Annotated in this window: 53 protein-coding genes and 4 tRNA genes (1 of these 57 running past the window's edge); 24 read left to right on the forward strand and 33 right to left on the reverse strand. The window is 60.0% G+C overall.

The genetic code is table 11. The features are described 5' to 3' along the window. The 5 genes in view from AB4O40_RS25875 to AB4O40_RS25895 are tightly spaced (at most 56 nt apart) and all read left to right on the forward strand, a layout consistent with a single transcriptional unit that may run on beyond the window. On the forward strand, positions 1–192 hold the 3' portion of the coding sequence (locus AB4O40_RS25875) for an adenosylcobinamide-GDP ribazoletransferase (protein ID WP_056721734.1). It extends 540 nt beyond the left edge of the window; only the last 192 of its 732 coding nucleotides appear in the window; its start codon lies off the left edge, out of view; the stop codon is at positions 190–192. Positions 193–248: 56 nt separating this feature from the next. Beyond that, the gene (locus AB4O40_RS25880; protein WP_046037619.1) at positions 249–653 is read left to right on the forward strand and encodes a MarR family winged helix-turn-helix transcriptional regulator; all 405 of its coding nucleotides are present in this window, start codon (positions 249–251) and stop codon (positions 651–653) included. 52 nt (positions 654–705) lie between these two features. Beyond that, positions 706–1,914: an MFS transporter gene (locus AB4O40_RS25885; RefSeq protein ID WP_056721736.1), complete on the forward strand. Its 1,209-nt coding sequence runs from the start codon at positions 706–708 to the stop codon at positions 1,912–1,914. Beyond that, a complete protein-coding gene (locus AB4O40_RS25890; RefSeq protein ID WP_007977581.1) occupies positions 1,911–2,033 on the forward strand; it encodes a hypothetical protein in 123 nt (40 codons plus the stop codon). The genes AB4O40_RS25885 and AB4O40_RS25890 overlap by 4 nt, the downstream gene beginning before the upstream one ends. A gap of 55 nt (positions 2,034–2,088) precedes the next feature. Next, complete coding sequence (locus AB4O40_RS25895; protein WP_460154616.1) at positions 2,089–2,640, forward strand: glutathione peroxidase; 552 nt, start codon at positions 2,089–2,091, stop codon at positions 2,638–2,640. Positions 2,641–2,727: 87 nt separating this feature from the next. On the opposite strand, the gene AB4O40_RS25900 is transcribed toward AB4O40_RS25895, so the two are convergent. The 3 genes from AB4O40_RS25900 to AB4O40_RS25910 form a co-directional block, all read right to left on the reverse strand. Then, positions 2,728–3,999 (reverse strand): OmpP1/FadL family transporter, encoded by a 1,272-nt coding sequence (locus AB4O40_RS25900; RefSeq protein ID WP_056721740.1) that lies wholly within the window; start codon positions 3,997–3,999, stop codon positions 2,728–2,730. Between the two features lie 146 nt (positions 4,000–4,145). Next, complete coding sequence (locus tag AB4O40_RS25905; protein WP_056721742.1) at positions 4,146–4,628, reverse strand: hypothetical protein; 483 nt, start codon at positions 4,626–4,628, stop codon at positions 4,146–4,148. Positions 4,629–4,903: 275 nt separating this feature from the next. Continuing rightward, positions 4,904–5,128 (reverse strand): hypothetical protein, encoded by a 225-nt coding sequence (locus AB4O40_RS25910; protein WP_007898912.1) that lies wholly within the window; start codon positions 5,126–5,128, stop codon positions 4,904–4,906. Positions 5,129–6,135: 1,007 nt separating this feature from the next. Between AB4O40_RS25910 and AB4O40_RS25915 the strand changes: the two genes are divergently transcribed. Together AB4O40_RS25915 and AB4O40_RS25920 are read left to right on the forward strand one after the other, a co-directional pair. Next, a complete protein-coding gene (locus tag AB4O40_RS25915) occupies positions 6,136–6,459 on the forward strand; it encodes an SEL1-like repeat protein (RefSeq protein WP_082562890.1) in 324 nt (107 codons plus the stop codon). A gap of 175 nt (positions 6,460–6,634) precedes the next feature. Next, positions 6,635–7,999 (forward strand): DNA recombination protein RmuC, encoded by a 1,365-nt coding sequence (locus tag AB4O40_RS25920; RefSeq protein ID WP_162252406.1) that lies wholly within the window; start codon positions 6,635–6,637, stop codon positions 7,997–7,999. Between the two features lie 42 nt (positions 8,000–8,041). Here AB4O40_RS25920 and AB4O40_RS25925 read toward each other — a convergent pair whose 3' ends face one another. Beyond that, positions 8,042–11,512, reverse strand: coding sequence for a hybrid sensor histidine kinase/response regulator (locus AB4O40_RS25925; protein WP_056721748.1), 3,471 nt, complete (start codon positions 11,510–11,512; stop codon positions 8,042–8,044). 215 nt (positions 11,513–11,727) lie between these two features. Continuing rightward, positions 11,728–12,264: a TetR/AcrR family transcriptional regulator gene (locus AB4O40_RS25930; RefSeq protein ID WP_056721750.1), complete on the reverse strand. Its 537-nt coding sequence runs from the start codon at positions 12,262–12,264 to the stop codon at positions 11,728–11,730. A 148-nt stretch (positions 12,265–12,412) separates the two neighbouring features. On the opposite strand from AB4O40_RS25930, the gene AB4O40_RS25935 reads away from it, so the two are divergent. From AB4O40_RS25935 to AB4O40_RS25950, 4 genes are all read left to right on the forward strand, one after another. After that, the gene (locus AB4O40_RS25935) at positions 12,413–13,603 is read left to right on the forward strand and encodes an MFS transporter (protein WP_056721752.1); all 1,191 of its coding nucleotides are present in this window, start codon (positions 12,413–12,415) and stop codon (positions 13,601–13,603) included. Between the two features lie 48 nt (positions 13,604–13,651). Next, positions 13,652–13,963, forward strand: a complete 312-nt coding sequence (locus AB4O40_RS25940) for a cupin domain-containing protein (protein WP_056721754.1) — start codon at positions 13,652–13,654, stop codon at positions 13,961–13,963. A 103-nt stretch (positions 13,964–14,066) separates the two neighbouring features. Continuing rightward, positions 14,067–15,218 (forward strand): TDT family transporter, encoded by a 1,152-nt coding sequence (locus tag AB4O40_RS25945; protein ID WP_460057389.1) that lies wholly within the window; start codon positions 14,067–14,069, stop codon positions 15,216–15,218. Between the two features lie 97 nt (positions 15,219–15,315). Beyond that, positions 15,316–17,190 (forward strand): MFS transporter, encoded by a 1,875-nt coding sequence (locus tag AB4O40_RS25950; protein WP_414918029.1) that lies wholly within the window; start codon positions 15,316–15,318, stop codon positions 17,188–17,190. Between the two features lie 65 nt (positions 17,191–17,255). On the opposite strand, the gene sugE is transcribed toward AB4O40_RS25950, so the two are convergent. From sugE to rdgC, 3 genes are all read right to left on the reverse strand, one after another. Then, a complete protein-coding gene (sugE, locus tag AB4O40_RS25955; protein ID WP_007977599.1) occupies positions 17,256–17,570 on the reverse strand; it encodes a quaternary ammonium compound efflux SMR transporter SugE in 315 nt (104 codons plus the stop codon). A gap of 118 nt (positions 17,571–17,688) precedes the next feature. Then, positions 17,689–18,654 carry a bile acid:sodium symporter family protein gene (locus AB4O40_RS25960; RefSeq protein WP_056721760.1) on the reverse strand — a complete coding sequence of 322 codons (966 nt, stop codon included), beginning with the start codon at positions 18,652–18,654 and terminating at the stop codon, positions 17,689–17,691. Between the two features lie 148 nt (positions 18,655–18,802). Beyond that, positions 18,803–19,723 carry a recombination-associated protein RdgC gene (gene rdgC, locus AB4O40_RS25965; protein WP_007969735.1) on the reverse strand — a complete coding sequence of 307 codons (921 nt, stop codon included), beginning with the start codon at positions 19,721–19,723 and terminating at the stop codon, positions 18,803–18,805. A 159-nt stretch (positions 19,724–19,882) separates the two neighbouring features. Here rdgC and AB4O40_RS25970 point away from each other — a divergent pair. The 4 genes from AB4O40_RS25970 to AB4O40_RS25985 all read left to right on the forward strand — a co-directional run bounded on the left by AB4O40_RS25970 (position 19,883) and on the right by AB4O40_RS25985 (position 20,425). Next, positions 19,883–19,958: transfer RNA gene (locus AB4O40_RS25970), tRNA-Val, on the forward strand. Between the two features lie 19 nt (positions 19,959–19,977). Then, positions 19,978–20,054 (forward strand) — tRNA-Asp (locus tag AB4O40_RS25975). Between the two features lie 199 nt (positions 20,055–20,253). Continuing rightward, positions 20,254–20,329: transfer RNA gene (locus AB4O40_RS25980), tRNA-Val, on the forward strand. A 19-nt stretch (positions 20,330–20,348) separates the two neighbouring features. Next, positions 20,349–20,425: transfer RNA gene (locus AB4O40_RS25985), tRNA-Asp, on the forward strand. Between the two features lie 128 nt (positions 20,426–20,553). Here the strand turns inward: AB4O40_RS25985 and AB4O40_RS25990 are convergent. Both AB4O40_RS25990 and AB4O40_RS25995 read right to left on the reverse strand, forming a co-directional pair. Beyond that, entirely contained in the window at positions 20,554–21,690 is a 1,137-nt protein-coding gene (locus AB4O40_RS25990; RefSeq protein ID WP_460057384.1) for a catalase family protein, read from the reverse strand. A gap of 28 nt (positions 21,691–21,718) precedes the next feature. Beyond that, positions 21,719–23,521: a di-heme-cytochrome C peroxidase gene (locus AB4O40_RS25995; RefSeq protein ID WP_056722295.1), complete on the reverse strand. Its 1,803-nt coding sequence runs from the start codon at positions 23,519–23,521 to the stop codon at positions 21,719–21,721. Positions 23,522–23,789: 268 nt separating this feature from the next. On the opposite strand from AB4O40_RS25995, the gene AB4O40_RS26000 reads away from it, so the two are divergent. From AB4O40_RS26000 to AB4O40_RS26020, 5 genes are all read left to right on the forward strand, one after another. Then, positions 23,790–24,506 (forward strand): FKBP-type peptidyl-prolyl cis-trans isomerase, encoded by a 717-nt coding sequence (locus AB4O40_RS26000; protein ID WP_056721763.1) that lies wholly within the window; start codon positions 23,790–23,792, stop codon positions 24,504–24,506. A gap of 292 nt (positions 24,507–24,798) precedes the next feature. Then, positions 24,799–25,254, forward strand: a complete 456-nt coding sequence (locus AB4O40_RS26005) for a YkvA family protein (protein ID WP_056721765.1) — start codon at positions 24,799–24,801, stop codon at positions 25,252–25,254. Between the two features lie 114 nt (positions 25,255–25,368). Then, a complete protein-coding gene (locus tag AB4O40_RS26010; protein WP_056722297.1) occupies positions 25,369–25,710 on the forward strand; it encodes a helix-turn-helix domain-containing protein in 342 nt (113 codons plus the stop codon). Continuing rightward, complete coding sequence (locus tag AB4O40_RS26015; RefSeq protein WP_007898892.1) at positions 25,707–26,078, forward strand: hypothetical protein; 372 nt, start codon at positions 25,707–25,709, stop codon at positions 26,076–26,078. The genes AB4O40_RS26010 and AB4O40_RS26015 overlap by 4 nt, the downstream gene beginning before the upstream one ends. Further along, a complete protein-coding gene (locus AB4O40_RS26020; RefSeq protein WP_056721766.1) occupies positions 26,079–26,486 on the forward strand; it encodes a hypothetical protein in 408 nt (135 codons plus the stop codon). A 24-nt stretch (positions 26,487–26,510) separates the two neighbouring features. Here AB4O40_RS26020 and AB4O40_RS26025 read toward each other — a convergent pair whose 3' ends face one another. Both AB4O40_RS26025 and AB4O40_RS26030 read right to left on the reverse strand, forming a co-directional pair. Next, complete coding sequence (locus AB4O40_RS26025) at positions 26,511–28,277, reverse strand: bifunctional diguanylate cyclase/phosphodiesterase (RefSeq protein ID WP_223542315.1); 1,767 nt, start codon at positions 28,275–28,277, stop codon at positions 26,511–26,513. 145 nt (positions 28,278–28,422) lie between these two features. Next, positions 28,423–30,504, reverse strand: coding sequence for a carboxy terminal-processing peptidase (locus AB4O40_RS26030; protein ID WP_223542399.1), 2,082 nt, complete (start codon positions 30,502–30,504; stop codon positions 28,423–28,425). Between the two features lie 138 nt (positions 30,505–30,642). Between AB4O40_RS26030 and AB4O40_RS26035 the strand changes: the two genes are divergently transcribed. Next, positions 30,643–31,605 carry a zinc-binding dehydrogenase gene (locus AB4O40_RS26035; protein WP_056721772.1) on the forward strand — a complete coding sequence of 321 codons (963 nt, stop codon included), beginning with the start codon at positions 30,643–30,645 and terminating at the stop codon, positions 31,603–31,605. Between the two features lie 95 nt (positions 31,606–31,700). Here the strand turns inward: AB4O40_RS26035 and AB4O40_RS26040 are convergent, their stop codons facing one another. The 6 genes from AB4O40_RS26040 to AB4O40_RS26065 all read right to left on the reverse strand — a co-directional run bounded on the left by AB4O40_RS26040 (position 31,701) and on the right by AB4O40_RS26065 (position 37,010). Further along, positions 31,701–32,354: an HAD family hydrolase gene (locus tag AB4O40_RS26040; RefSeq protein ID WP_056721773.1), complete on the reverse strand. Its 654-nt coding sequence runs from the start codon at positions 32,352–32,354 to the stop codon at positions 31,701–31,703. A gap of 34 nt (positions 32,355–32,388) precedes the next feature. After that, positions 32,389–33,378: an ABC transporter ATP-binding protein gene (locus AB4O40_RS26045; protein ID WP_460057376.1), complete on the reverse strand. Its 990-nt coding sequence runs from the start codon at positions 33,376–33,378 to the stop codon at positions 32,389–32,391. After that, entirely contained in the window at positions 33,375–34,175 is an 801-nt protein-coding gene (locus AB4O40_RS26050) for an ABC transporter permease (protein WP_056721777.1), read from the reverse strand. The genes AB4O40_RS26045 and AB4O40_RS26050 overlap by 4 nt, the downstream gene beginning before the upstream one ends. Then, positions 34,162–34,998 (reverse strand): ABC transporter permease, encoded by an 837-nt coding sequence (locus AB4O40_RS26055; RefSeq protein ID WP_162252402.1) that lies wholly within the window; start codon positions 34,996–34,998, stop codon positions 34,162–34,164. Before AB4O40_RS26055 ends, AB4O40_RS26050 begins: the two co-directional genes overlap by 14 nt. A 5-nt stretch (positions 34,999–35,003) precedes the next feature. Continuing rightward, on the reverse strand, positions 35,004–35,810 hold the full coding sequence (locus AB4O40_RS26060) for an alkaline phosphatase family protein (RefSeq protein ID WP_223542317.1): 807 nt from the start codon (positions 35,808–35,810) through the stop codon (positions 35,004–35,006). Between the two features lie 132 nt (positions 35,811–35,942). Continuing rightward, the gene (locus tag AB4O40_RS26065; protein WP_223542318.1) at positions 35,943–37,010 is read right to left on the reverse strand and encodes an ABC transporter substrate-binding protein; all 1,068 of its coding nucleotides are present in this window, start codon (positions 37,008–37,010) and stop codon (positions 35,943–35,945) included. 363 nt (positions 37,011–37,373) lie between these two features. Here AB4O40_RS26065 and AB4O40_RS26070 point away from each other — a divergent pair, with 363 nt between their 5' ends. Beyond that, positions 37,374–38,087: a UTRA domain-containing protein gene (locus AB4O40_RS26070; protein ID WP_056721785.1), complete on the forward strand. Its 714-nt coding sequence runs from the start codon at positions 37,374–37,376 to the stop codon at positions 38,085–38,087. 77 nt (positions 38,088–38,164) lie between these two features. Here the strand turns inward: AB4O40_RS26070 and AB4O40_RS26075 are convergent, their stop codons facing one another. The 7 genes from AB4O40_RS26075 to minC all read right to left on the reverse strand — a co-directional run bounded on the left by AB4O40_RS26075 (position 38,165) and on the right by minC (position 44,982). Further along, positions 38,165–40,270 (reverse strand): mechanosensitive ion channel domain-containing protein, encoded by a 2,106-nt coding sequence (locus tag AB4O40_RS26075; protein ID WP_460057369.1) that lies wholly within the window; start codon positions 40,268–40,270, stop codon positions 38,165–38,167. 126 nt (positions 40,271–40,396) lie between these two features. After that, positions 40,397–40,687, reverse strand: a complete 291-nt coding sequence (locus tag AB4O40_RS26080; protein ID WP_056721789.1) for a hypothetical protein — start codon at positions 40,685–40,687, stop codon at positions 40,397–40,399. Positions 40,688–40,739: 52 nt separating this feature from the next. Continuing rightward, positions 40,740–42,029 carry a M18 family aminopeptidase gene (locus AB4O40_RS26085; RefSeq protein WP_223542319.1) on the reverse strand — a complete coding sequence of 430 codons (1,290 nt, stop codon included), beginning with the start codon at positions 42,027–42,029 and terminating at the stop codon, positions 40,740–40,742. Between the two features lie 215 nt (positions 42,030–42,244). Then, positions 42,245–42,880 carry an RluA family pseudouridine synthase gene (locus AB4O40_RS26090; protein ID WP_046037585.1) on the reverse strand — a complete coding sequence of 212 codons (636 nt, stop codon included), beginning with the start codon at positions 42,878–42,880 and terminating at the stop codon, positions 42,245–42,247. 91 nt (positions 42,881–42,971) lie between these two features. Next, positions 42,972–43,226, reverse strand: a complete 255-nt coding sequence (minE, locus tag AB4O40_RS26095; RefSeq protein ID WP_007974947.1) for a cell division topological specificity factor MinE — start codon at positions 43,224–43,226, stop codon at positions 42,972–42,974. 3 nt (positions 43,227–43,229) lie between these two features. Continuing rightward, positions 43,230–44,042, reverse strand: a complete 813-nt coding sequence (gene minD / locus AB4O40_RS26100) for a septum site-determining protein MinD (RefSeq protein ID WP_007974946.1) — start codon at positions 44,040–44,042, stop codon at positions 43,230–43,232. A gap of 202 nt (positions 44,043–44,244) precedes the next feature. Continuing rightward, on the reverse strand, positions 44,245–44,982 hold the full coding sequence (gene minC, locus AB4O40_RS26105; protein ID WP_056722299.1) for a septum site-determining protein MinC: 738 nt from the start codon (positions 44,980–44,982) through the stop codon (positions 44,245–44,247). Between the two features lie 118 nt (positions 44,983–45,100). Here minC and AB4O40_RS26110 point away from each other — a divergent pair, with 118 nt between their 5' ends. Both AB4O40_RS26110 and AB4O40_RS26115 read left to right on the forward strand, forming a co-directional pair. Further along, positions 45,101–46,033: a lipid A biosynthesis lauroyl acyltransferase gene (locus tag AB4O40_RS26110; RefSeq protein WP_056721793.1), complete on the forward strand. Its 933-nt coding sequence runs from the start codon at positions 45,101–45,103 to the stop codon at positions 46,031–46,033. A 34-nt stretch (positions 46,034–46,067) separates the two neighbouring features. Continuing rightward, complete coding sequence (locus AB4O40_RS26115) at positions 46,068–47,240, forward strand: patatin-like phospholipase family protein (RefSeq protein ID WP_056721794.1); 1,173 nt, start codon at positions 46,068–46,070, stop codon at positions 47,238–47,240. A gap of 118 nt (positions 47,241–47,358) precedes the next feature. Here the strand turns inward: AB4O40_RS26115 and AB4O40_RS26120 are convergent, their stop codons facing one another. From AB4O40_RS26120 to puuE, 8 genes are all read right to left on the reverse strand, one after another. Continuing rightward, positions 47,359–48,144 carry an outer membrane protein OmpK gene (locus tag AB4O40_RS26120; protein ID WP_056721796.1) on the reverse strand — a complete coding sequence of 262 codons (786 nt, stop codon included), beginning with the start codon at positions 48,142–48,144 and terminating at the stop codon, positions 47,359–47,361. 376 nt (positions 48,145–48,520) lie between these two features. Beyond that, positions 48,521–49,306 (reverse strand): DUF5020 family protein, encoded by a 786-nt coding sequence (locus tag AB4O40_RS26125; protein WP_056721798.1) that lies wholly within the window; start codon positions 49,304–49,306, stop codon positions 48,521–48,523. A gap of 87 nt (positions 49,307–49,393) precedes the next feature. Then, positions 49,394–50,752, reverse strand: coding sequence for a nucleobase:cation symporter-2 family protein (locus AB4O40_RS26130; protein WP_056721801.1), 1,359 nt, complete (start codon positions 50,750–50,752; stop codon positions 49,394–49,396). Between the two features lie 214 nt (positions 50,753–50,966). Continuing rightward, positions 50,967–52,271, reverse strand: a complete 1,305-nt coding sequence (locus AB4O40_RS26135) for a urate hydroxylase PuuD (RefSeq protein ID WP_056721803.1) — start codon at positions 52,269–52,271, stop codon at positions 50,967–50,969. A gap of 51 nt (positions 52,272–52,322) precedes the next feature. Continuing rightward, the gene (locus AB4O40_RS26140) at positions 52,323–52,826 is read right to left on the reverse strand and encodes an ureidoglycolate lyase (RefSeq protein ID WP_007993087.1); all 504 of its coding nucleotides are present in this window, start codon (positions 52,824–52,826) and stop codon (positions 52,323–52,325) included. Positions 52,827–52,966: 140 nt separating this feature from the next. Next, positions 52,967–53,962 carry an allantoicase gene (alc, locus tag AB4O40_RS26145; protein ID WP_056721805.1) on the reverse strand — a complete coding sequence of 332 codons (996 nt, stop codon included), beginning with the start codon at positions 53,960–53,962 and terminating at the stop codon, positions 52,967–52,969. 90 nt (positions 53,963–54,052) lie between these two features. Then, complete coding sequence (gene uraD / locus AB4O40_RS26150) at positions 54,053–54,568, reverse strand: 2-oxo-4-hydroxy-4-carboxy-5-ureidoimidazoline decarboxylase (RefSeq protein WP_056721807.1); 516 nt, start codon at positions 54,566–54,568, stop codon at positions 54,053–54,055. Next, the gene (gene puuE, locus AB4O40_RS26155; protein WP_056721809.1) at positions 54,565–55,491 is read right to left on the reverse strand and encodes an allantoinase PuuE; all 927 of its coding nucleotides are present in this window, start codon (positions 55,489–55,491) and stop codon (positions 54,565–54,567) included. The genes uraD and puuE overlap by 4 nt, the downstream gene beginning before the upstream one ends. Positions 55,492–55,576: the final 85 nt, after the last annotated feature.

Consider the following 55,576-nt stretch of genomic DNA (forward strand, 5'->3'; position numbering starts at 1 on the left):
GCGGTCAGCGCACTAGCCTGTGTGTTGATCGTCGGTTTGAGTGGTGTGGTGGTTGTGGTGTTGGCGGTTATTGGTTTTGTCTGGCTGCGCCAGGTGATGCTGCGGCGCCTGGGCGGCACGACGGGGGACACGGCGGGTGCGATGCTGGAGTTGCTGGAAGTTGCAGTGCTGGTAGGCTTGGCGCTGTTTTAACTGTTATTCCAGCTCTGTAACTTGATTTAACCGACTCGCGGGTATATACACGCACCATGCTCGATTCCCAATGTTTATGCATCAACCTGCGTCGCGCCGCCCGTGGCGTCAGCAGGCACTACGACGGCGCTCTCGATGGCTTCGGGATCAACGTTGCGCAGTATTCTTTGCTGTGCAATCTGCAGCGTCTGGATCAGCCGAGCATTTCGACCCTGGCCGAGGCCATGGGCCTGGATCGCAGTACCCTGGGGCGTAATTTGCGGGTGCTGGAGGGTGATGGCCTGGTGACGCTGGTCGAGGGCGAGGACATGCGCAACCGCATCGTCCTGCTGACCGAGGCCGGGGCAGAGCGTCTCAAGGCTGCCTTGCCGGCCTGGGAAGCCGCGCAGCAACGTTTGATCGATCGCCTGGGTGCCGAGAAGCGCGAAACCTTATTGAAGCTGTTGGATGAACTGGCATGATGCCGGTTTTTTCGATCATAAGCGGGTATATACCCGCTACCGGAGAACAACAATGACATCGATGTGGCGTACATGCGGCTGGGTTCTGTTGGGGAGTGCGCTGATCCTTGCGTTGTCGCTGGGTGTCCGCCATGGCTTCGGGCTGTTTCTGGCGCCGATGAGCTCCGAGTTCGGTTGGGGGCGTGAAGTCTTTGCCTTCGCTATCGCCCTGCAGAACCTGATCTGGGGCCTCGCTCAGCCGTTCACCGGCGCCCTGGCCGACCGCTTCGGCGCGGCGAAAGTGGTGCTGATCGGTGGCGTCCTGTACGCGGCCGGGCTGATTTGCATGGGGCTCTCCGACTCGGCGATGACCCTGTCACTGAGCGCCGGCCTGCTGATCGGTATCGGACTGTCTGGTACATCGTTCTCGGTGATCCTCGGCGTGGTCGGCCGTGCGGTGCCGCCGGAAAAACGCAGCATGGGCATGGGGATCGCCAGTGCGGCCGGTTCGTTCGGCCAGTTCGCGATGTTGCCCGGCACACTCGGTCTGATCGGATGGCTTGGCTGGTCCGCGGCGCTGCTGGTGCTGGGCTTGCTGGTGGCGTTGATCGTGCCGCTGGTGGGCATGCTCAAGGACAAGCCGCTGCCCGTCATGGGCCACGAACAGACCCTTGGCGAAGCGCTGCGTGAGGCCTGCTCCCATTCCGGATTCTGGCTCCTGGCGTTCGGCTTTTTTGTGTGCGGATTCCAAGTGGTGTTCATCGGCGTGCACTTGCCGGCCTATCTGGTGGATCAACATCTTCCGGCGACGGTCGGCACCACGGTGCTGGCGCTGATCGGGCTGTTCAACATTTTCGGCACCTATACCGCCGGATGGCTCGGCGGGCGCATGTCCAAGCCGCGGTTGCTCACCGGTCTGTACTTGCTGCGGGCGGTGGTCATTGCCTTGTTCCTGTGGGCGCCGGTGACGACCACCACGGCCTACCTGTTCGGCATGGCCATGGGCTTTCTGTGGCTGTCGACGGTGCCGTTGACCAACGGCACGGTGGCGACCTTGTTTGGTGTGCGAAATCTGTCCATGCTCGGCGGGATTGTTTTCCTGTTTCACCAGCTCGGTTCGTTTCTGGGTGGCTGGTTGGGCGGGGTGGTGTATGACCGAACCGGGAGTTATGACTTGATCTGGCAAGTGGCAATTCTCTTGAGCCTGTTGGCCGCTGCCCTCAACTGGCCGGTGCGTGAGCGGCCGGTAGAGCGTCTGCAATCACAAATGAGTGCGATATGAACAGTCTTTGGCCGCGGATCGCCGTAGCCGCCGTCTGCGCCTTATTGCTGGCATTGTCGTGGTGGGGCTGGCATCAAGGCGGACTGGCGCTGATGCAGTTGGGCATGGGTGCTTGCTAGTGAGCGGCGAGGGCGAGTAACGTCACTTTTGACGAGTTATCAAGGATGCACCGACATGCTGATGCGCTGGATTGCAGTCCCCGCGTTGCTGGTGACGTTTACCGGACTGGCCTGCGCGGCCGAGTGCCCGGAACTGTTGCAAGGATCACTGCAAAAGCTGCGCGCCAAGGAATCCATCGACCTGTGCCAACGGTATGAAGGTAAGCCGCTGGTGGTGGTCAATACTGCGAGCTTCTGCGGTTTCGCCCCGCAGTTCAAGAGTCTTGAGGCGCTGAATCAGCGTTACAAAGGGCAGGGGCTGGAAGTACTGGGTGTTCCGTCCAATGACTTCAAGCAGGAGTCCGGGGACGGTGCCGAGACCGCCAAGGTTTGTTACGTCAACTATGGCGTGACTTTCACTATGACCGAGCCGCAGCCGGTACGTGGCGCCGACGCAACCCATCTGTTCAAGGTGCTGGCCGAACAAAGCAGTGCGCCAAAATGGAATTTCTACAAATACGTGGTCGATCGCAAGGGTAAGGTGATCGCCAGCTTTTCCAGCCTGACCAAGCCCGATGATCCCGAGTTCATTGCGGCGGTGGAGCAAGCCCTGGCTTCACAACCTTGATTTGCACCCACTGAAAAGCCCCGCCTCTGTGAAGAGAGCGGGGCTTTTTTGATTCCGTTGGCGAGCGTTCAGGCTCGCCGGGAATCATCAGAAGCGGTAGGTCGCACCGAGACCGAAACCGTTCGCGTAGTTTTCATACTTGGCGTTGTAGGTCTGGCCACGGTCGTTGCTGTTGTTGACCTTGACCGACTCTTCGCGCAGGTACGAATACGCCAGGTCGATGGTCAGGTCGTCGGTCGGGCTCCAGCCGGCGCCCACGCTGAAAATCTTGCGATCGCCAGTCGGGATGCGTGGGGAGCGGTCGACGTTGTTGGTCGGTGCCTGGTCAATGGACAGACCGGTACGCAGTACCCATTGCTTGTTCAACTGGTAGGACGCGCCGATGGCGTGAGCCCAGGTGTCGTGCCAGTTCTGTTCTTCAGTGATGGTGCCGAACTGGCCGTTCAGAACAGCCGGAACGCCTTTGTTTTCAACGGTGATTTCTTTCAGGCGGCTCCAGCGGGTCCAGGTGCTGCCTGCGTAAAGAGTCCACTTGTCGTCGAGCTGGTGAGTGACCGAGAAGTCCACCGATTCAGGTGTGGTCAGGTCCAGCGAAGCGTCGTATTTCTGGCTTGGGTTCTGGCCGATCAGGCCCAGCACGTTGTAGTTGACCTTGGTGTCACCGTCGAGCTTGTACTTCACTTTCGAGTGGTAGGTCAGGCCGACGCGAGTGCTGTCGGTGGCTTGCACCAGCACGCCGATGTTGTAGCCCAGCGCGGTGTCGTCCCCCTTGATCTTGACCTTGCCATCGGGCTGGGACTGGGTGATCGACAGGTTCGATTCCAGGGTGCCGTCGATGCGGTTGATGGTTGGGCCAAAACCGATGGAAACCTTGTCGTTGAAGGCGTAGCTGACCGTCGGTTGCAGGGTGACGATCTTGACTTCGCTCTTGCTGCCGAAATAGCGGCCGGCAAAGCCGTTTTCGTAGTCGGTTACCAGACCGAATGGTGCGTATACGCCCACACCGAAGGCCCACTTGTCGTCGATTGGCTTGACGTAGTAGCCCATAGGGACGGCGATGAACGGAACCATGTCGCCGTCGTTGCTGCCGCCGTTCGGGCTGGAGCTTGCGTGGCTGATGTCAGTGTGTGCGTCGAGCATCGCAATACCGCCGGTGACTTGTTCGCGCTTGATGCGCGACATGCCGGCAGGGTTGCCAAAAATGGTGCTTGCGTCATCGGCAGAGGAAGATCGCCCGGCAAAACCTGTACCCATCCCGCTGATGCTTTGTTCGTTGATGGCAAAGCCACTTGCAAAGATCTGGGTGGATGCCATGGCAACGGCGAGACTGATGGTGGTTTTGAGCATTACTTTTTTCATTATTAGAACTCCTGGTGATCACCGGGGCGAAAATTACCAACATTTTCGTTCCGGCGCCATAGGCTGTATGCCTTGATTTAGAGCGGTTTTGTAGGACAATCCGACCAGATTCGCGGCGTGTTGCGCGATCTTTGGATCCAGGTGTGTCAGCAGGCTACCTGATTCAACGGTGAAACACAGGTTTGCCAAGCGCTGGTGAAATCACGCAGGCGTCCCTGGGGCTGAAATGTCTGGCGCCAGATCCTGGCCATACCCAACAAATCATCAGGGGCGGGGAGGGGGGTGTTCTGTTCTTCCACCAGCAGCCAGGCGATGGCTGTGGCGTAACGCAGGTTGACGGTCAATTCGAGGTGCGGGCCACTGAGAAACGCATGCTGGCTGGCCAGGCCGCGGACCAGGCTTGCACGGTCCGGATCAAGGGCCAGGTAGTGATCCCATAGGGCTTGGTGGCGGGGCTCGGCAATGCGGTACAGGCCGTGCCCACGGCGGTCATGCAGGGCGGAACCAAGGGCGGACTGGCTGGCGGCAATGCCCAGCAGCAAGGATTCGGCAGTAGCGCTATGGCGTCCGAGGTAGATCAAGGTCGGACGAATCACATAACGGCACAGTTCGCTGGCAGCGATACCCATAAAACCCTCGAAACCTGAAATGGACGGCGATACCTGAAAGGGGCTTGGCAGCAGTGGATCGGCTCAGGCTCGCCGCAAGCGGGTCAAGCCGCTTGAGTTGAAGTGTAGTGTCATATTCGCGCTGTAAAGGCCTGTTTTTAAAATATTTCCAGCGACCAGTTATAACCCTTATATCGGATCGTGCTTAGTCGTGATTCGATGGCAAGGAAATATCGGGCAATAAAAAGCCCCGCTTTTCGGGCAGGGCTTTTGGGTTTTTCAGCCTGTCTGGCGTTTCAGGCAACCAGTGCCTGACGGGTACGCTCGATCACGGCCTGCAGCGGCTCGGCGCTGGAGTATTGATCGGGGTACAGGCGTTCGCTGTGACGAGCGATACCGTGTTCGTTGACCAGGGTGAAGCTGAAGCAGCCTTTGCGAGCGGCCATGATCAGGCAGTTCATTGGTGCAAAAGCGTTGGTTAGGGTGCGAATGGCATCCTGAGTGTGGATTTGAGTAGACATTATTGGGTGTTCCTACAAATGACACGGATAAGAACCGTGCAACGTTAAAACGTTCCAGTAACGTCGATCACCATTGATCGAACGAAGAACCCGACTGGAACAAAGCAGCCAGTTTGAAGCGCTGATAAGTTGGCGCGCTTGGGCTGGCAGGTAGGTACTTAGGAGGGCAGGCAACACATCAAGGGCAAAGGTTCTGGGCCCGGGGTGAAGATCCTGATCAATTTGCAGGTTGGTTCGAGCAGAGTAGGCAGGCGGAGCAACACCCTTTGCTTTCGATTCAAAGGTTGTGTTGGCGCAAGATTTACCTGGAAACCATCGAGGTGGTCGATCCCGCTTGTTCGGTGGAGGCTTCCGTTGGGAAGGCTGACCGGGGGGATTTGTTCGACCAGAATTGACTTTCAGCTTGGTACTAACGCCGCAGATACTAACGGATTGAACTGGCCAAGGGAAGTGTGATAGTGAAAAGAATTTCCCGGCGGGTGCCTGATCGGGCTGTTTCTCCTTGTGGAGGCGCAGATAAAGCTGCACGGTCCGGGATTGATACGCCCTGTTTCGAGACAGAATCCGACCGCCGGTCATCGACGTTTGAAGCGGCGCAGCCGTCTGGAAACCGGGTTTGCCAGGGTTTGTCCCCAGGCACGACAAAAAAATGCGCCGAAAAAGGGCGTCGATATAACCATCGCAAAGGCACTTGTGCACATTAGTTGCGCGGTCTGTCACCCCGCTGTCATCTCACGTTCAAGCGTAATGGCTGCCTGTAACCAAAATTTAAGTCAATGAAAAACATCGCTTTTTTTTACTGGTGAAAAAATCGTCAGTTTGACTGCGAGCCCCATTCCACAGGGCTTTGAGAGAGTTCGAGGGCGGTTGTCCACTGAGTTATCCACAGCTTCTGTGGATTGTCCCGAGCGCTTGCTCTAGGACGGGCGTGCCGGGATATTTTCAGCTTTACCTGTAAGAAAAAGAGAGTAAAGTTGCGCGCCTTCTGATCTGCCCCACAGTGCTTTATGAAGTTTCGCTCGGCCTCTGTTTCCTCTTCCTCCACACCGCCTTCTGTTGCCCCTGCCAAGCGCTTTTCCATGCGTGTGGCGGAGTGGCTGTTGGACAGTCCGCATCTGGGCGAAAACCGTAACGTCAAACACATCGCCGGACGTTTGCTCAAGCAACCGGCCCGTGAAGGTGTGGTGGCGGCGCAAAGTCGCCTTGGCCAGTTGATGTGTCGCGAATGCGGGAATGCCCGGGACCGCCGGATCGGTCAGGACCTGTTGCGCCAGGCCGCTCGGGCGGGTGATCACCGCGCGCAACAGGAACTGGGGCTGATCGAAGACTGAGCTGTCCAAGACCGGACCTCTTGGTTAACCTTCAGGCTTTATCCGAATGGCAGGAGTGGCTATGGCAATGGACTTGACCAGCTTATTGCTGGGTCTGGCAGGGGCTGGGTTGCCGTTGCTGGTATTGGCCTGGCAACTGCAACGTCGGGCCAGCACCACGCAAGCCGATGTCGCGCTGCTGCAAGAACGCCTGGCCATGGCGCAACTGGCGCAGGACGGATTGAACGCCCAGCTCGAGTCCAGCCGCGATGAAGCGGCTGATCTGACCCAGGCCAACGCCGCCAAACAGGCTGATCTGGCTGCGCTGCGTCGTGAAGTCGAGCTGTTGCAGATCGAGCGCGACGACGCCCGGGACGCCGCCCATGCGTGGAATATCGAACGCGCCGGCAAAGAAGCCGAGTTGCGCCGCCTGGACGCCCAGGCCGCGTCGCTCAACGCCGAATTGCGCGAGCAACAGGACAGTCATCAGCAGCGCCTCAACGATCTGCAAGGTTCGCGGGACGAGTTGCGCGCGCAATTCGCCGAGCTGGCGGGGAAAATTTTCGATGAGCGCGAGCAGCGCTTTGCCGAGACCAGCCAGCAGCGCCTGGGGCAGTTGCTCGATCCGCTCAAGGAACGCATCCAGTCCTTCGAAAAACGTGTCGAGGAAAGCTATCAGAACGAGGCCCGTGAGCGTTTCTCCCTGGCCAAGGAGTTGGAGCGCCTGCAACAGCTGAATTTGCGCCTGAGCGATGAGGCCACCAACCTGACTCGCGCCTTGAAAGGGCAGAAGACCCAGGGCAATTGGGGCGAGCTGATTCTTGAGCGCGTGCTCGAGCATGCGGGGCTGGAGAAGGGCCGCGAGTACCAGACTCAGGTCAATCTCAAGGGACCGGACGGCGAGCGCTTCCAGCCGGACGTGATCATTTATCTGCCGGGCGACAAGCAGGTGGTGGTCGACTCCAAAGTCAGCCTGACGGCCTATCAGCAATACGTCGCGGCTGAAGACGAGGCTATCGGCCAGATCGCGATCAAGCAGCACGTGCTGTCGTTGCGCAATCACGTCAAAGGCCTGGCCGGCAAGGATTACAAGCGCCTCGATGGCTTGCACAGCCTGGATTTCGTGTTGCTCTTCGTGCCGATCGAGGCGGCGTTTTCGGCCGCGCTGCAGGCTGAACCGACGCTGTTCCAGGAGGCGTTCGACCGCAACATCGTGATCGTCAGCCCGACCACCTTGCTGGCGACCCTGCGGGTCATCGACAGCCTGTGGAAGCAGGAGCGCCAGAGCCAGAATGCCCGGGAAATCGCCGAGCGGGCCGGGTGGCTGTACGACAAGTTCGTGCTGTTTATCCAGGATCTGGACGAGGTCGGCAATCGCTTGCAGCAACTGGACAAGGCCTACAGTTCGGCACGCAACAAGCTGACAGAGGGACGCGGCAACCTGGTCAGCCGCAGTGAACAGCTCAAGCTGTTGGGCGCGCGGGCGAGCAAGAGCTTGCCGGCGGATTTGCTGGAGCGGGCGATGACCGATGTCGATGGGTTGGTCGAGTTGCCGGAATAAACCGGCAGCGAAACATTAACCATTGTGGCGAGCTGATCCTCGCTACAACGGTATGTACCGGCTCAACAACGCGCGCAACGCCGCCGGCTTCACCGGTTTGGCCAGGTAATCCAGCCCTGCGGCATGCACCAGGTCGACCGTCTCCGGCCGGCCATCGGCGCTGATCACCACCCCCGGAACCGGCTCGCCCATCTGCGTGCGCAACCAGGCCATCAAATCGGTTCCGGTCTCGCCATGATCGAGGTGGTAATCCACCAGGGCCAATTGCGGACGCATGCCTTCGCCAAGCAACACGGCACATTCCTCGCGATTGCGCGCGGTCCAGACCTGGCAACCCCAGCGGCTGAGCAGGCTGTTCATGCCGATCAGGATGCTGTCCTCGTTGTCGATACACAGCACCTGCGCGCCATTGAGCAACTTGCCGTTGAGCTCGGCGACCTTGAGCGGCGCTGCGGTTTGCGCTCGGGCCAGCGGCACGCTGACGCTGAACACGCTACCGCGTCCTGGCCAGGAGCGTACGCGCAAGGTATGACCGAGCACGCGACATAGCCCGTCGGCAATCGCCAGCCCCAGGCCGAGGCCTTTTTCGGCCTGGGTCTGGTGGCTGTCGAGGCGCTTGAACTCTTCGAAAATCACCTGCAGCTTATCTTCCGGGATGCCTGGCCCACGGTCCCAGACTTCCAGGCTCAGTTGCTCCTTGTGTCGGCGAACCCCCAGCAGCACCGGCCCTTTGCCGTAGCGGAAAGCGTTAGTCAGGAAGTTCTGCAAGATCCGCCGCAGCAGTTTGATGTCGCTGTCGACCCGCAACGTGCTGGCGCGAACCCGGAACTCCAGTTTTTGTTCTCGCGCCAGCGCCTTGAACTCTGTACCGAGGGTATCGAACAGTTCGTTGAGGGCGAATGGCTGGCGATTGGGGTTGATCTTGCCGTTTTCCAGGCGGGAAATGTCCAGCAGGTCGCTGATCAAGTCCTCGGCCGAGCGCAGCGAACTGTCCAGGTGCTCGACCAGTTTCTGTGCTTCGCCAGACAGACTATCGCCCTGATGGGAGAGGGCGGCGGAGAACAGCCGCGCCGCATTCAAGGGTTGCATCAAGTCATGGCTGACGGCCGCGAGGAAACGGGTCTTGGACTGGTTGGCGGCCTCGGCGGTGCCCTTGGCCTCGGTCAGGGCAATGTTGAGTTGTGACAATTCGTGGGTCCGTTCGGTGACCCGTCGCTCCAGCCCTTCGTTGGCTTCGGTCAGCGCTTGCTCGGCTTCGCGGAACGCGGTGATGTCGGTGAAGCTCATGACGAATCCACCGCCCGGCATCGGGTTGCCGATCAGCTCGATCACCCGGCCGTTGGGGAACAGGCGCTCGGAGGTGTGCGCGCGGCCCTGGCGCATCCAGTGCAGGCGACGCGCGACGTGCACTTCGGCTTCGCCCGGGCCGCACAGGCCGCGCTCGGCATTGTGGCGAATGATGTCGGCGATGGGCCGGCCAACTCTGATCAGGCCATCCGGGTAGTTGAACAAATCCAGGTATCGACGGTTCCAGGCCACCAGTTTCAGTGACTGGTCGACCACGCTGATGCCCTGGGTGATGTTCTCGATCGCGCCTTGCAGCAAGGCACGGTTGAACTGCAGCACCTCCGAGGCTTCGTCGGCGATGCGCACGACGTCCTCCAGTTGCATCTCGCGGCCTTCAATGGCGGCTTTTACCACCGCGCGGGTCGAGGAAGCGCCGAGCACACCGGCCAACAAGCGTTCGGTATGGGCGATCCATTCATTGTCAGCGTTCTGGTTCGGGTTGAAGCCCTTGCCCTGGCGATAGGCAAAACGGATGAAGCTTTGACGGGCACGTTCTTCGCCGACGAAGCGCGCCGCCAGTTGTAGCAGGTCGTCGATCTGCACCGCCAGCATCGAACGTGCGCTGGGGCGGGCGCTGATTTCCTGGCCGATGAAGCGGCCCGCCTGCCAGTGCTCGGACACACGGGTGCGCGACAGTACCGAAACCCAGGCGAACAGCGTGAAGTTGCCTGCCAGCGACAGCACCACGCCCTGGGTCAGCGGGGTGATCGGCAAGTTCAGTGGGTTGCTGTGCAACCAGGCCAGCCCCGGGAAGGTGCTTAAGGACAGGCCGAGGCTGAGGGCGGCAATCGGCAGGACCAAGGTGTAGAACCACAGGAAGGTGCCTGCGGCGAGGCCGGCGAAAACGCCGCGGCGGTTGGCCTGTTTCCAGTACAGCGCACCGAGCATGGCGGGGGCCAGTTGGGTCACGGCGGCGAAGGCGATCTGGCCGATGGTCGCCAGGCTGGCGGTCGAGCCCAGCAGGCGATAACTGACGTAGGCCAGCAGCAGAATCACCACGATGCTGACGCGGCGCACCGACAGCATCCACTGGCGGAACACTTCGAACGGGCGCTCGGCGTTGTTGCGCCGCAGCAGCCAGGGCAGCAGCATGTCGTTGGAGACCATGGTTGACAGCGCCACGCTGGCCACGATCACCATGCCGGTGGCCGCCGATGCGCCACCGATAAACGCCAGCAGGGCCAGCGCCGGATGCGCCTGGGCCAGGGGCAGGCTGATGACGAACGAGTCCGGCAGCACCGAGCTGGGCAGCATCATCTGGCCGGCCAGGGCGATCGGCACGACAAACAAGGCGGCGAGGGCGAGGTAGGCCGGGAACACCCACTTGGCCAGGCGCAGATCCTGAGGGTCGATGTTCTCGACAACGGTCACGTGGAACTGCCGTGGCAGGCAAATAATCGCCATCATCGCCACACCGGTCTGCACCACCATCGACGGCCAGTTGATGGTTTCCTTCCAGTACTGCTCCAGGCGCGGCGCGAGCATGGCCTGGTCGAACAGGTCGTCGAATCCGTCGTACAGGCCGTAGGTCACGAAGGCGCCGACAGCGAGGAACGCGAACAGCTTCACCAATGATTCGAAGGCAATCGCAAGCACCATGCCGCGGTGGTGCTCCGTGGCGTCGAGGTTGCGGGTGCCGAAGACGATGGTGAACAGCGCCAGCACCAGCGATACGATCAGCGCGGTGTCCTGGGCGCGGGTGCCCATGGCGTCGGCACCGGCGCCGATCAGCAGGTTCACGCCGAGCACGATGCCTTTGAGCTGCAGTGCGATGTAGGGCAACACACCGACCAGGCAAATCAGCGCCACCACCACCGCCAGCGACTGGGATTTGCCATAGCGTGCGGCGATGAAGTCGGCGATCGAGGTGATGTTTTCCTGTTTGCTGATCATCACCATTTTTTGCAGGACCCACGGCGCGCCGACCAGCAACAGGATCGGCCCGAGGTAGATCGGCAGGAACGACCAGAGCTGTTCGGCGGCCTGGCCCACGGCACCGAAGAAGGTCCAGCTGGTGCAGTAGACCGCCAGCGACAGGCTGTACACCCAGGCGCGCACACGCGGCGGCAAGGGCGCGCTGCGACGGTCGCCATAGAAGGCGATAGCGAACATGATGGCCATATAGGCCAGGGCGACGACGGCAATCAGCCCGGTGGACAGCGACATGGGGACTCCAGACAAAAGACATCCGGACCTCCCGCCCGGACAGACAGTCTCGCACGACCGCCAGCGTTAGTCAGTGTCGACCAAGGTCGTGGCGTGGCGGGGTGTCGCAGGAGGATTTTCAGTGTCTGGACCGGCCCCATCGCGAGCAGGCTCGCTCCCACAATTGGCCTGCCGCACACATTCCCTGTGGGAGCGAGCCTGCTTGCGAATGGGTTTCACTGATTCAACGCGATCTCGATTAATCGGTGCAATTGCTCAACCTCAAGCGGCGCCTCGGCAAACAGTATGCGAAACACCGTCGGCGCCGCGATCAGGTTGATCAGGCGATCGACACTGGGCTTGGGCTGATCCGGATAGCGATCCAGAATCGTCTGCAGTTGCCCGCCAATGATGGTCGCGCAATAACTTGGCTTCAACGCCGCCTGCACGTCGTACAGCATGTTGCGGCCAGGTTCGGAGCTCATCTCGTCCAGGTACTGCTCGGCCCAGGCCCGCACGTCGCCGTGCAGGCTGCCGGTGTTGGCCGGCTCGTTGTCGGGCTGCATGCGGGCGAGGGCGACGTCGGCCAGCAGCGCCGACACATCGCCCCAGCGTCGATAGATGGTGGACGGTGTGACACCCGCGCGCGCCGCAATTTGCGGCACCGTCACGCTGGCGCGGTCCTGCTCCTCAAGGAGTTGGCGCACGGCCGAATGAATCGACTCTTGTACCCGGGCGCTGCGGCCGCCGGGGCGTAATGTGGGAGCGGTCATCTTGTGTTTCCTGTATTGCACCGGGTCTTGCGGCAGGCACCCGGTCCTGAAAGCCATGCATCGGACCTTAACACAAAGAATTTGCTTTAAGAGAGATCCAGTAGCACACTCCGCAAAAGCAAATAATTAGCTTTTGTGGAGTGTGTCCATGCCCGGTTCTTCTTCAAATCGCGCCAGCCTGTGGTTTCTGGCAATTACCTTGCTTAGCTTCCTGGCGGCTTCCACTGCGCCGACACCGCTTTATCACCTGTATCAGGAGCAGATGCAGTTTTCGGCCGCGACCCTGACCCTTATTTTCGGCGTTTACGCCCTCAGCCTGTTGGCGGCGTTGCTGACGGTCGGCTCGATGTCGGATTACCTGGGACGCAAACCGGTGATCTTTACGGCGGTGCTGCTGAACACCCTGGCGATGTTGCTGTTTATCTACGCCGACAGCGTTGCGTGGCTGATCAGTGCCCGGGTCCTGCAGGGGTTTGCCACCGGCATGGCAACTGCCGTGTTGAGTGCAACCTTGCTGGACACCGATCGCCAGCATGGCCCACTGGTCAATAGCGTCGCGCCCTTGATCGGCATGGCTCTGGGTGGAATGGGCTGCGGTTTGCTGGCCGAATTTGCTCCGGCGCCGTTACACCTGACCTATTGGCTGCTACTTGTCCTGTTCGTGATGCAGGCTGTATGGGTCTGGCGTTTGCCGGAGAGCGTCACGCGCCAGTCCGGGGCTTGGGCATCATTGCGACCGACCCTGCATGTGCCGGTCCAGGCGCGTGCGACGTTATGGCGTGTTTTACCGCTTAACACGGCGACCTGGGCGCTCGGCGGTTTTTACGCGTCGCTGGCACCTTCATTGGTGCGCACGGCAACCGGTTCAACGTCGAACCTGATTGGCGGGGCGACCGTCGCCGCATTGACGGTGACCGGTGCCCTGATGATTTACACACTACGCAATCAGGCGGCGACCAAGGCGCTGCAATTGGGTGCCTGTTCGCTGCCGACGGGCGTCGCACTGATTCTACTGGGCGTGCACAGCGCCAGTTTGCCGCTGTTTTTCCTCGGCACGCTGGTCGCCGGTTGTGGCTTCGGCGCCGGTTTCCTCGGAGCGGTGCGCAGTCTGGTGCCGCTGGCCTTGCCCCATGAGCGCGCCGGGTTGATGTCGGCGTATTACGTGCTGAGTTATCTGGCGTTTTGCCTGCCGGCGCTGCTGGCCGGGAACCTGGCGCGGACCTTTGGTCTGGTGGCAACCACCGATGGCTATGGTGCGGTGCTGATGGTGCTGGCCCTCAGTGCAATGGCGGGTTTACTGCGATCACGTTCGGCCAGGGCCTGCGAGGCCAACCGGTAAAATTGAGTTAGCCTTGGCACCCACTCAGCTCACTCGAAGGATCGGACCATGAAGATCATCCGCAGCAAATCGTTCACTGGCGAGCGTGCCTGGGCCGCGCTGGACATCGCCAGCATGAACGGTATCACCACGCGCCTGCACTGGACTGATCAACCCTACAAGTGGCACGTCAACGATGGCGAGGAAGTGTTCGTGGTGCTCGATGGCCAGGTGCGGATGCGTTATCGCGAAGAGGGGCTGGAGCGGGAGGCCTTGCTGGAGGTCGGTGACATTTTCCATGCCTCGGTTGGCACTGAGCATGTGGCACATCCGCTAGGACCGGCCCGGATATTGGTGATCGAATCGGAAGGGAGTGTCTGACAATATAGGTAATATCGATAAGATATAGAGATATTACCCGTTATATAGATATTCTATTCGGATCTAACATGGGCTCTACCTCACGAGAGGACAGGAGTTCGCCATGACATGCGCCAATAGCACCAAGCCCGGAATCAAACCTTTCAGTCACTTGCAGCATCCCCGCGAGGTGATCCGCCAGTTCACCCCCAACTGGTTCGCGGCCACTATGGGCACCGGCGTGCTGGCGTTGGCACTGGCGCAATTGCCGGTCGCCACACCTGCCTTGCACGCCTTTGCCGAAGCCCTCTGGCTGTTCAATATCGCTCTGTTCCTGCTGTTTACCGCGCTATACACGGCGCGTTGGGTGCTGTTTTTCGACGAAGCGCGACGTATTTTCGGCCACTCCACGGTTTCGATGTTTTTCGGCACCATTCCCATGGGCCTGGCGACCATCATCAATGGCTTCCTGGTGTTTGGCCTGCCGCGCTGGGGCGAAGGGGTGATTCACCTCGCCGAGGTGCTGTGGTGGCTGGATGTGGCGATGTCGCTGGCCTGTGGCGTGCTGATTCCCTACATGATGTTCACCCGTCAGGAGCACAGCATCGACCAGATGACGGCAGTCTGGTTGTTGCCGGTGGTCGCGGCTGAAGTGGCGGCCGTCAGCGGGGGGTTGTTGGCGCCGCACTTGGCCGACGCTCATTCGCAACTGGTGGTGCTGGTGACCAGCTACGTGCTCTGGGCTTTTTCCCTGCCGGTAGCCTTCAGCATCCTGACCATTCTGATGCTGCGCATGGCTTTGCATAAACTGCCCCACGAAAACATGGCCGCCTCGAGCTGGCTGGCCCTTGGCCCGATCGGCACCGGTGCGCTGGGCATGCTGGTACTGGGTGGCGATGCACCGCTGATTTTCGCGGCCAACGGTATGCAGGGAGTCGGTGAGATTGCCTCTGGATTGGGTCTGGTGGCCGGCATCACCCTGTGGGGCTTCGGTCTGTGGTGGATGCTGATGGCGTTGCTGATCACTGTGCGCTACCTGCGGGCCGGCATTCCTTTCAATCTCGGCTGGTGGGGTTTCACTTTCCCGTTGGGCGTCTATTCTCTGGCGACGTTGAAGCTGGCCAGTACCTTGAACCTGACATTCTTCGGTGTCTTTGGCTGTGTGCTGGTGGCATTGCTGGCGGTGATGTGGCTGATCGTCGGCAAGCGCACGGTGCTGGGCGCCTGGCGTGGCGAGCTGTTTGTCTCGCCGTGCATTGCCGGATTGAAGAAATAACCGGCAAAGAATTAGGTAAGGTGTGGCCTGGATCGACTTTTGATAATCCAATAAGAATCCAGGCCACTCGTTACCTATCATCAGGGACACATGGAAGATGAGTCACCCCTCACAGTTCACCTTGCTACGCACCCGGCGCTTCCTGCCGTTCTTCGTCACCCAGTCCCTCGGGGCGTTCAACGACAACGTGTTCAAGCAGTCGTTGATCCTGGCCATTTTGTACAAGCTGACCATCGAGGGTGACCGCTCGATATGGGTCAACCTGTGTGCGCTGCTGTTTATCCTGCCGTTCTTCCTGTTCTCGGCCCTGGCCGGGCAATTCGGGGAAAAGTTCGCCAAGGACGCGTTGATCCGCCTGATCAAGCTTGGGGAAATCGCCATCATGGCGGTCGGTGCCGTCGGCTTCATGTTCGATCACTTGTCGTTGATGCTGCTGGCGCTGTTCGCCATGGGCACCCACTCGGCGTTGTTCGGGCCGGTGAAGTACTCGATCCTGCCGCAAGCCCTGCATGAAGATGAGCTGGTAGGCGGCAACGGCCTGGTGGAAATGGGCACCTTCCTGGCGATCCTTGCCGGCACCATTGGTGCCGGGATCATGATGTCTTCGGCGCATTACGCACCGGTGGTGTCCGTGGCAATCATCGGCACTGCCGTGCTCGGCTACTTGGCCAGTCGCAGCATTCCCCGGGCGGCGGCCGCCACGCCGCAAATGCGCCTGAACTGGAACATCTTCAGCCAGTCCTGGGCCACGTTGAAGCTGGGCCTGGGGCAAACGCCGGCGGTGTCACGCTCGATTGTCGGCAACTCGTGGTTCTGGTTTGTCGGGGCGATTTACCTGACGCAGATCCCGGCCTATGCCAAGGAGTGGATGCACGGCGACGAAACCGTGGTGACGCTGATTCTGACGGTGTTCTCGGTCGGCATCGCATTGGGTTCGCTGCTGTGCGAGAAGCTCTCCGGGCGCAAAGTCGAGATCGGACTGGTGCCGTTCGGATCGTTCGGCCTGACCGTTTTTGGTCTGCTGCTGTGGTGGCATTCTGGTGGAATCCCGGACAGCGCCACTGGCCATGGCTGGATCGAGATCCTCGGTTTCGGCCACACCTGGCTGGTGTTGCTCGACATCCTCGGCCTGGGCGTCTTTGGCGGTTTCTACATCGTGCCGCTGTACGCGCTGATCCAGTCACGTACGGCGGAGAACGAACGGGCGCGGGTGATTGCCGCCAACAATATCCTCAATGCCTTGTTCATGGTGGTGTCGGCGATTGTCTCGATCATCTTGCTGAGTGTGGCCGAGCTGTCGATCCCGCAGCTGTTCCTGGTGGTGTCGTTGCTGAACATCGGCGTCAACGCCTACATCTTCAAGATCGTCCCCGAGTTCACCATGCGTTTCATGATCTGGCTGCTCAGCCATTCCATGTACCGCGTCGAGCATCGCAATCTGGATTTGATCCCCGATGAAGGCGCGGCGTTGCTGGTGTGCAATCACGTGTCATTCGTCGACGCCTTGCTGATTGGCGGCGCGGTGCGTCGGCCGATTCGCTTTGTCATGTACTACAAGATCTACAACCTGCCGGTGCTGAACTTCATCTTCCGTACCGCGGGGACGATTCCGATTGCAGGGCGCCAGGAAGACATCCAGATATATGAACAAGCCTTCACGCGCATTGCCCGGTACCTGAAGGACGGTGAGCTGGTGTGCATCTTCCCCGAGGGTAAATTGACCGCCGATGGCCAGATCAATGAATTCAAGGGCGGGTTGACGCGGATTCTCGAAGAGACGCCAGTACCGGTGATTCCGCTGGCCTTGCAGGGGTTGTGGGGGAGTTTCTTCAGCCGCGATCCGGGCAAGGGACTGTTTCATCGCCTGTGGTCGCGAGTGACATTGGTGGCGGGGCCGGCGGTGGCGGTTGAAGTGGCGGAGCCGGCGAAGTTGCAGGCGTTGGTGGGGGAGTTGCGCGGGGCTGTCAGATAATGGTTGTTTGAACGGGCCTCATCGTCGGATCTCCGGGCGGCGATCCGACGATGGCGGTCTGAAAGTTAAGCGCTGACCTTCAGGCCAACAAGCCCGGAAATAATCAACGCCACACTCGCCAACCGCACCAGCGCCATGGATTCGCCAAACAGGATGATCCCGGCGATCACCGTGCCAACGGCGCCGACACCGGTCCAGATCGCATAGGCCGTACCCAGCGGCAATTCTTTCATTGCAAGGCCGAGCAAGCCAAGGCTGATCGCCATGGCCGCGACGGTCAACACGGTGGGGAGCGGGCGGGTGAAGCCGTCGGTGTACTTGAGGCCGACGGCCCAGCCGACTTCGAATAGGCCGGCGAAAAACAGAATGATCCAGGACATGAAGACCTCCATCGTCTGACGGGGTCGTCCCCTGATTAATGACTCGATCGAGCCGCGAGGTCGTCCTCGCGTTGCGCAATATAGTGCCCAGCATTAACCCGGGGATCAAGTTTTCAACTCAGTCACTGACCTGTTGCGCTGCCATTTCCCGATCCTGTTTCTCGCTCATGCGGCGGAAATACGTGGAGAGCAATGCCCCGGAAATGTTGTGCCACACACTGAACAGTGCACTTGGCACTGCCGCCAACGGCGAGAAGTGTGCGCTCGCCAACGCGGCGCCCAGCCCGGAGTTCTGCATGCCGACTTCCAGGGCCAGGGACTTGCGCTGGGCCAGAGGCAGCTTGAACAGGCGCCCGGTGAAGTAACCCAGCAGGTAGCCGAAGCTGTTGTGCAGCATGACCACGGCCATGATCAACAGACCGGACTCTGCGATCTTCGCCTGGCTGGCGGCGACGACTGCCGTGACGATGATCACAATGCTGACCACCGACACCAGCGGCAATACGTCCACGGCGTGGCGAACCTTGTCGCCGAGCACTCGTTGGGCAACCACGCCCAGCACGATCGGCAACAGCACCACCTGCAGGATCGACCAGAACAATTCCATGAACGACACCGGCAACCAGGCCGAGGCCAGCAGCCAGATCAACGCCGGGGTCAGCAGCGGGGCGAGGAGGGTGGTGACGGCGGCGATGGCCACCGACAGCGCCAAGTCGCCACGGGCCAGCCAGGTCATCACGTTCGACGAGGTGCCGCTCGGGCAGCAGCCGACCAGAATCACGCCGACGGCGATTTCCGGTGGCAAGTGGAACGCCTGGCAGAGCAACCACGCCACGCCCGGCATGATCACGAAATGGGCCACCACGCCCAGGGCCACGCGCCATGGATGCCGAGCGACTTCGGCGAAGTCTTCGAGTTTGAGGGTCAGGCCCATGCCGAACATCACCAGCCCCAGCAAGGGCACGATGGCGCCCTTGAGGCCGATGAACCATGCCGGCTGCAGAAACGCCACGACAGCGAAAATCAGTACCCAGTAAGCGAAGGTGTTGCCGACAAAACGACTCAATGCAGCCAGTGCGCGCATGGCTTGATCCTTTTTTATTCAGTAGCACCACAAAACCAAATGTGGGAGCGGGCTTGCTCGCGAAAGCGGAGTATCAGTCAGTATCAATGTCGACTGACGCTCCGCTTTCGCGAGCAAGCCCGCTCCCACAGTTTGAGATCACAAGCTTTTAGATTCCCTGCGGAGTCTCTTCACCACCCAGCGCTTCAACCAGCGCCGGCAGGAAGTCGCCGAAGGTCAGCATCATCAGGGTGAAGCTGGCGTCCAGTTGGCCCAGGGCTTCGTCGCCGCCGTCCTGTTCCGCCTGGTCTTGCAGCAGGTCTTCGAACTTCAGGCGCTTGACCACCATTTTGTCGTCGAGGACGAACGACAGTTTGTCCTGCCAGGCCAGGGACAGTTGAGTGACCACTTTGCCGGTGCTCAGGTGCAGCTGGATTTCTTCGCTGGTCAGGTCCTGGCGCTTGCAACGCACGATGCCGCCGTCTTCGTGGGTGTCGCGCAGTTCGCACTCGTCCAGCACAAAGAAATCGTCCGCGGCTTTCTGGGTGGTGACCCACTCGGTCATGGTCGCGGTCGGGGACATCTTCACGGTCAGCGGGCGCACCGGCAAGGTGCCGATCACTTCGCGCAGGGTGGACAGCAAGTCTTCGGCGCGTTTCGGGCTGGCCGAGTTGACCAGGATCAGACCCTGTTTCGGCGCGATGGCGGCGAAGGTCGACGAGCGGCGGATGAAGGCGCGTGGCAGGAAGGCCTGGATGATTTCATCCTTGATCTGATCGCGTTCCTTCTTATAGACCTTGCGCATTTGCTCGGCTTCGATCTCTTCGACCTTTTCCTTGACCGCGTCACGCACGACGCTACCCGGCAAAATACGTTCTTCCTTGCGCGCGGACACCAGCAGGAAGTCACCGCTGACGTGCACCAGTGGCGCATCTTCGCCTTTGCCGAACGGCGCGACGAAACCGTAGGTGGTCAACTCCTGGCTTGCACATGGGCGCGCCAGTTTGGTGGCCAGTGCAGTTTCCAACGCCTCGGCATCAACAGGCAGATCTTGGGTCAGGCGATAGATAAGCAGGTTTTTGAACCACATGGGGTGAGTCTCTCCTTTATACAAAGGGGGGCATTATTGTCTTCGCCGTGCCATAGGCCAACCTTTCTCTAAGCCTTTGGAAGGGCTGAGAAAATTATTTTAAAAAGTGCTTGCCAGAGGTTGGGTCGCTCCGTAGAATGCGCGCCACACCGAAGCGAAGGGTGATTAGCTCAGCTGGGAGAGCGTCTGCCTTACAAGCAGAATGTCGGCGGTTCGATCCCGTCATCACCCACCATTCGTTTTCAGTGTTACGCGCAGCGGTAGTTCAGTCGGTTAGAATACCGGCCTGTCACGCCGGGGGTCGCGGGTTCGAGTCCCGTCCGCTGCGCCATATTCGGTAACCTGGAGCACTGAACGCCAGGTCACCACGGAAAAAGCCCGCTTAGGCGGGTTTTTTTCTGCCTCAAGTTTGTCTGTTGTTCCTGTGGGTTGCATCGTTTCACCGGTTTGTAGATTTTTTGAAAAAAACTTCAAATAAATCAATACTTTATAAAAACCTGTGGCATAATGTGCCCCGCAACGAAGGTAAAGGGTGATTAGCTCAGCTGGGAGAGCGTCTGCCTTACAAGCAGAATGTCGGCGGTTCGATCCCGTCATCACCCACCACTTACTTTCAACGCTACGCGCAGCGGTAGTTCAGTCGGTTAGAATACCGGCCTGTCACGCCGGGGGTCGCGGGTTCGAGTCCCGTCCGCTGCGCCATATTCGGTAACCTGGAACACTGAACGCCAGGTCACCACAGAAAGCCCGTCTAGTGCGGGCTTTTTGCTGTCTGGCGTTTGGCCAGACCATAAAGCGATCCGAGGATCGCTTTTTTTGTGCCTGCTCGATTATTGCTCGGCGTTGCGACTGTGTCGGTAGTCGCTGACGGCTTCATACACGGCCTTGCGCAGGCGATTGATCCCGCCGATGGGGCGGTGCGCCTCGACGCCGAACCAGGGATTGAACGACAGGTTGTCGCATTGCAGGTTTAGCGCCGGCGTATCGAAGTCCTGTGCCGGCACCTTGATCCGTGCCACCGTCTCGAAGGGCGCATCGCTCTCGCGCCACTCAATGCTGGTGTCTTCGATCGGCATGTACTGGTTGGCGTCCTGTCGCTGGATTTGCAAGGCGAAACACGCGGGCACCCGGTCGGTCGACAGCTGTTGGTTCAGCGCATTGCGCAGGAAGTTCGGCAACTTGCGATTTTGTTCCGGCAGGTTGTAGGCCGGGCAGTTATCCGGATCGGGCATGACCCGGAATTTCGCATTGGCTTCACCGAATTTGTAGGGTGAAACCGAAAAGTACGTCGTCTGGGTCGGGCTCGACGGGGCAGGGGCCAGTGTCGCCAGGGCAATGAACAGGTGGCGAACCTGCCAGGCGCGCGGATCCCGACCGGGGAAGAAGGCCATCAGCTTTTTACCGTCGGCCTGGGCGGCGACGTTCTGACGGTATTCGGCGACATCACTGACAAAGAAGTTCGGGTGGCTGAACATCACAAAGTCCTGCTCGTTTCGCCCCTGCCGGTCGCTCAACAGTTGCTTGCCCGGCACATCGAACAGTTTGATCGCCATGCCCCGGGCGTCGCGGATGCTATCGAACTGCGGGTAGGCATTGCCGTTGGACAGGCGCATCGTCGCTTGCCAGGTTTTGCCCGGCTCGCTGAATACGCCCTGACGCAGTTCGCCTGGCAGTTCCGGCAGCACCTGAACCTCGGCCTTCACACAGCCGTGGGCCTTGGCATGGGCGTCGCGCAGGTAGCGGGTGCTTTCACGGTGCTGATCGACGATGCGCACGGCGGTCTGGATGATGTCCCGGGTCATCGCGGCTTCGTCGTCCGCCATCAACTCCTGCGCCGAAACCGGCCCGCGATGCTGCCAGGCAAACCAGGCGCCGGCCAGGGCCCAGCCCAGTACGCCGAGACCCAGCAACCACAGCAACAGGCTGGCGAGGACGGCGCCCAGGCGCAGCCAGAGAGTTATCAGCATGGGAACGTCCTTTTAACGGCGGTTGTGGTCATGGCAATTGCGCTTCCAGCGGGCCGCCCAGCACTTTCAGATATTCCAGCAGTGCCCAGCGTTCTTGTGGCTGCAATCCGCGGCCGATCACACCATTGCCGAGTTTGCCGGCCCGGAATTCATGGCCGCTGTTGTGGTTGCCGGTGATTCGTGTGTCGAACAGGAACCCGTTGGCAAAGGCTTCGGTGCGGTAACCCAGGTGTCCCGGGTCGTATTCGAACGTGCCTTTATAGAAGGTGGTCGCACGCTCATCCTGAGGCGACAGCAATTGATAAAGGCTCGGGACCGAACCGTTGTGCAGGTACGGCGCTGTCGCCCATACACCCGCCAATGGCCTGGCCTTGTACGAACGCAATTCGCGCACACCGATCGACAGGCCGAAACCGTCCATGTCAGGGCGCTCGGCAGGGGTGACGTTGGCGTCTTGATAGGCGCGGTCCTGGACAAAAGCGGTGACATAGGCCAACCCCTTGGCCACGGACATTTTGCTCAGGTCCAGTGGTTCGGCGGGCTTTGGCTCGACATCGAGTTTTTCCAGTTCCGCCTGCTTCCATTGCAAAGCTGTGAGGTCGAAGCGGTGGTCGGCGATGTTGTTGGCCGCGCCGGGGTCTGTGCCGATGTAATCCACCGGGAGCATTTTCAGGTGCTGGACGTATCGTCCCTCGCCCTGGCTGGTGCGCGGCACATGGCAACCTGCGCAGTTTTCGGCGAACAAGGCACGGCCCTTGGCTGCCAGGGTTTTGTCGACCTGGCCAAACAGTTCTTCAGGCCAGGCCGGAGGTGAAAGTCGTTGCAGGGTTTGTTCGATCAGGTGTAGATCGCGCACGCGGACGCTGGAGGGGTAGCGGGCATCACCCGTCAGCGGCTGGCCGCTCTTGTCGAAGAAGTTCAGCGTGGCGCCCACGCCCAGCGCCTCGCCGATGTTGCGAGCCATCGGTTGTTTCGCCGAGCCGTTCCACTGCACCCATTCGAACGTCCACATGTCCCACAACTGCGGATAATCGACCGGGGCATTGGCCACGCGGTAGTTGTCGGGGGATATCGCATCACCGAAGCTGGCGTTGGCGATGCGCCCGAAGGCGTCTGTGCGCCCCGGGCCTTCCTCGGTCGGATAGAGCCCGCGATGGGTGTCGTTCCAGGCCACTTTGAGGAAGGTATCCAGTGAAGATTTGAAATCTTTACGCAACTGTTGGTGGCGCGTTTCGTAGTCCTGGCCGAGCACGTTGCGTGCGAAGCGCTCGAATTTCCACGGGTTGTAGTAAGTGGAGGCGAGGCTGGCCACCAGAGCCTGTCCGAAACTTCCGCCTTTGAGTGTAGGAACACTGGATGGCAGTACATGTTGCGCCGAGCCGCCATCGATACGCACGGCCTGGCCCTTGAATCGCAGTTCACCGGTGTGGCAAGCCGCGCAGGTGATATCCAGAAACATATCCGTGCTCCCCGCATTCTGGTGCCGCGTAAAGCCTGCGGGGAGGTTGCCGGGGTTGTTCGGTGTCGGCTTCTGGCCGGGGTCCACCAGGAAACCGAAGCGGGCGAGGTATTCGGGGGCGGCGAAGCGTTGTCGGGAGAAGGGCAGTTCGAGGGCGGTGAACCAGTCGTAGCGCAAGCCTTTGACCTGAGTGCCCTGGGGGGTGAAGTAATAGGTCTCGCGATCGGCGGCGCTCCATTGCTCCAGGTAATGCACTTGTTGCGCAGGCGACCAGGCCGGCAATTTCGGGTTGGCAACGTAGTAAAGCACCACGGCCATGACCAGTCCGAGCAGTACTGCGACGAGAGCCAGCAAGCGAAAGAAGAGGCGCAAGATAAACATCCTTGTCGAATTATCATGCGGTTATGCCCGAGTACGCAGGGTGCGGCAAGAGGCCATTACGCCAGATGTTGTAGTTCCGGAATCAGCCTGCGTCGGCGCAAAGTGAAAGAAGCTTCATCAGCCGAATAGTGAAAAGCGTTTAAACACCTGAACTTATCAATTGTTTCCGGCTCTCATGCCGGTAGCCATTGGTCGTGGCGGCCTGATAAGCTCGCGGCTTTACTCGATTGCCCTTTAGGCGCATGAACAAGGAAATAGCATGAAACAGCATCGGTTGGCGGCGGCGGTAGCCCTGGTTGGCCTGGTACTTGCGGGTTGTGATTCGCAGACCAGCGTAGAGCTGAAAACTCCGGCGCAAAAAGCTTCCTACGGCATTGGCCTGAACATGGGCAAGAGCCTGGCTCAGGAAGGCATGGATGACCTGGATTCCAAGGCTGTAGCCCAGGGCATCGAAGACGCCGTCGGCAAGAAAGAGCAGAAGCTCAAAGACGAAGAACTGGTCGAGGCATTCGCCGCGCTGCAAAAGCGTGCCGAAGAGCGCATGGCCAAGATGAGCGAAGAGTCGGCCGCTGCCGGCAAGAAGTTCCTCGAGGAAAACGCCAAGAAACCTGGCGTGACCACCACCGCTTCGGGCTTGCAGTACGAAGTCGTGCAGAAAGCCGATGGCCCTCAGCCAAAGCCGACTGATGTAGTGACCGTTCACTACACCGGCAAGCTGACCAATGGCACCGTATTCGACAGCTCCGTCGAGCGCGGCAGCCCGATCGATCTGCCGGTCAGCGGTGTGATCCCGGGTTGGGTCGAAGGCTTGCAACTGATGCACGTTGGCGAGAAGTACAAGCTGTACATCCCTGCTGACCTGGCTTACGGCGCTCAAAGCCCAAGCCCGGCGATTCCAGCCAACTCGGTGCTGGTATTCGACCTGGAACTGCTGGCCATCAAGGATCCGGCAAAAGAAGACGCCGCTGCCAAGTAACTAGCGCCTGCTTCGATAACAACGCCTCGCTCATGCGGGGCGTTGTTGCATCTGGCGTTCGGCAGGGGTAAACAAATCGAACAGACGCTCTAGGCCGGAGTCTCAGGCATAGTGGTGTTGGCGGTAGTCGCACAAGGCCGCCAAGTCAATGAAATTATGGGTTTTTTTTGATGAGTAAAAAACGCCCGATCTGAACGCAGGCCTTGTAACACGGGGCTTACAGCGGCGAAAAGCTGCTCTGTTCACAAGGTTATCCACAATTTGTGTGGATAACATTTCAACGGGAGGAATGATGAAAGCACCCTGGAATTTCGCTCGTTTCCTGCCACTGGCCGGACGCCTGCTGGCACGGGGTCGATTGCCGAGCCTGTTGTTCGCGGTCGCCAGCAAAGGCGTAAGCCAGGGCAACCGGTTGGGCAAGATCAAGGACGACTTGAAGCTGTTGCAGGCACTCTGCCTGGCCTACTGGCGTGGTGAGTATCGCGCTATCAGCCCCAAGGCGCTGGTTTCGGTGGTCGCGGGCCTGATGTACTTCCTCAGCCCGGTGGATGCGATTCCGGATTTCATTCCATTGTTTGGCATGTTCGATGACATCGCAGTACTGGCATGGCTGATGAAAGTGCTCGACGACGAGCTCAATGCCTTCCGCACCTGGCGCAAGCGGCAGGTGCCGGAGAAGCTCGCGGTGGTTGAGCGTCTGCCTGCTACCCCCGAGCAACTTCAACTTCAAGGCCCGAAAAAACACTGAGTCGATTTCGGCCTGTTCACAGATTGATGTCCCCCGCGACCTTGGCCGCTGTTAGGATTACACTTCTAGGGAAAAGTACTGACTCGCTAAGTGTTGTTGTCCTACGGGGTAGTGATGGATATTCAGATAATTACACGCGAAGGCGAGCCCGAATATGCGGTTCTGCCATGGGCTCAGTATCAGGCGTTACTGAAAGCAGCGGGTATCAAGGAGCAAGCGTCGCCTCAAGCCACGAAGCCTCAGGCGGCAACACCAGACACGATTCTTCCGGGTCTGGATCAACTACGCAGTTTGCGCGAGGGGAAGGGCATCGCCATCGAGGCGTTGGCCCGCACGGTAGGCATCAGCCCGTCTTACCTGGCCATGATCGAAAGCGGCGAGCGTCTGCCCGACGCTGCGATTCGCCGCAGCCTGGCCTGGGAATTGACGGTGCCAGGGTGGAGGGATGAATCGTGAGCGTACGCATCAGTCGTCAACATTGGGACGGGTTGCTCGGCGAACTGGATCAGGCGCGTCGCCAGCGCCATCTGTTGACGTATCGAGCATTGCTGGAGCGTTTGCAGCTGCCGACCCCGGCCATGCAAACCCTGACGGCGGCCCTTGAGCATCTGGCGGCCCTGGATGCCAGGGCGGAGCAGCCATTGCGCAGTTCACTGGTGATCAGTCAGGGTGCCAGCCGCTTGCCGCGCACCGGATTCTTTGAATGTGTCGAGCGTCTCGGGCGTTTCTCCGGGCCGTCGGACGGCGTTGCCGCCGCGTCCTGGCATGCTTCGGAAGTGGTGCGGGTGTTCGAGTACGAATACCCGGAATCGGCCGAGGCCTGAGTGTTCTTGCAACTCAAGGCGCGGGCCGGTTACTGGCTCGCGCGCCGATTGTTTCACTGGTCATGGTTTGTCCGTCAGCCACGAGGCTGGCGCTGGCTCGAAGGTCAGTTCGCACGCATGGCCAACCTGGGCAATGTCGGCGCCCAGAGCTTCTATGGGCACATCCTGGCGTTTCGCGGCGTCGGCCTCGGTGCCCGTGAGGAGGGCGTGCGTTTGTTGCGCCTGGCGGCGTTGGCGGGCGATGCCAAGGCGGCGTATCAAGTGGGCGTGATCACCTTGGCCGGGACAGCGAGCAAGGCTCCGGATCCGGTTGAGGCCGCACGGTTCTGGGAGATAGCGGCGAAGGCCGGGCATCCGTTGGCGCCGATCAAGCTCGAAGAGCTGAAGTCTTCCTCGGCGCCTCGTTGATTGGACTGATGCCGGAAAGCTCCCTTATCGATGCCCGGAAACCACCAGGCTATCAATCACATGCACGCTATAGCCCTGCACGTTCTTCGCATGGTGCTTGGCCTGTGATGCCATTTCTGCCAGCTGGCTCGCATCGAGTTGTCCACAGGCCTGTGGATGCAAATGCACCACGCCGATCGACAGTGACAACAACGCAAACTCCTGGCGCTGACCCTGGCGATTGGGTGCGATGAAGCAGCCGGCTTCCAGGTGTTCGCTGCGGTAGAAGCGCCGACACTGGCTCTGGAAGTCGTCGAGCAACTGGTTCAAGCGTTTGCGCCAGTCTTGCGGACCGAGCACCAGCAGGAAATCATCGCCGCCGATGTGGCCGACGAAGTCGCGGGACGGATCGACGCGCTCGTTCAGGCATTGCGCCAGGCACAGCAGGACTTCGTCGCCGCGACCATAGCCGTAGATGTCGTTGAAGGGCTTGAAGCTATCAATGTCCACGTAGCAGATCACCGATTCCCGTCGCTGTTGCAGCAGCCGCGTCAGGCATTGCTGGATCGGCACGTTGCCCGGAAGCAAGGTCAGCGGGTTGGCGTAGCGGGCCTGCTGGATCTTCAGTTCCGTGATCAGCTTGAGCACGTCGATCACCCGGCCCAGGCCCAGATAACCGCCGTTGAGGGTGATGATGAAATCTTCTTCGATGCGCTGGCGGGCACGGCTGGTGATCAGGCGGCTGACCTGTTGCAGGGACTGGCTCAGTTCGACGGCGAGGAAGTCATCATTCATCAACCGGCTGATGGGTTTGCGGGCAAACAGGTCGGTGGCAAAGGGCTTGAGCAGGGCGTCGGAGAGCGAATGACGATGGACAATGCCACAGGGTTGACCCTGTTCATCCAGGACCGCCAGCGAGTTCAGGTTGGCCTGGCGACGAAAGGCTTCGAGCACTGTGGCGGTCGGGGTGTCCCGGTTCACCGCGGGTAGTTCGTTGAGCAGAGCGCTGAGGTCGCTGGCGTCTTCGCTCAGTACAACGGCGGTGCTGTCCTGTCGGGGCATCAATGCCCGGGCATCCCGTGGCGGGTGCTCCTGGGGGCGGCAGAGCAGATAGCCCTGTACCAGGTCTACGCCCATTTCGGTCAGCACCGTGAGTTCTTCGGCCAGCTCGATACCTTCGGCGATGACTTGTGCACGCGAGGCTTTGGCGATTTGCAGGATCGAGCCGACGAACTCGCGCTTGAGCGCATCCTGATGAATGCCATCAATGAAATGCCGGTCGATTTTCACGTAATCGGGCCGCAGCTCGGACCACAGGCGCAAACTTGAATAGCCCGCTCCCAGATCATCCAGCGCAATCGAAAACCCCATCGCCCGATAGTGATGCAGGGCGGTTTGCAGCAACTGGAAATCGTCGGTCGGCGTCTGTTCCGTGAGCTCGATGACCACCTGGCTCGGCGGGATGCCGAAGTCCTGCAGCAATTGCAGGGTTCGCCCGGGTTGATGGGCCGCTTCGAGCAGGGACTCCGGGGACACGTTCAGGAACAACATGCCAGGCAGTTGTTGCTCATTGAAGCGTCGGCAAGCGCTTTGGCGGCAGGCAATTTCCAGCTCGCTCAGGCGTCCGGTCTGGCGGGCGATGGCGAACAGGGCGACAGGGGAGTGCAGAGGGCTGTTGGAGGGGCCGCGACTGAGGGCTTCATAACCGAGGATGCGTCGCTCAGAGAGGCTGATGATCGGTTGGAACAGACTGTGTAAACCGCTTTGACTCAGGATCGAGTTCAAGGCACTCAGCTGTTCGGTTGTGGTCATGGCGGTCTCTGGCAATAAAAAAAGGACCGGGCGTGCCCTTGGTAAAAAGAGCACGCCCGGTCCTTTATTTCACGACAGAATGATGACTGTTTGATGACCCCGTAGGGGCGTCAGCATTAAATTGCCATCATTTGTTTGTACAAACTCAGTGCTTGGCCACTGCCGTGTTGAGTTTCAGGTAGTCCAGCAGAATCCGCCCGGTTTCGCTGAGGTAGGCGTCGTCTTCCGGTTTGGTCTTGTCATCCTCGGCCGCAATGGCGTCTTCGTCTTCTTTCTTCAGCTCTTTGAGCGGTTCTTCGCCCTTGGCCTTGCGACGGATGTTTTCCATGGCCAGCTGTTTGGCTTCGATGTCGGCGTGCTGGGCACGACGGTCGACTTCATTGAGGCTGACGGTTTTCTCGGCCATCAGTTTCTGCGCCAGGGCCAGCTTGTCGCGGATGAACACGAACTCTGCATCTTTGGCTGTACGCACGTCATGCTCGGACTGGAGTTGAGAAATGTACGGCTTGAACGGGTCGAGCGCAGGCTTGATCGCCGCCTTGATGGTGTCCCACGGCATGGCTTCCGGCAGGGCGCTTTCACCGATTTCCTTGGTGTCGATGATCGACGGGTAATCGATGTCCGGCAAGACGCCCTGATGCTGGGTGCTCTGCCCGGAAACCCGGTAGAACTTGGCCAGGGTCAGTTTCAGTTCGCCATGGTTGAGCGGCTGAATGGTCTGCACGGTGCCTTTGCCGAAGGTCTGGCCGCCGATGATCAGCGCGCGGTGGTAGTCCTGCATGGCGCCGGCAAAAATCTCCGAAGCCGAGGCCGACAGGCGGTTGACCAGCAACGCCATCGGGCCCTTGTAGAATGCACCCGGGTTTTCATCTTCCAGTACATCGACCCGGCCATCGGCGTTACGCACGAGCACGGTCGGACCTTTGTCGATGAACAGGCTGGTCAGCTCGGTGGCCTCTTGCAAGGAGCCGCCGCCGTTGTTGCGCAGGTCGATGACCACGCCGTCGACTTTCTCTTTCTGCAGTTCGGTCAGCAGTTTCTTGACGTCACGGGTGGTGCTCTTGTAATCCGGGTCGCCGGCACGGAAGGCCTTGAAGTCCAGATAGAACGCCGGGATCTCGATGACGCCGAGCTTGTAGTCCTTGCCGTCCTGCTTGAGGTTCAAGACCGATTTCTTTACGGCCTGATCTTCAAGCTTCACCGCTTCACGGGTGATCGGCACGATCTTGGTGGTCTGGTCGTTCGGCGCATTGCTGGCCGGGATGACTTCCAGGCGTACCACGGTGCCCTTCGGACCACGGATCAGCTTGACCACTTCGTCCAGGCGCCAGCCCACGACGTCGACCATTTCCTTGTTGCCTTGGGCAACGCCGATGATCTTGTCGGCCGGTGCAACCTGCTTGGTCTTGTCCGCCGGACCTGCCGGCACCAGGCGCACGACTTTCACCTGGTCGTTATCGCTCTGCAACACGGCACCGATACCCTCGAGGGACAGGCTCATGTTGATGTCGAAGTTCTCCGCGTTATCCGGCGACAGATAGTTGGTGTGCGGGTCGTAGGACATGGCGAAGGTGTTGATGTACGCCTGGAAGATGTCTTCCGCGCGGGTCTGGTCCAGGCGCGCCAACTGGTTCTTGTAGCGCTTGGTCAGGGTTTCCTGGATCTGCTTGGAATCCTTGCCGGCGATCTTCTGGCGCAGGACTTCGTCCTTGACGCGTTTGCGCCACAGGTCGTCGAGTTCTGCGGTGGATTTGAGCCAAGGGGCGTCCTTGCGGTCGATCAGCAAGGTTTCCTTGGCGGTGAAGTCGATCTTGTCGACGCCCTTGTTCAACTCGGCAAGGGCGAAGTCCAGACGCGCCTTTACGCGGTCCAGATAGCGCTTGTAGATGGTGAACCCGGCGTTCAGGTCGCCGCTCTTGAGGAAATCGTCGAACTGGGTTTTCCACTTGTCGAATTCGGCAATGTCGCTGGCCATGAAGTAGCTGCGCGACGGATCCAGCAGCTTGAGGTAGCTGTCGTAGATGATCACCGAGCGTGCGTCATCGAGTGGCGGCTTGCTGTAGTGGTGGCGCTTGAGCAACTCCACGACGTTCAGGCTGGCGATCACTTCGTCACGATCGGGTTGAAGCTTGTCCCAGCTATTGGCTGCGAATGTATTGCTCGACATCGGCAGCAAGCCGATACCGATGAACAAGGCGAGGGCAGTGCTGGGGAACAGATGCTTCATGCTGATTCGACGCGGGGACAATTGATAACGCATATTAGGCCGTCTTTGAAGTCGCCGGTTCTTTGGGAGCCGGTCGCATAATGCAAAAAGCCCGGCGCTATAGCTTCGGGCTCAGTCCAGACTCACTATGGAGGCACTGTGAAAGCATTGCAAGGCGTTGACGGTCAAGTGGTGTGGGTTGATGAGCCGAGTCCTACATGCGATGTAGGGCAAGTTCGCATCCGAGTGTCGGCAGCAGGTCTCAATCGCGCCGATTTATTGCAGAAAGCCGGCCTTTACCCGCCGCCACCGGGGGCCAGTCAAGTGCTCGGTCTAGAGTGCTCGGGGGTCATCAGCGAGGTTGGCGCAGGGTCCTCCTGGCAGGTTGGCGATCGGGTTTGCGCCTTGCTGGCCGGGGGCGGGATGGCTGAAGAGGTGGTTGTCGACGGGCGGCATGTGCTGCCGGTTCCCGACGGAATGTCACTGGTCGAAGCAGCTGCTTTGCCCGAAGTTTATGCAACAGTCTGGCTGAATTTGTTTCAACTGGCTGCGCTCAAACCGGGTCAGAAAGTGCTTCTGCATGCCGGGGCAAGTGGAATCGGTTCAGCGGCCATTCAGCTGTGCAAGGCGTTCGGTAATCCGTGCTGGGTCAGCGTCGGCTCCGCCGAGCGACTGGCGTATTGCGAAGCGCTCGGTGCCCAGGGCGGCGTGGTGCGTAATGGCGATCTGGAGAGCCTGCGGGATCTGGGGCCGTTCGACGTGATTCTCGACCCGGTGGGCGGTAATTACGCGGCTTTGAACCTCAAGCTGCTGGCCCAGGATGGCCGTTGGGTGTTGATCGGTCTGATGGGTGGCCGTGAGGCCAAGCTGGATCTGGCTCAGGTATTGGCCAAGCGTGTGCAGTTGCTGGGTTCGACACTGCGCAGTCGTGATGATCAGTTCAAGGCAGATCTGTTCAGTGATTTGAGCCAGCACGTGTGGCCGTTGTTCGCCGAAGGGCGGTTGAGTCCGCAGCTGGCCAGGGCATTCCCGATCAAGGATGCCGAGGCGGCGTTTGCCGAGCTGGCGAGTAATACCGTGGCGGGGAAGGTGGTGTTGGTGATTGATGAAAGCCTGAGCTGATATCGGGTTGGCTTTGAAAAGATCGCAGCCTGCGGCAGCTCCTACAGGGGTTCGCATTCCCATGTAGGAGCTGCCGCAGGCTGCGATCTTTCCGGTTACTTCCAGAGATGGATCGGCCAGCCAGCCTTTTCAGCGTGTTCAAGCAACACCGGATCCGGGTTGACCACGTGGGGGTAATCCACTTTCAGCAACAGCGGCAAGTCATTGCGCGAGTCGGAATAGAAACTCGCGCCTTCGAGGTTTTCCTCTTCCGCATCCAGCCACTCCAGCAAGCGGGTGATCTTGCCTTCGCGGTAGGTCAGGGTGCCAACGGTATGGCCGCTGTAAACGCCATGAGCCACTTCCAGTTCGATGCCGAGAATCTCGTCGATGCCCAGGCGCTCGGCAATGGGGCCGACCAGGTGGGTGCCCGAGGCCGAGATCACCAGGATCCGGTCGCCGGCCTTGCGATGGGCGGCGATGGTCTTGGTGGCGTCACTGAAAATGATCGGCTCGATGCAGTCTTCCACCCATGGGCCAACCAGGTGCGCGACCTCTTCAGGTGTACGACCAATCAAGGGTTCCAGGCTGAAGGCCATGTAGTCTTCCATGGCCAGATGGCCCCTTCCGTAGGCATCCATCAACTCCTTGTCGCGACGCAGGAACGATTCGCCATCGACCCAGCCGAGGCGGACCATTTGCTCGCTCCACAGTGAGGCGCAGTCGCCGTGGATCAGGGTTTCGTCCAGATCAAAAATTGCCAGGGCCATCAGTGCAGTTCTCTCTTCAGCGTCAGCAAAGGCATCAGGCTACCTCACACAGGGCCGTCGGATCGATGGAAAGCGCCAGGCGCTGACCATCGGGATGCAGGTCGGCCGCCGAGCGGTTCAGCACATCCACCACCAATTCCACGCCCCGGGCCTCGACCCGGTAGCGAATCACGTTGCCCAGCAAGCTGTGGCTGCGTACCTGCGCGTCCAGTTCGCCATTGAGGCTCAGTTCGATGGCTTCCGGGCGAATGGCGATGCGCTTGCTGATCGGACGCTGCAGCAGCTTCGAGGCGCTGTCGGCATCCAGCAGGTTGTAGTTGCCGATGAAACCGGCGGCGAACACATCCACTGGTGCGGTGTAGAGGGTTTCGGCGTCGCCGCTTTGTACGATTTTTCCCTGATTCATCAGGAAAATCCGGTCAGACATGGTCAGGGCTTCTTCCTGATCGTGTGTGACGAAAATCGTGGTCAGACCCAGTTCGCGCTGGATCTGGCGAATCTGTTCACGTAGATGCTTGCGAATGCGCGCGTCCAGGGCCGACAACGGCTCGTCGAGCAGCAACAGGCGTGGCCGGGTCACCAGGGAGCGGGCGAGGGCAACGCGCTGGCACTGCCCTCCCGAGAGCTGATGCGGGTAACGCGCGGCAAAGTTATTGAGCTCCACCAGTTTCAGCACTTCGGCGACGCGTTTGCGGCTGTCATCGGCATTGACCTTTTGCATGCGCAGGCCGAAGGCGACGTTTTGTTCCACGGTCATGTTGGGGAACAGCGCATAACTCTGGAACACCATGCCGATCCCGCGTTTCTGCGGGCTCGCCGGCACGATGTCCTGGCCGTCGAGCAGGATTTTGCCACCATCCACGGAGGTCAGGCCGGCGATGCAGCGCAGCAGGGTGGATTTGCCGCAACCGGACGGGCCGAGCAGGGTGACGAACTCGCCTTTCTGGATTTCGCAATTGATGTCGCTGAACACCGTGGTTCCGGCGAAGCTTTTCTGAAGATGTTGGACGCTGACATAGCTCATTCGCTTTTGTCCCTGTTCAAGATATTGGCAATCCAGGTCAGAACCAGCACAAAGAAGAAGTAGGAAATCACCAGCGCACTGGTGAAATGACCGCTGCTGTTGCGCATGTTGTTGAGATAGACCTGCAGGGTTTCGTAGCGGGTACCGACCAGGATGTTGGCGAACACGAACTCACCGAACAGGAACGAGAACGACAGCAGCAACGCCACCATCAGGCCCTTGCGCAGGTTCGGCAGTACCACCAGGAGCGCCGCTTGAAAGGTGCTGGCGCCGAGCAACTGGGCGGCGTCCATCAAGTCGCGCAGGTTGATCGCTTGCAGGTTGTTGGTGATGGCCCGGTACATGAACGGCAGCGCCACGGTGAAGTAGCAACCGATCAGGATCCACGGCGTCCCGACCATGGCGAACGGTCCGGAACCGTAGAGCTGCAACAGCCCTACCGACGACACCACCGGTGGCACTGCGAAGGGCAGCAGGATCAGGATGTTCATCAACGCGTCGAGTTTCGGGAAGTGGTAATGCACCACGAACAGCAGCGGCAGAATCAGCACCACCGAAAGAATCAACGAACCGACGCAGACCAGCAACGATTGCCCGAACGCATTCAGGAAGCGCGGATCGCTCCACAACTGGATGTACCACTTGAGGGTGAAACCGCTGGGCAGAATGGTCGCCGACCAACTGCTGGCGATCGAGTAGATCAGCGTGCCGGCCAGCGGCAACAGCAGGATGGCAAACAGCAGGTACACCACGACGCGGTGGTAGACACCGACGGGCCCCAGTTCAACGCGAGACATGGTAGCTCCTCTTCAGCAGCAACTGATGCACGATGGTCACCAGGGTCATCAAGGCCACCAGCACTACGGCCAGGGCGCTGGCCAGGTTCGGGTCCAGGGAAATGTCACCGGACACCATTGCCGCGATGCGGATCGGCAGCACGTTGAAATTGCCGGTGGTCAGGGCGTACACCGTGGCGTAGGCGCCGAGGGCGTTTGCCAGCAGGATCACGAAGGTGCCCAGCAGTGCTGGCGTCAACACCGGCAGGCCGATGTGCCGCCAGTACTGCCAACCGTCGGCGCCGAGCAGTGAAGCCGACTCGCGCCAGTCTTCGCGCAGCGCATCGAAGGCCGGGTACAGCAGCAGCACGCCGAGGGGAATCTGGAAGTAGGTGTAGAGAATGATCAACCCGGTTTTCGAGTACAGGTTGAAATCCTGAATGATGCCGGCCTGCTTGAGCATGATGGTGAAGCTGCCGTTGAAGCCGAGCAAAATGATGAATGCGAAGGCCAGGGGGACACCGGCGAAGTTGCTGGTCATGTTGGCGAAGGCGTTGACGAAGTTGCGCAGTTTCGAATCGACCCGGCGCAGGGAGTAGGCGCCCAGTATGGCGATGATGATCCCGAACACGCTGGACCAGAAGCTGATCTCAAGGCTGTACTGGATGGCTTGCAGGTAAAACTTCGAGCTGAAGATTTTGCTGAAGTTGGCCAGGCCCCAGCCGAATTCTTCCGATTGCAGGCTGTTGATCATCACCCAGGTCAGCGGTGCGATCTCGAATACGATGAAGAACAGCGCGAACGGGACCAGGCATAAGGCTGCCAGCCATTTACTGCGGGTCATGGCATTCACTTCAACAGCTCCCGGCAGACCGGTTTGTCGTGGGGGACGCCGAGCAACTCACAGACAGTGCCGCAGATCTCGGTCTGTTTCGGCTCGGCACCGGCGTCGAGGCTGAATGCGTCACCGAGCACGAACAGCGGCACCTCACGTTCTTCCGGCAGCAGGCCGTTGTGGGAGCGGTCGTTGTTCATGCCGTGGTCCGCGGTGACCAGCACCTGGTAACCGGCATCGAGCCAGCCTTGCAGGTAGTCGGCCAGGATGATGTCGGCCGAGCGGGCGCTGTTGCGGTACTGCGGGGTGTCGAGGCCGTGCTTGTGCCCGGCATCGTCGATGTTCATCGGGTGGATCAACAGGAAGTTCGGCGCATGACGCAGGCGCAGGTTTTCGGCGTCGGCGAACAGGTGCGAATCCGGATAGTGATCGTTCCAGTAGAAATGCCCGTGCTGGATCGGCAGTTGCGGGTCATCGGTGTGACGGTCCCGGGCCGCGACGAAGGGCGAACGGTTGTACAGCTCGCTGACCCAGTGATAGGCCGCCGCAGCAGTGACAAGGCCTGCGTCGGTGGCGTAGTGATAGATGCTGCGCTGGTTGGACAGGCGCGAGACATTGTTATGGACGATGCCGCTGTCGATGGGCGCAACGCCGGTCAGGATGCATTCGTACAGCGGGCGGGACAGGGACGGCAACTCGCACTCCAGTTTGTAGAGTGCGGCGCGTCCGGCGCCGACGTACGCCTGCAGGTGCCCCATGGCGTGGCGGGCAACCTGGTGGTTGAGGCCGTCGAGCACGACAAGGATGACGTTGTGTTTCATAGGGGCGATGACTCCGAAATCAAATCTGATCAGATCGTCGTAGGAGCTGGCGAAGCCTGCGATCTTTGGACCTTGCCTATGAAAAGCAAAATCAAAAGATCGCAGCCTGCGGCAGCTCCTACAGATGCAGCATTACTGCATATTGATGATGACTTCTTCCTGCCACTTCTGAGGAAGGGCCTTGGAGGTCTTTTCCCAGGCGTCCGCGTCCTTGATCGGCGTAACCTTCTTGTACTGCTCGTTAGGCAGCAGCTTGGCCTGCACCTCGGCTGGCAGGGTCAGGTGGTCGGCGCGGATCGGCCGGGCGTTGCCCTTGGCCAGGTTGATCTGGCCCGCGTCGCTGAAGATGTATTCGCGGGTCAGCTTGGCGGCGTTCGGGTTTTTCGCGTACTTGTTGATGATGGTGGTGTAGCCGGAGATCACCGAGCCGTCGGACGGGATCAGCACCACGTAGTCATCTGGATTGGCCATCTTGGCCTTGTAGCTCAGGCCGTTGAAGTCCCAGACCACGCCGACTTCGATTTCGCCTTTTTCCATGGCACCAATGACCGGGTTGGACATCGACAGGCGACCCTGCTTGGCGATGTCGGCGAACAGATCCAGGGCAGGCTTGAGGTTTTTCTCGTCGCCACCATTGGCCAGAGCCGCGGCCAGTACGCCGTTCGCAGCCTGGGCAGCAGTGCTCACGTCGCCGATGGAAACCTTGTACTTGCCGGTCTTGAGGTCAGCCCACTTGGTCGGCACTTCGGAACCGTGCAGCAACTTCTTGTTGACGATGAAAGCGATGGTGCCGGTGTAAGCCAGTGCCCAGTTGCCGTCCTTGTCCTTAGCCCAGGCTGGAATCTGATCCCAGGTCGAAGGCTTGTAAGGCTGGACCACGCCTTGCTTGACCGCGATCGGGCCGAACGCTGCACCGACGTCGCCGATGTCGGCGCTGGCGTTGTCTTTTTCCGCGGCGAACTTGGCGATTTCCTGGGCCGAGCTCATGTCGGTGTCGATGTGCTTGAGGCCGTACTTGTCGCTCAGGTCTTTCCAGGTGCCGGCCCAGTTGGCCCAGTCATTGGGCATGCCGACGCTGTGGACGGCGCCTTCCGCTTTTGCGGCGGCTTCGAGGGTTTTCAAATCGGTGTCGGCCGCCATGGCGGCGGTGCACATAGCGATGGTCGAGCCTAACAGTGATGCCAGGAAAAGCTTTTTCATTCCGAAGCTCCTTGGGTCGTGTTCTACGCTGCGATTGCGGTTGTGTTGGTCTAGGTCAGCAATACCTGAGCCAATTTAAGGGGACTGGATGACACTTTGATGTCGTTCGTCGCCCGGAATGTCTTTTTGTTCAGCGGTATCGCGACTGGCCTGCTAAGCGTAGACCATGGTCAAGGCCCCGGAGGGAAAGGGGCTTGGCCGATGAATTGCAGGTTGTTGAGGCCAGAGAATGGCGACCGTTGGGCGGCTTTGTCACATCTTGGTCATCTGCGCTGCCTACGCTTGCAGGACTATTGAATGAGCCGGTTTACGCTGTGGTTCAGCCCTGAAATGGTGCTGGTCTAGTCCAGAAAGGAAACGTTGATGCGTGAAGAGGCAACAAAAGCGGTAACAGCCATCGGCCAGGTGCTTCAGGAGCAGATCGACCATGGACTGTTGACCCCGGGCAGCAAATTGCCGGCCGAGCGCAAGCTCAGTGAATTGTTCGGTACCACGCGGATCACTTTGCGTGAAGCGTTGTTGCAGTTGGAGTCACAGGGGCAGATTTATCGCGAGGAGCGTCGCGGCTGGTTCGTCTCGCCGCCGCGCCTGGCCTACAACCTCATGCAGCGCAGCCACTTTCACGCGATGGTCAGCGCCCAAGGGCGAGTGCCGTCCACCGAGGTGATTTCGGCGCGATTGCAACCGGCATCGGCGGCGGTGTGTGCCTGGCTGCAATTGCCGGCGCTGTCGAGCGTGATTCAGATCTGCCGCGCACGGCGGATCGACGGGCGACTGGTGCTGTATGTGGAGCACTATCTGAACCCGCAGTACTTTCCCGGGATACTCGATTTCGATTTGAATCAGTCGATCACCGAACTGTATGCGCGGCATTACGACCTGCACTACGGGCGGGTGCGCTTCGAAATTGTGCCCACGGCGTTGTCGGTGGATGCGGCGGCAGCGTTAAAGGTGTCAACAGGCAGCCCGGGCTTGCGGATTGCCCGGGTCAACTATGACCAGCATGAGCGGCTGATCGATTGTGATCTGGAGTTCTGGCGGCATGATGCGATTCATGTGGGGGTGGATGTTGTCTGACGCTGCCTTTGTAGGAGCTGCCGCAGGCTGCGATCCTTTAAAGGCCAAAATCAAAAGATCGCAGCATGCGGCAGCTCCTACTCCTGCGGGCCACCACCGGCGGTAATCACCTGAATGCTCATCCGCGGTGTCGCCAGATCCAGTCCGGCTTCATCCATGTGTCGCTTGAGTGACAGGTTGAACGCTCGCGACACTTCCCACTGCTTGATCGGCGCAGTCTTGAACCGGGCGCGCAGGATGGCGTTGCCCGACTCGAAGCTTTCCACCCCCTGGAACTCCAGCGGCGACCAGATATTGCGTCGTTGTAGCGGATCGGTGCGCATTTTCTGGCCGACTTCGCGCATCAGTTTGATGGCGTTGTCGATGTCCATGTTGGCCGGCACCGCTACCCGGAAGATGGCGTAGCCGAATTCCCGGGAGTAGTTCTTGATGCTTTTGATTTCACTGAACGGAATGGTGTGGACGATGCCGTCGATGTCCCGCAGGCGCACGGTGCGGATGGTCAGCCCTTCGACCGTACCGAGGTGGCCGCCGACATCCACGTAGTCGTCGATGGCCAGGGAGTCTTCGATGATGATGAACAACCCGGTAATCAGGTCGGCTACCAGCGACTGCGCACCAAAACCGATGGCCAGGCCGATCACGCCGGCACCGGCCAGCAGGGGGGTGACGTTCATGCCCATGTTCGCCAGGGCGACAATCAGCGCGATGATAAAAATCGCTATGAACAGCACATTGCGGATCAGCGGCATCATCGTCTGTGCGCGGGCATTGGCCAGGCCTTTGCGCGAGCGGGTCAGCGCGTGATGCACCGCGGTATCGCTGAGAATCCAGATCAGCCAGGCGAACAGCAATGTGCCGGCGAGGCTGAACAGTTTGACACTGACTTCGTGGCCGTCGCCTTCGGTAAAGCGGATCAATGACATGCCCCAGACCCGCAGGCCAAGTTCGATAAAGGCCAGCCACACCAACAGGTGAACAATGGTGTAGAAGAAGTTTTTCAGCCGTTCCGAATACACCGCGTAGCGCCGGATACCGCGCTGGGGTTTGAGGCCTTGGCGGCGTACCAGGCCGTTGATGACCATACACAGCACCAGCAAGACGGTGCAGATCAGCGACTGGCGCAGGGCGGTGCTGGTGTCGCCGGCGGAAATGAACGTCGCGAACAGGGAGATTGCCACCAGTACCAGTGCCGGTACGTACCAGAAGGTGCCAAGAATCGACAGGGTGTCGTTGAACGCACGGCGGGTCAGGCGCCGGGACAGCGGCTGGTTGCGGATCAGGTGGGCGATCGGCCGGCGGAAGCGCAGGATGAAGCGCCCCGTGGAAAGCGCGGCCAGGACATTGGCAACAGTCGCGGCAGTATGGGCCAGATGGCTGCCGAGGCTGGCGACCAGCTGCGGATCGCTCAGGGCTTCGCCAAATGCGGCGAAGCTGCCGATCAGCCACAGCGGCCGAAACGCCTGGTGCCGCAGTATGTACAGGGCGCGGTGGCGGTGTGGGCCATCGAGCAGGGAAAAGGCAATCACGCAGATGGCCGAGAAGCAGGTGCCGACCACCAGTGCATAGGCCAGCACCATCGCCAGGCTCTTGCCCAGGGACGAGGGCAGGGCGTAGCTCATGTAGACCGTGATCACCAGGGCAATCAGCCATGGCCCGAGTTTGCGCAGGGCAAAACGCAGCATGTCCAGGGCCCGGGGGTGCTGTGGCAGTTCTTCGGTCAGGCCGAAACGCATCCGCACGCGGTGGCTGATCCAGATCAGCGCGGCGGCCAGCAGGCTCCAGACCATCAGGATCATGGCGAAGGCGAACAGCATGGGCAGCCATTCATTGGCCGGCAGCGCCAGCGCCGCCAGTTCTTCCCTGGCCTGATCGAGCTCACTGGACCAGCGCGTGAGCGGACTGTCGTCGCCGGTAAATTTTTTCTCGATAGTGGTCAGGGTTCCGCCAATCAGGCCCAGCACGCCTTCTTCGGTAATCGGCTGGGCCTGTTTGGTGGTGTCGCGGAGCTTTTTCAGGTCGGCCAGCAGCTTGCTGCGTTGCTGGTCGTTTTCCAGCGACTTGATCACTTCGTCCAGGGATTGCCCCAGCGGTTCCTGTGCTTCGGGCTGGGCCTTGGCCTGGTTGGTGAGCAGGCCCGGCAGGCCGGCGGCCTGGGCAGGCGCCACTGACAGCAGCGTCATCAGGCAGGCAAGGAAAAAACAAGGGAGAGCAAAAAGACGAGCGAACACTAGGCGGTCAACCTCGCAGGGAGCGGATCGACCGAGTGTACGAGCCCGTCAAAATCAATGCGAGCCAGGGACGATGAATTATTCGTTGAGTTTGGCGAGGATCTTGATCACCACGGTCGCGAGAATGGTCAGCATGCCGATCCACATGGCAAACACGCCGGCATTTTTATCGCGAAAGTTGAAGCCGACGGCCAGCAGGAGCATCCCGGCAAGAATCGGAATCAGCATGGCGTGGAAGGTAGACATCGAAATCATGGAGACAGCCTTGTCGTAGGGATACTTGAAGTCTAGGCCGCTTTTGATGCGGCTGGTGTGATGTGTGTAGGAGCTGCCGAAGGCTGCGATCCTTTGATCTTCGGCGACAATCATGGCGTCAAAATCAGAATCAAAAGATCGCAGCCTGCGGCAGCTCCTACCGGCGTTACGGCAATTCGCGGCAGGTGTAGAACGCGCTCAGCACCTTGACCAGATGCGCCAGGTCATGGCTGCCGCACAGCTCGCGGATCGAGTGCATGGCGAACGTCGGCAGGCCGATGTCCACGGTGCGCACGCCCAGGTGGCTGGCGGTGATCGGGCCGATGGTCGAACCACAGCCCATGTCGCTGCGCACCACGAAGCTCTGCACCGGCACTTCTTCAGCCATGCACAGGTGGCGGAAGAACCCGGCGGTTTCGCTGTTGGTGGCGTAGCGCTGGTTGCTGTTGACCTTGATCACCGGGCCGGCGTTGAGTTTCGGGCCGTGGTTGGCATCGTGCTTGTCGGCGTAGTTCGGATGCACGCCGTGGGCGTTGTCAGCCGAAACCAGCAGGGATTTCTGGATGGTGCGTACGAATTCATCACCTTCAGGCAACAGGCGTCGCAAGGTTTGCTCAAGCATCGGGCCGTCGGCACCACAGGCCGAGCAGGAACCGACTTCTTCGTGGTCGTTGCAAACCAGCACGCAGGTTTCGTCGGTGTCGGTCGTCAGCAGCGCTTGCAGGCCGGCGTAGCACGACAGCAGGTTGTCCAGACGCGCGCCGGCGATGAAATCGCCATGCAGGCCAATGACCGCCGCGCTTTGGGTGTCGTAGAAACTCAGCTCGTAATCGAGCACCACGTCGGCATTCAGGCCGTGTTCGCGGGCGAGCTGGTCGGTGAGTACTGCGCGGAAGTCCACGCGCTCGTCACCGGCAAATTGCGCGAGGATCGGCGGCAGTTCGGTCTGGGCGTTGATGGCCCAGCCCATGTTGGCTTCACGATTGAGGTGAATCGCCAGGTTCGGAATGATCGCGACCGGTGCCTTGAAGTCGATCAATTGGCTTTCGACCTTGCCATCTCGACGGAAGGTTACACGCCCCGCCAGGGACAGGTCACGGTCGAACCACGGCGCCAGCAGTGCGCCGCCATAGACTTCGACGCCCAGTTGCCAGAAGCCCTGGCGTTGCAGCTCCGGTTGCGGCTTGACGCGCAGGCACGGGCTGTCGGTGTGGGCGCCGACCAGGCGGATGCCGCCGTGCAGCGGTGAATGACGGCCCATCTTGATCGCGACAATCGAAGAGTCGTTGCGGGTGACGTAGTAGCGACCGTTGGCTTCGGTATTCCAGGGCTCACGCTCGTCGAGGCGTTGATAGCCCGCCGCTTCCAGACGCTGGACAAGGCTGGCGGTGGCATGGAACGGGGTAGGGGAGGCCTTGAGGAAATCGATCAGGCCTTGGTTCAACTCTTCGCGCATAAAGTAGCTCCAGACAGCAGTGGCGCCAGTTTAACGTATTGGCTTGGTAAATGGCGTCGCACTGAATGTGGGGCTGGTCATCGAAATTGAATCTGGAGGAGATCCCTGTGGGAGCGAGCTTGCTCGCGATGGCGGAGTGTCAGCCAGCATCAATGTTGGATGTGCCTGCCTCATCGCGAGCAAGCTCGCTCCCACAGGGTTTTGTGTACTTGCGCCTAAAACGGTGCCGGGCACTCGAAGCGCAGGCGCTCGCCACTTTGCGGGTGGGTGAAGCTGAGCATGCTCGCGTGCAGGCACAATCGCGGCCAGGCCGCCAGCGCCTGCTCGTGGGCATAGAGCCCGTCACCCAGCAACGGATGGCCAATCGAGAGCATGTGCACGCGCAACTGGTGGGAACGGCCGGTGATCGGTGTCAGCTCGACGCGGCACCAGTCGCCGCAACGCTCGAGCACGCGCCAGAAAGTCAGCGCATGTTTGCCAAACTCATGGTCGACCACATGCCGAGGCTTTGTCGGCGGGTCGTAGCGCAACGGCAGGTCGATGCTGCCGCTGTCCAGTTCCGGCTGACCCCAGCACAGGGCGGTGTAGGCCTTTTCGGTTTCGCGGTCGTGAAATTGCCGGGACAGTTCGCGATGGGTATCCGGGTCGCGGGCCAGCAGGATGATGCCGGACGTCTCCCAGTCCAGCCGGTGGACGATTCGCGCTTCCGGGTAGCCGTTTTCCTGCAGGCGGGTAATCAGGCAGTCCTTGTTGTCATCGGCCCGGCCAGGGACAGAGAGCAACAGGGTCGGCTTGTTCACCACCAGTACGGCGGCATCCTGATGGATGATGTGGATATTGGACAACGGCATTAAAACAGCCTCGTAACAAACGCCAACGGCGGCTCAGGTCCCTTCCGGTTGCAGAAGGGGCCTGAGCCGCCGTGGCTCCTGGCGGATCGACTCAGCGATCTGGCAGGGTGATATTGAGTTCCAGAATCGAGCAGCTGCCCTGGCTTTCCAGTGCGACATGCACGTCATCGGACCCGATATTGACGTACTTGCGGATCACCTCGACCAGTTCCTTCTGCAAGGCTGGCAGGTAGTCCGGGGTACTGCGTTGGCCGCGTTCGTGCGCCACGATGATCTGTAGACGCTCTTTCGCTACCGACGCGGTGCTTTGCTTTTTGTTGGCACGAAAGAAGTCAAAAAGGTTCATTGCTTAGTTGCCTCCAAACAGGCGCTCGAAGAATCCCTTCTTCTGTACATCAAGGAATCGATGATCCACGGTCTTGCCCAGCAGGCGGTCAACGGTATCGCTGTAGGCCTGGCCGGCATCGCTCTGGTCGTCGAGAATCACCGGAACACCCTGGTTGGATGCCTTGAGCACCGCCTGGGATTCAGGGATCACGCCGAGCAGGGTCACCGAAAGGATCTCCTTGACGTCTTCTACGCCGAGCATTTCGCCTTTGCTCACACGTTCCGGGTGATAACGGGTAATCAGCAGGTGTTCCTTGATCGGGTCTTCGCCACGCTCGGCGCGACGGGACTTGCTGGCCAGCAGGCCAAGCATGCGGTCGGAGTCACGTACCGAGGAGACTTCCGGGTTGGTCACGACGATCGCTTCATCGGCGAAGTACATGGCCAGGTGGGCGCCTTTCTCGATGCCCGCCGGGGAGTCGCAGACCACGAACTCAAAGTCTTCCTTGAGTTGCATCAGGACTTTTTCCACGCCTTCGACGGTCAGCGCGTCTTTGTCGCGGGTCTGGCTGGCGGCCAGCACGTAGAGGTTTTCCAGGCGCTTGTCTTTGATCAGGGCCTGTTGCAGATTGGCTTCGCCGTTGACCACGTTGACGAAGTCATACACCACGCGACGCTCGCAACCCATGATCAGGTCGAGGTTACGCAGGCCCACGTCGAAGTCGACGATCACTGTTTTGTGGCCGCGCAGAGCGAGGCCGGTACCGATAGCGGCGCTGGTGGTGGTCTTACCCACACCACCCTTGCCGGATGTAACCACGAGAATCTTGGCCAAGGTGTTTCACCCCTAAGGAAGAAGGACTTTTCAGTCCCTGAAAAACATCTCCTGAAAAACTACTGCAGTCGGACAGCCTTGGCTGGAATCCGGTTTTGAGCGGCGTTTACCCCCGGTAAACACTGCTTTCGGCCTTTTTCCTACTTCGTTTGAGCCGTTTTCGCTACGTTTTAGAGATGCTTGGAAAATGCGGCAGTATCCGTTAAAGCCGAATGATGTTCAACACGTCGCCGGACAGGCTGACCTGCACACCCGAACCCCATAGAGGGTCGCGGCGCAGATCTTCGGAAACCTTGTAATGCCCGGCGATGGAAATCAGTTCAGCACTCATTTGCTGACAGAAAATCCGCGCCTTGGTGTCGCCCTTGACGCCGGCCAACACGCGACCACGCATCGGGCCGTATACATGGATGTTGCCATCGGCGAGAAGTTCCGCCCCCGGGCTCACCGAGGAGATCACCACCAGATCGCTGCCCTGGGCATAAATCTGCTGGCCACCACGTACTGGCGAGGTGATGATTTTCGTCGGCTTGATGGTCGGCTCGGGCGGTTTTTCCGGTTTTTTCTTCGGTTCGCCTTCGGTCAGGTCCAGTGGACGCTCCCGGGCGCCGGACGGTGGCAGCACCGGCAGGTCGACCGCGATGGCGGCGGCAATGTCTTCGATACGGCTGGCACGGATCGCCAGGGTACGCAGGCCATGCTGGCGGCAGACGCGCATCAGCCCTGGCAGATCGACCGCGCCTTCGTTGGCCGGGAGTTTGTCCAGGGCCAGTACCAGCGGCGCGTTGCTGAAGAAGTTCGGCGCCAGGGCGACCTTGGCGGCCAGTTGCCGATCAAGGCTTTCGAGGTCGTTACGGGCCAGCTCCAGCACCGTAATGGCCAGCATGCTGCCCTTCAACTGGAACACGGGATCTTGGTCTAGCGGTTCGGTTTGGCTCATGGTCGGCATACAACGACTTGTCACTAAAAGTGCCGAGACTTATAACGAGAACGCCCGCGGGCCGCAAGCCGGGTCGAACGATGTAGAATGCGCGGCCATTGTCATTCCGGAAGCATTAATGGACCGCCCGCGTTTTCGAAAAGCATTTCTATCTCCACGTTTCTGGCCGTTGTGGTGTGGCCTGGGGCTGTTGTGGCTGATCGTCCAGCTGCCGTATCCGGCACTGCTGTGGATTGGTCGTGTCCTGGGCGTCTTGATGTATCGGGTCGCCGGCGACAGACGGCGCATTGCCAAGCGCAACCTGGAACTGTGTTTTCCTGAAAAGACCGCCGCCGAACGCAAACGCCTGCTTAAGGAAAACTTCGCCTCCACCGGCATCGCTTTCTTTGAAATGGCGATGAGCTGGTGGTGGTCGCGCAAGCGCCTGGCGAGTCTCGCTCATATCGAAGGGCTGGAGCATTTGCAGCAGGCCCAGCGCGAAGGCAAGGGCGTGATCCTGATGGCCCTGCACTTCACGACGCTGGAAATCGGCGCGGCGTTGCTCGGTCAGCAGCACACTATCGACGGCATGTACCGCGAGCACAAGAATCCGCTGTTCGACTACATCCAGCGCCAGGGCCGCGAGCGGCACAACCTCGATTCGCTGGCGGTGGAACGCGAAGACGTGCGCGGCATGCTCAAGTTGCTGCGCTCGGGCCGGGCGATCTGGTACGCACCGGATCAGGACTACGGCGCCAAGCAAAGCATCTTCGTGCCGCTGTTCGGTATTCAGGCCGCGACCGTCACCGCCACGAGCAAGTTTGCGCGGCTGGGCAAGGCGCTGGTGGTGCCGTTCACCCAGGAGCGTCTGGCGGACGGCAGCGGATATCGCCTGGTGATCCATGCGCCGCTCGAAGGCTTCCCCGGCGAAACCGAAGAAGAGGATTGCCTGCGCATCAACCAATGGATCGAAAGCGTTCTGCGAGAGCATCCCGAGCAATACCTGTGGGCCCACCGCCGCTTCAAGAGCCGTCCACCGGGCGAGGCGAAGTTGTACGCCAAGCGCGGTTGAGTAACCGTTTTCCCAAGCACCATGGAGTGTTGCGATGAGTCCAGTTGAGCCGGTAACAGGGTTGATTCTTTCCGGTGGCGGGGCTCGGGCGGCCTATCAGGTCGGGGTGCTGGCGGCGATTGCCGAATTGCTGCCACCGGGGGCCCGCAATCCGTTTCCGGTGATTGTCGGCACCTCGGCGGGCGCGATCAACGCCGTCAGCCTCGCCAGCGGGGCAATGGACTTTCGTAACGCCATCGAACGCCTGACGGCCTTCTGGCAGGGCTTTCGCAGTCATCTGGTGTTGCGCAGCGACTGGCCCGGGGTGATCCGCCAGGCCAGTCGCTTTGTCAGCCACAGTTTGCTCGGTATTGGTGCCCAGGTGCCGGTGGCGCTGCTCAACAGTTCTCCGTTGCGCGATCTGCTCAACGACAAGCTGCATATGGGTGGCATCGCCGAAGCGATCGCGCAGAAGCAATTGCATGCGGTGGCGGTCACAGCTTTCGGCTATGAGTCCGGTCAGGCAGTCACCTTCTATGAGGGCGGCGGCAAGATCGATGCCTGGTTGCGCCATCGACGCATCGGCATTCCCACGCGGTTGTCCGTTGAACACCTGCTCGCCAGTTCGGCTATTCCGCTGCTGTTCGCCCCGGTGAAAATCGACGAAGAGTATTTCGGTGATGGCGCGGTGCGTCAGTCGGCGCCGATCAGTCCGGCGCTGCATCTGGGCGCCAGTCGGGTGCTGGTGGTGGGCGTCAGTGGCAACCCCCGCGGAGTCGACCCGCAACAACCCTTGTTGCGCAGCTACACCGGTCAGCAGCCGACCCTGGCGCAGATCGGCGGGCACATGCTCAACAGTACGTTCATTGACAGCCTGGAAAGCGATATCGAGCTGTTGCAGCGCCTGAACCAGTTCAGTCACCTGATGCCCGACGGCACGCCGACCCGTGCATTGGGCGTGGCACCGGTGGACGTATTGGTGATTTCACCGAGCCAGCCGATCGACGAGATTGCCGCGCGCCATCGCCAGGAATTGCCGGCGGCATTGCGCCTGTTTCTGCGCGGGCCGGGTGCGACCAAGACCAGCGGGGCGGGGGTGCTGAGTTACCTGCTGTTCGAGGCGGGGTATTGCAGCGAGTTGATCGAACTGGGGCGACGGGATGCGTTGGCCAAGCGCGGGGAATTGTGCCGGTTTCTGGGGTTGGAAGAGCCCGTGCTTTCGGTTTGAGACTTGTAGTGAGGCTTTCGCGAGCAGGCTCGCTCCCACGGGGATTTTCGTCGTATACAAAGTTTGTGTTCGACAAGGTTCCACTGTGGGAGCGAGCCTGCTCGCGAAGCTTCTTAAATCAGAAGTGAACCTTGACCAGGAAACTGGTCACACTCTGATCAGTCTTGAAGCCCTGGCTGTCTTCAATCCCGTACTTGTTTTTCCAGTAGTCATACTCGACACCCACGTACAGCTGCTTGGCACCCAGATTCAGCGCCTTGCCCAGGTCGTATTTGACCTGCGGGTTGAAGTGCAGGTTGGCGTGGTACTCGCCTTTGCTGTTGACGTCGTTGTCGACCACCCAATCCATGAAGCCGTCGATCAGCACGTCCGAGCCACCCACCGGAATGGTGTAGGACCAGACCGGCGAGACCTGCCAGATGTTGTCGCCCGGGCGGTCGCCTTCAGTGTGGCGGTTGTAGAAGTTCAGCTGGAAGTAATCGAAGCCCGGGATGGCCAGGTCGAAACCAGGGCCGATCAGGTAGGACTCGGTATCGTCTTCACCGAACTCGTAGGTCATGGCCAGCAGCACGTCCTTGATCGGGCCGAATTCGAACTTCTGGTCGAAGATCTTGTTGAACGACAGGCGCGGGCTGAGTTCGCCGTAATGGGTGTTCTCGCCCGCGAAGTGGTCTTCCTTGCCGTTGTAGAAGATTTTGTCGATGAAGAAGAAGTTGTCGCCGTACTTCCAGCCATCGGCGTGTTCGAAGGTCACCGTCTGCTGGATGCGCGGGTTGACCTGGAAGTCCTTGCCATAGAGGTAGGTCAGGCTGTTGGTCTGCCACTGCAGCAAATCGCCGGCCATGGCCTGGCCCCCGGCCAGCATCGATCCCGCCAGCATCAGGCTAGTGCACGTACGTTTCATTCGGTTGCTCCCAAAAAGTAGGTGGTTCCACGTTATTTTTTTAAGGTCGGCGCTCTGGTGTGGCGCCTTTTTCTGTAGCGGTAAAAAATCATCCATTCGGTCAGCTTTGATGCTGTTAGCAAGAGCTGGGCCAAGGCTTTCAGAAAGCAAAAAAACTCCCGTTCGGCGGCTCAAGAGCGGTCGATTGAGAGGGGTTTTGGAGTGCCTTGGTGCCTGCCAGAGCCGGGATAAGTTGGCTTTTTGGTCAGGTTTTAAATCCGGGCTTTTTTTAAACCGGATTCGAGCGGCCGCGGAGAATACTGACTCCTCGGCCAGGTCTCAAGTGCTCCGCAACGGCGCACCGACGACAGGCTTGGGGCACGGTTGCGGGGCAGCATCAGAAATGCACCTTCACCAGCAGGCTGGTGGTGTTTTCGTTGGTGTCGAAGTTGGAGCTGTTTTCGATGCCGTACTTGTCTTTCCAGTAGCTGTATTCGACGCCGACGTATACCTGTTTTTCCCGCCAGCCCATGGCCTTGCCCAGGTCGTACTTGATTTGCGGGTTGAAGTGCAGGTTGGCGTGATAAGTGCCGTGCGAGTTCTGGTCGTTATCTACGACCCAGTCCATGTAGCCGTCGATCAGCAGGTTCGAGTTGCCCAATGGAAGGGTGTAGGACCAGGCCGGCGTGATCTGCCAGACGTCATCGCCGGGGCGCGAGCCTTCGGTCTGGCGGTAATAAAAGTTCAAGGTGAAGAAGTTGAAGCCTGGAACCGCGAGGTCGAAACCGGGCCCGATCAGGTAGGCCTCGGTGTCGTCTTCGCCGTTCTCGTAGGTCATGGCCAGCAACACGTCCTTGATCGGGCCGAATTCGAAACGGCGGTCGAGGATCTTGCCGAAAGACAGGCGCGGACTGAGCTCGCCGTAATAGGCATGAACGCCTTTGTTTCGGTCCTGCTCGCCGTTGTAGTAGGTGCTGTCGATGAACATGAAGTTGTCGCCGTATTTCCAGCGGTCGGCGTGCTCGAAAGTTATCGTCTGCTGGATGCGCGGGTTGACCACGAAATCCTTGCCATACAGGTAGCTCAGGCTGTTGGTCTGCCACAGCAGTAGATCGCCGGCCATGGCCTGGCTCGCGGCCAGCAGGCCAGCGCTCAACAGCAGGTTGGTTTGTGTCCGAATCATCTGTTGCTCCCTCTTGTTTTTATTTTTGAGGCGCAGGTTGTGGCCAGGGGGCTGGCCACAGGCAGGCCCCCTTGGTTATCCGTCAGATCAATGGGTGTGAGCGTGGCAGTCGTTGATGGCCGCGCGTTCGGCGCCACCAAGGATGTTGAACAGCAAGTTCAGCGTCAGCGCGCTGAGGGTGGCCATGGCGATGCCGCTGTGGGTGATCGGGCTCATCCACACGGGCAGGTGGGCGAAAAACTCCGGGCGTACAACCGGGATCAGCCCCATGCCGATGCTCACCGCCACCAGCAGTTGGTTGCGACGGTCACCGATGTCGGCTTCCTGGAGAATCTTGATCCCGGTGGCGGCGACCATGCCGAACATCGCAATTGCTGCGCCGCCCAGTACTGCCGGAGGAATCGACGCCACCAAAAAAGCGGCTTTGGGCAGCAGGCTCAACACGATCAGCAACCCGCCGGCAACGATGGTCACCGAACGGCAGCGCACGCCGGTCATTTGCACCAGGCCGATGTTCTGGGCGAAGGAGGAGTGGGTGAAGGTGTTGAAGAAACCGGCGAAGAACGAGGCGCCGGCATCGCACAGCAAGCCGCGACGCAACATCCGTGGGCAGACTTCCTGGCCGGTGATCTTGCCCAGCGCCAGAAACATCCCGGTGGACTCGACGAAAATGATCACCACCACCAGGCACATGGACAGGATCGGCGCGAGTTCGAATTTCGGCATGCCGAAGTGCAGCGGTGTGACGAATTGCAGCCATGGCGCCTGGGCCATGCCACTGAGGTCAACCATGCCGATCAGGCCGCAGAGCACGTAGCCCAGGCACATGCCGATCAGGACAGAGATGTTGACCCAGAAACCCCGCATGAAGCGATGCACCAACAAAATGGTACCCAGCACCAGTGCGGCGATGGCCAGATAGATCGGTGAACCGAATTGAGCGGCGCTGGCACCGCCGCCGGCCCAGTTCACGGCCACGGGGAACAGCGACAAACCGATCGAGGTGATGACCGTGCCGGTCACCAACGGCGGGAAGAAGCGCACGACCTTGGACATGAACGGGGCGATGAGCATGCCGAAGAACCCGGCGGCGATGGTCGCGCCGAAGATCCCTTGCAGGCCGATACCGGGCATGCCGGCCATGGCGACCATGCTGCCGACGGCGGCGAAGCTGGCGCCCATCATCACCGGCATGCGAATGCCCATGGGGCCGATGCCGAGGGACTGGACGATAGTGGCAATTCCCGCGACCAGCAGGTCGGCGTTGATCAGGAAGGCGATTTCTTCACGATTCAGGCCAGCGGCCTGTCCGATGATCAGCGGTACCGCGATGGCACCACCGTACATCAGCAGAACATGCTGCAAACCGACCAGGATCAGTTGCAAGAGGGGCAAACGCTGAATGGCGGGTGCGTCGGGGATGCGCGCTGCGGATAGCTCGGACATGCAACACCTCGGATCTTTTTATTCTTGTGATTTACAGCTGCAGTGCTACCGGCAGCTGTATTCGAATCAGGTGGATCTGTGGCGAGGGAGCTTGCTCCCGCTGGGGCGCGAAGCGGCCCCGCTCTTTACCTTAAGAGCAGGGGACTGCTGCGCAGTCCAGCGGGAGCAAGTTCCCTCGCCACAAAAGCCCGCTAGACACAGGCTTTTGTGTTGCTTAGTTGGTCTGGGCTCCCTGCACAATCCAGGCACCGATCAGGTCACGTTCCTGCTGGGTCATCTGCGTGATGTTGCCCAGTGGCATGATCTGGCTGGTGACGGCTTGCGCCTGAATCCGCGGTGCGTTCTGGCGGATTTGCTCGGGAGTGTCCAGCATCACACCGGCCGGGGCCGCGCTGAACAACGGGCTGGTCGGTTTGGCCGAATGGCAGACCGCGCAACGCTCCTGAATCACGCTGTGCACCTTGTCGAAACCCGGGCCGGCATTGGATGCCTGAGCCGGAGCGGCGGCTGGCGCTTCTGCAGGTTTGGCTTCAGCAGGTTTCAATCCACCGCCCACTGCGGTTTCCGGCAGCGGCTGGTATTCGATTGCAGCGGGTGCCTTGGCCACTTCAGGGGCACTGGACATCGGCTTCGGACCGGTCACATAAGCCAGGCAGATCATGCCCACCGCTGCCACCGGCAGGGTCCAGGCAAACTTGTGGCTGTCGTGACGGGTGTTGAAGTAGTGACGCACCAACACCGCCAGTACCGCGATCCCGGCCAGGATCAACCAGTTGTACTGGCTGCCGTAGGTGCTCGGGAAGTGGTTGCTGATCATGATGAACAGCACCGGCAAGGTGAAGTAGTTGTTGTGGCGCGAACGCAGCAGGCCTTTGGCCGGCAGCGCCGGATCCGGCGTGCGGTTCTCGGCAATCGCCGCTACCAGTGCGCGTTGCGCCGGCATGATGATGCGGAACACGTTGCCGACCATGATGGTGCCGATGATCGCGCCGACGTGCAGGTACGCACCCCGACCGCTGAACACTTTGCTGAAGCCGTAGGCCGCGGCGATGATCAGGACGAACAGGATTCCACCTAGCAGGGCAGGGCGTTTGCCCAGGGCCGAGTCGCACAGGAAGGAGTAGACGAACCAGCCGATGAACAGCGAGCCGATGCCCAACAGTACGCCTTCAGGACCGCTCAGGGAGCTGCCCGGAGCCAGCAGGTAAAGCGTCGGGTTGGAGTAGAACACCACGCACAGCAGCGCGATACCCGACATCCAGGTGAAGTAGGCTTCCCATTTGAACCAGTGCAGGTTGTCCGGCATGGTCGGTGGAGCCAGCTTGTATTTTTCCAGGTGGTAGATACCGCCACCGTGGATTGCCCACAAGTCGCCAGCCAGACCGCTTTTCGGGTTGACCCGGTTGAGGTTGTTTTCCAGCCATACGAAATAGAACGACGCACCGATCCAGGCCACGCCAGTAATCATGTGAACCCAGCGCACGCTCAGGTTCAGCCATTCCAACAGATGTGCTTCCACAGTCTTTACCTCTCGCCCGTCACTCTGTTGTCGAGTGATCGGACTCTTCTCTTATTGGTGGGGGGCGAGGATCAAACGCTCATCCTCTTTGAAAAAATGCTCATCGCAGTTATTGCCTGTGCCACTGCGATCAACCACCAGGAAGTCATCCCGCTTTTCGATCGTCAGCACCGGGTGGTGCCAAACGCCGCGATGGTAATTAATGCCCTGCCTGCCGTTGGTGACGAAGGCGCGGACCAAGCCTGATACAGGTTCATCGCCAAGTGGCGCGACCACGATCAGAAAGGGGTTGCCGAGCAGCGGTATGAAAGCCTGGCTGCCCAGCGGATGGCGTTCCAGCATGCTCACGGTCAGCGGCATGTCCTGCGCGTCGGCGCGGAAGATGCTGATGATCGCGTTGTCCTCAGGCTTTGCGGTTTCGACCACAGCCAGTTTATGGAAGCGCATGGTCGAACCGTTGTTGATCATGAAGTGATCGCTGCCGTCGGTTTCGATCACGTCACCGAAAGGGGCGAAGGCTTCTTTGGTCAGCGGTTCAATCGTCAGTGTGCGCATGCTGTTCTTCTTTTCTTCAAATGTATGTTCGGTTTACCGCATTACCTGTAGGAGCTGGCGCAGCCTGCGATCTTTTGACTTTGCTTTGTAAGATCAAGATCAAAAGATCGCAGCCTACGGCAGCTCCTACAGGCTCAGCATTACTTCGCGACCTTGCCCAGTACACGCAGGCGGCTCACACCACCATCCGGGAACACGTTCAGGCGGATGTGGGTGATCGGGCCCAGCGCCTTGATCTGCTCGGCGAAGGTGTGCTCGGCGTGCATTTCCAGCTTCTGGCTTGGCAGCAGTTCGCGCCAGAACAGCGACTGGGTTTCGATCTGGCTGTCGGTGCCGCCCTTCACGAACGCGCCCTGGATCGAGCAAGTGTCCGGGTAGTTACCCTTGAAGTGCAGGGTGTCGACGATGATTTTCTCGATCTCGCCCGGGTGGCCCAACGCGACGATGACCCAGTCATTGCCCGGGGTGCGACGACGTGCGGTTTCCCAGCCATCGCCCATGTTGATGCCACGGCCCGGGTTGAGGATGTTGCTCATGCGGCCGAAGTGTTCGTCGGAGCAGGCGAGGGCGCGGCCACCGTTGAGGGCAGCGGCCAGGTCGACTTGCTCGTTGTCGCCGACAGCGGACCAGTCGCGGAACGGAATGCCGTACACGCGCAGACGGGCAACACCGCCGTCCGGGTAGATGTTGAAGCGCAGGTGGCTGAACGCCTGGTCGTTGTTGATTTCGTGGAAGTGGTGGCTGTTGCCTTGCAGCTCGACGGCGGACAGCACTTCAATCCACTGGGTGTTGTCATCTGGCTCGCCCGAAGCCAGGAAGCAGGCTTCCAGGGACGCCGACGGCGGGAAGTTGCCGGTGAAGAATGAAGTGTCGATGTCGACGCCCTTGATCGAACCCGGTACGCCCAGGCGGATCACAGCACTGTCGAAGCCTTCGAAGCGCTTGCGGCGCGATTCCCAGCCGTCCATCCACTTGCCGTTGTCATCGAACACGCCCTCCTTCCATACGGCCGGGGTCGGTTGGAACAGACGGTTGGCGTCTGCGAACCAGTCATCGGTGACCGAGATGATCTTGGTGCCCAGGCGGGCATCGGCCAGGTTGACGAACTTCTCGAAAGGTACGGCGTAAGCTTTCATTCTTCTTGTCTGCCTTTAAATAAGTGGCTTGGGATGCTTGCGAGGCCCTTGGCGGTTTCGGCGTTCTTGAATCCGCTCAGGCCAGGCTTGCTATAGGGTCAGTAATCGGAACAGGGCGATCTTGTTGATCTGCGCCAGCGCGCATTTGAATTCGGTCTCGACCGAGTTGTGGATGCGCGTTTCGAACGCTGCGAGGATCTGATGCCGGTTGCTGCCTTTTACCGCCATGATGAAGGGAAACTTGAACTTGGCTTTGTAGGCGTCGTTCAGCTCGGTGAAGCGAGAAAACTCTTCGGCCGTGCATTGGTGAATACCGGCGCCAGCCTGCTCATTAGTGCTGGCTTCGGTCAATTGTCCCTGGACGGCGGCTTTACCGGCCAGGTCCGGGTGAGCGTTGATCAAAGCCAGCTGGCTTTGGTGATCGGCGCTCAACAGGATGTCGCTCATGCGCTGGTGCAGGGTTTCGATCTCGTCGATCGAAGCGTCCTGGCCCAGGTCGAAGGCCTTCTCGGCCACCCATGGCGAATGTTCGTAGATGTCGGCGAAAGCGGCGACAAAGGCGTCGCGGCTCAGGCTCGAAGGTTTGACGGTTTGAAAGGTGCTCATTTGGCAGCCCCTGTGTACGGGTGGGTTTCTTGCCAGTGACGCGCGATGTCGACGCGACGGCTGAACCACACCTGTTCATGACTTTTAGCGTATTCGATAAAGCGCTTGAGCGAAGCCAGACGCGCCGGACGGCCGATCAGGCGGCAGTGCAGGCCGATCGAGAGCATTTTCGGTGCCTCCGCGCCTTCGGCGTAGAGCACATCGAACGCGTCTTTGAGGTATTCGAAGAAATCGTCGCCCTTGTTGAAGCCCTGGACCTGGGTGAAGCGCATGTCGTTGGTGTCCAGGGTGTACGGGATCACCAGGTGCGGCTTGCCGGTCGGGTTGTTCGGTTCCCAGTAGGGCAGGTCGTCGTCGTAGGTGTCGCAGTCGTAGAGGAAACCACCTTCTTCCATCACCAGGCGACGGGTGTTCGGGCCGGTGCGGCCGGTGTACCAGCCCAGTGGGCGTTCGCCGGTGATTTCGGTGAGGATGCGGATCGCTTCGAGCATGTGCTCGCGTTCCTGGGTTTCATCCATGTACTGGTAGTCGATCCAGCGATAGCCGTGGCTGCAGATCTCGTGGCCGGCATCGACCATGGCGCGGATCACGTCCGGGTGGCGCTGGGCGGCCATGGCCACGGCGAAGATGGTCAGCGGAATGTCGAACTCCTTGAACAGCTTCAGGATCCGCCACACGCCGGCACGGCTGCCATACTCGTAGAGGGATTCCATGCTCATGTTGCGCGCGCCTTGCAGCGGCTGGGCAGAAACCATTTCCGAGAGGAAGGCTTCGGATTCTTTGTCACCGTGCAGGATGTTGCGCTCGCCGCCTTCTTCGTAATTGAGTACGAACGACAGGGCAATGCGGGCATTGCCCGGCCAGTGGGGGTGAGGAGGGTTACTGCCGTAACCGACCAGGTCGCGTGGGTAGTCAGCGCTCACTGCAGGCTTCCTTCTTATTCGATGATGACGGTTGGTGTGACGCAGCTGAAAACTGGATGGCAGGCTGGCGTCACAGCGATGGGCT

The organism is Pseudomonas sp. S2_F07 (assembly GCF_054668325.1).

Coding starts and splice junctions, on each gene's coding strand:
- AB4O40_RS26070 (WP_056721785.1), top strand. CDS start 37,374: ATGCGTGAAGAGGCAACAAAAGCGGTAACAGCCATCGGCCAGGTGCTT.
- AB4O40_RS26065 (WP_223542318.1), bottom strand. CDS start 37,010: ATGAAAAAGCTTTTCCTGGCATCACTGTTAGGCTCGACCATCGCTATG.
- AB4O40_RS26090 (WP_046037585.1), bottom strand. CDS start 42,880: ATGCCGTTGTCCAATATCCACATCATCCATCAGGATGCCGCCGTACTG.
- AB4O40_RS26115 (WP_056721794.1), top strand. CDS start 46,068: ATGAGTCCAGTTGAGCCGGTAACAGGGTTGATTCTTTCCGGTGGCGGG.
- AB4O40_RS25915 (WP_082562890.1), top strand. CDS start 6,136: ATGAAGTTTCGCTCGGCCTCTGTTTCCTCTTCCTCCACACCGCCTTCT.
- AB4O40_RS26060 (WP_223542317.1), bottom strand. CDS start 35,810: ATGAAACACAACGTCATCCTTGTCGTGCTCGACGGCCTCAACCACCAG.
- rdgC (WP_007969735.1), bottom strand. CDS start 19,723: ATGTGGTTCAAAAACCTGCTTATCTATCGCCTGACCCAAGATCTGCCT.
- AB4O40_RS26080 (WP_056721789.1), bottom strand. CDS start 40,687: ATGATTGTCGCCGAAGATCAAAGGATCGCAGCCTTCGGCAGCTCCTAC.
- AB4O40_RS26140 (WP_007993087.1), bottom strand. CDS start 52,826: ATGCGCACACTGACGATTGAACCGCTGACCAAAGAAGCCTTCGCCCCT.
- AB4O40_RS25900 (WP_056721740.1), bottom strand. CDS start 3,999: ATGAAAAAAGTAATGCTCAAAACCACCATCAGTCTCGCCGTTGCCATG.
- AB4O40_RS26085 (WP_223542319.1), bottom strand. CDS start 42,029: ATGCGCGAAGAGTTGAACCAAGGCCTGATCGATTTCCTCAAGGCCTCC.
- AB4O40_RS25950 (WP_414918029.1), top strand. CDS start 15,316: ATGAGTCACCCCTCACAGTTCACCTTGCTACGCACCCGGCGCTTCCTG.
- AB4O40_RS26130 (WP_056721801.1), bottom strand. CDS start 50,752: ATGTCCGAGCTATCCGCAGCGCGCATCCCCGACGCACCCGCCATTCAG.
- AB4O40_RS25895 (WP_460154616.1), top strand. CDS start 2,089: ATGCTGATGCGCTGGATTGCAGTCCCCGCGTTGCTGGTGACGTTTACC.
- AB4O40_RS25990 (WP_460057384.1), bottom strand. CDS start 21,690: ATGCTGATAACTCTCTGGCTGCGCCTGGGCGCCGTCCTCGCCAGCCTG.
- AB4O40_RS26110 (WP_056721793.1), top strand. CDS start 45,101: ATGGACCGCCCGCGTTTTCGAAAAGCATTTCTATCTCCACGTTTCTGG.
- AB4O40_RS25890 (WP_007977581.1), top strand. CDS start 1,911: ATGAACAGTCTTTGGCCGCGGATCGCCGTAGCCGCCGTCTGCGCCTTA.
- minC (WP_056722299.1), bottom strand. CDS start 44,982: ATGAGCCAAACCGAACCGCTAGACCAAGATCCCGTGTTCCAGTTGAAG.
- AB4O40_RS26040 (WP_056721773.1), bottom strand. CDS start 32,354: ATGGCCCTGGCAATTTTTGATCTGGACGAAACCCTGATCCACGGCGAC.
- AB4O40_RS26055 (WP_162252402.1), bottom strand. CDS start 34,998: ATGACCCGCAGTAAATGGCTGGCAGCCTTATGCCTGGTCCCGTTCGCG.
- AB4O40_RS26075 (WP_460057369.1), bottom strand. CDS start 40,270: ATGACGCTGCTGTCAGTGGCGCCTGCCCAGGCCGCCGGCCTGCCGGGC.
- AB4O40_RS25910 (WP_007898912.1), bottom strand. CDS start 5,128: ATGTCTACTCAAATCCACACTCAGGATGCCATTCGCACCCTAACCAAC.
- AB4O40_RS25885 (WP_056721736.1), top strand. CDS start 706: ATGACATCGATGTGGCGTACATGCGGCTGGGTTCTGTTGGGGAGTGCG.
- AB4O40_RS25925 (WP_056721748.1), bottom strand. CDS start 11,512: ATGTCGCTGTCCACCGGGCTGATTGCCGTCGTCGCCCTGGCCTATATG.
- AB4O40_RS26025 (WP_223542315.1), bottom strand. CDS start 28,277: ATGACCACAACCGAACAGCTGAGTGCCTTGAACTCGATCCTGAGTCAA.
- uraD (WP_056721807.1), bottom strand. CDS start 54,568: ATGAGCACCTTTCAAACCGTCAAACCTTCGAGCCTGAGCCGCGACGCC.
- AB4O40_RS25960 (WP_056721760.1), bottom strand. CDS start 18,654: ATGCGCGCACTGGCTGCATTGAGTCGTTTTGTCGGCAACACCTTCGCT.
- AB4O40_RS26010 (WP_056722297.1), top strand. CDS start 25,369: ATGGATATTCAGATAATTACACGCGAAGGCGAGCCCGAATATGCGGTT.
- AB4O40_RS26005 (WP_056721765.1), top strand. CDS start 24,799: ATGAAAGCACCCTGGAATTTCGCTCGTTTCCTGCCACTGGCCGGACGC.
- AB4O40_RS25935 (WP_056721752.1), top strand. CDS start 12,413: ATGCCCGGTTCTTCTTCAAATCGCGCCAGCCTGTGGTTTCTGGCAATT.
- AB4O40_RS26050 (WP_056721777.1), bottom strand. CDS start 34,175: ATGTCTCGCGTTGAACTGGGGCCCGTCGGTGTCTACCACCGCGTCGTG.
- AB4O40_RS26030 (WP_223542399.1), bottom strand. CDS start 30,504: ATGAAGCATCTGTTCCCCAGCACTGCCCTCGCCTTGTTCATCGGTATC.
- minE (WP_007974947.1), bottom strand. CDS start 43,226: ATGAACCTTTTTGACTTCTTTCGTGCCAACAAAAAGCAAAGCACCGCG.
- AB4O40_RS25945 (WP_460057389.1), top strand. CDS start 14,067: ATGACATGCGCCAATAGCACCAAGCCCGGAATCAAACCTTTCAGTCAC.
- AB4O40_RS26125 (WP_056721798.1), bottom strand. CDS start 49,306: ATGATTCGGACACAAACCAACCTGCTGTTGAGCGCTGGCCTGCTGGCC.
- sugE (WP_007977599.1), bottom strand. CDS start 17,570: ATGTCCTGGATCATTCTGTTTTTCGCCGGCCTATTCGAAGTCGGCTGG.
- AB4O40_RS25880 (WP_046037619.1), top strand. CDS start 249: ATGCTCGATTCCCAATGTTTATGCATCAACCTGCGTCGCGCCGCCCGT.
- AB4O40_RS25930 (WP_056721750.1), bottom strand. CDS start 12,264: ATGACCGCTCCCACATTACGCCCCGGCGGCCGCAGCGCCCGGGTACAA.
- AB4O40_RS26000 (WP_056721763.1), top strand. CDS start 23,790: ATGAAACAGCATCGGTTGGCGGCGGCGGTAGCCCTGGTTGGCCTGGTA.
- AB4O40_RS26045 (WP_460057376.1), bottom strand. CDS start 33,378: ATGAGCTATGTCAGCGTCCAACATCTTCAGAAAAGCTTCGCCGGAACC.
- AB4O40_RS26120 (WP_056721796.1), bottom strand. CDS start 48,144: ATGAAACGTACGTGCACTAGCCTGATGCTGGCGGGATCGATGCTGGCC.
- alc (WP_056721805.1), bottom strand. CDS start 53,962: ATGAAAGCTTACGCCGTACCTTTCGAGAAGTTCGTCAACCTGGCCGAT.
- AB4O40_RS25940 (WP_056721754.1), top strand. CDS start 13,652: ATGAAGATCATCCGCAGCAAATCGTTCACTGGCGAGCGTGCCTGGGCC.
- AB4O40_RS25905 (WP_056721742.1), bottom strand. CDS start 4,628: ATGGGTATCGCTGCCAGCGAACTGTGCCGTTATGTGATTCGTCCGACC.